We start from the raw sequence: 43,220 nt of genomic DNA on the forward strand, positions 1-43,220 counted from the left end.
TTCTGGGGACGCTTATTTCCTTTCGATCCGATCACTTCACCAAAATAAGCGTCTGAGAGATGCTTATTTTGCCCGACTCCCGACTCCCGACTCCCGACTCCCGACTCCCGACTCCCGACTCCCGACTCCCGACTCCCGACTCCCGACTCCGGGCCACCTTCCCGCCGGCCCATCCGCTGTGTCGCGATCGCGCCGCACCGGCCTGCCATCCTCGCCCACACTACCCGATTCATCGCCAAGATTTCGTTTGGAACTTGAATTGATCTACAATAAATCACGTGAAACAGATTGCGTGAATCGCAGTAATTCCAATCACACAACCCTTCACCTACAGATACAGAACGAAAGGTGATTTTCCATGGAACGAACCAATCAAGCGGAACGAACCAATCAAGTGGAGAAGAAATTCTGCAAGGAATCGCGCGCGACGAAGATCCTGCGGGTCTTCCCTTCGGACTTAAACGATCACAATACCATGTTCGGCGGCAAGTTGATGGCGTACATCGACGATGTCGCGTCCATTTCGGCGGAACGCCATGCCCGGGCAGAATGCGTTACCGCGTCGACCGACAGTGTCGACTTTTTGCAGCCTATCCGCGAGGGCCATTCGGTTTGCCTGACGTCGTACGTGACGTGGACGGGCAGGAGCTCGATGGAAGTGTTCGTGAAGGTGATCGCCGAGCATCTGCGCACGGGTGAGCGGATGATCGCAGCCACCGCCTTCCTGACCTTTGTCGCGCTTGGAGACGATGGAGTGCCTGTGCAAGTGCCGCAAGTGGTTCCAGAGACCGAAGAAGAGAAGAAACTGTTCGAAACCGCTCCGGCCCGGGCAGAGGCCCGTAAACGGCATCGCGAGGAAAGCAAGTTGCTCGCGGCGCACCTCCGGCCAGATCGGTTGTGGGAGATGGGCTGATCGCGCGACCGGGCGATACGGCCGGCCAACACGACCGGCCCCCGCCACCGGGCAGTCCGATTTGGAGAACGCGATGGGAGTTGGAGACTATGTTCGACTTGTTGAAGGAACTGACCGGGCTGCTCGGCCCGTGCGGGTATGAGCATTCCGTGGCGAACTACTTGGTGCGCAGGCTGACGGGGAAAGTGGACGATATCGTCGTCGACGGTGTGGGTAACGTGATTGTCACGAAGAAAGGCGGATTGCCGGGCCCAAGCCTTGTTGTGGCGACGCATATGGACGAAGTCGGCTTTATCGTCAAAAAGATTGAGGCAAACGGGCTTATCCGATTCGATAAACTCGGTGGCCACGATGATCGAATCCTGTTGGCGCAGCGCGTGCGCATTGGGACGGAAAAGGGCGTCGTTCCTGGTGTCATTGGCACGATCTCGGCCCACATGCGGCGATTCGACGACGACAAGAAGGTTCGCTCGCACATGGAACTGTATATCGACGTCGGCGCCGCGGATCGGGTGGAGGCGGAAACGATGGGCGTGCAAGTGGGCGATCCGGTGACATGGGCCACCGAGATCGAACGCCTTGGCACGCGGCGCGTCGTCGGGAAGTCGTTCGATGACAGAGCTGGGTGCGCAGTCCTCATCCAGGCGCTTGAAGAGGTGGATTTCACGCGGGTCCGCGGGACGTTGCACGCGGTATTTTCAGTGCAGGAAGAAGTCGGGTTGCGCGGCGCGCGGGCGGCCATGTCCCGGTTGACGCCGGACGTGGCCCTCGCCATCGACACGACCGCCGTCAGCGATACGCCTGAGGCGATGATGGATGACACTCTCGGACTGGGCCGCGGTCCAGGTATCAAGGTGATGGACTTCAGTCTCATCGCGAGCGTCGCTGTGCGCAAATGTCTCGTCGATCTCGCCCGTCAGCACGGAATTCCGCACCAGTTGGAGATTTTCAGTGGGATCGGAACAGATGCGGGCGAATTGATGTTTGGCGACGGCGGCGTACCCAGCGGCGTCCTGTCCATCCCGTCGCGCTACGCGCATTCGCCGGTCGAGGTGATCGATCTCGACGACCTGCAGCACACCAAAGACCTTCTCGTCGCGTTCCTGTATCACATGCAGGACAAAAACCAGTTCGCGTTCGTGTAGGAACAGCGCGGCGCGACTGCAGGCCGTTGCCGTTGCGACCTTGTATCCCATCATCCAGGCGGGATCTGGCTCAATGGCACGAATGAATTCGCTATGTCGGCCAGGGTGGCCATGGAGTACGCGTCGCCCGGGCGCAAGTTCTGCACCGAGATGTACTGTTGGCCGAGTTGAAAATAGAGCGTCGTCGTGTACTGGCCATTTGGGTTGCGATAGACGTAAAATTGTCCGATCGCTCCGTCGGCCAACGCAATCGTACTGACTGGGCCGGCATTCTGCTCGACCTCGAAAGATTGGGTATCCTCGACGATCCACAGATGGTTGTAGTCCAAAATGAGCGATCCGGGCGTTGGTTTGACGATCGTCAACTGCTCCCCAGGCACCGACTTCGTTGGGAGATACGGGGTGACGCCAGTGGTCGTGATGGAATCCTGCAACTGCGTCCGCTGGCTCGCCGAGTAGGTGACGGGGACAAGGGCAACCGTCTGCCCGACGTTCGCAGCTTCGGCGGGCGTCGCCGATCCGTTCGCCGATCCGTTCGCCGATTTGCCAATCGGCCCATTCGTCGCTGGCCCATTCGTCGCTTGTCCGTACGTCGTCGTCGACAGCGTGGTGAACCCCTTGGTCAGCTTGTGCGAAGATGTGCCAAATTGCCCCGTCCCGACGCCGACGGCTGCGGCGACGATGACTACTGCCGCGGCAGTTCCGGCAATCGTTGCAATCCGCTGCCGGGTCCAACGGCGAGATGGAGGAAAGGCAGAGTGATTCAAACGGCGTCCCTCCATCTCGGCGCGAAGCGCGAAGCGGATCTTCTGCTCCCGATCCGGTGGCAGCTTGAGGTTGTTCAGTTCCAGCAATTGTTCTCGAATGTCATCGTAGTCCATGTGCATCCCCTCCATCGCTGCCAATATCGCCAGGCCCTTCTTCGCTCAGGTGCCGCCGCAGTTTCGCGACTGCCCGATGGAGGGTCGTCTTGACTTTTGACTCGCTCCATCCCAGCATGGTGGCACACTCCCCCGTCGACCAGTCCTGCAACAGCCGCAAGACGACGACTTCGCGATAAGCCTGAGGCAATTCTCGCAAAGCTTCTTCGATTTCCAAGGGCACGTCCGTCGGTTCGGCCGCCTCCTCGAACGTCGAAGCCGCAGCTAGATCGCGCCTGGTCTGCCGTTTCCGCCGTCGGGCTGCGTCCGCGATCGACGACCGAACAATCGTCCACAGCCACGTTTTTGGCGCAGCGTCGCCTCGATATCGATCCCAATTTCGCAGCACCCGGATGAACACATCCTGCACGACGTCCTCCGCGTCGCTTGGATCGCCCAACGTGAAGCGCGCGTAGCGATAGACGTCATGCCGATATAGGTCAAACAGCCGTTCTGTCGCTTCGGCCGCATCCATCGTCCGTTCCAAGGCGCGTTCCTCCCGTACGTGTTCTAATAAAATTGACGCCACTTGTCGGGCAACGGTTACAAATCACCCGCATGAGCTCGAATATTCTATCAGTGAGCTACGTTTTGATTCATACGGAGGGATACGAATGGCCTCTGCCCACTCGCGGGGACGCGCATCGTTTGGTTCTCGATTCGGTGCGCAATCGCTAAAAATCTCGCTGGCGGTACTCGGCACGATGCTTCTTGCCGCTCAGCCAGTATCAGCTTCAGTACATCCGACGGTTGCAGCCGCTTCGGCGGACACCCATAAAACTGTCGTACTCCCGCGATACACAGCTTCCGGGAATTTGAAGCAGTCGATCACAATCGATATTACAGGCCCGAGCACCCTCTTGGGCGGTTCCGAGCATCTGAAGCTGCACGGCCAACTGACGAAGGTGATGTTGTGGTATACGAAAGCTATGCCCAGCTACGGGTATCGACAGACTTCGGACGACTTGAGCGACAATCTGTTGTCGTTCGTCAGCAATTCCAATCCCAACCTGAGCGTCTCGATTCATTTCGAACAGCCATCGTATCAATCGGACATCGTGGATGCAGAGTATGACGTCGCCTGGCTCGTACCTCCACCGCGCCCAAAGAGCTCCTATGTTCCAGCCGATTCGAAGCGGGTTCTGATCCGATACGCTGCAGCCAGCCATGGAAAGAGCCTGCCATGGAAGACGCTGACGCTCACCAACAAGACGAAGATTTCCGCCTTAGTTCGAGCCATCAACGCCCTGTCCATAGACGTCCGCGGCCACGTTGACGAACATTCCGATATGACTGGCGGAGCAACGCTTCAATTCATCTATGGAGCCAACAAGTCAATGGATGTGACCGTCGACTTTCAAGATAACCAGGTGAAACTGGATCACGTGAGCCTTTTCGACATCCAGAACTCCGTATGGCAACTCGTCAGCAAAGACATGGGCAGTCCGGCGTACCCGGCGAAATAACTTAGCATACCTCCAGCTTAATTAAGGAATTCTATTTCAATGCAAGGCAAGGTCCTGGTTGCACCACGTAAGCAATGCTTGCCTGTTGCGAAATCTGTGCGCAAATCGGGAGGAGCTTTTGTGGAACACCATCATACGGAACTGCATGCATCTGAAATGGGATTGCTTTGGATCTCCTATATCACAGACACGATGTCCATTTGTGTGTTAAAACATGGTCTGCAGCATGTTGAGGATCCTGACATTCGATCGCTCTCCGAAACCACCTTGCAGTACGCCGAAAAAAATATTCAGTGGAGAGCGACGCTGTTTACGAACGAACAATTCCCTGTCCCGCAAGGCTTCACGAGTTCCGACGTGAATGTCGAAGCGCCGAAGCTATATTCGGACACGTTTTATTTGCTGTATGTCCATTCTATGGCAGTTGCTGGTCTGAGATCGCACGCGGCGGCACTTGCCTCGGTTTGTCGCACAGATGTTCGTGAACATTTCGGTGACTGTCTACATCAATGTGAATACCTGAAACACGAAAGTACAGATATCCAACTTAAGCAAGGCGTTTTCGTCAAATCGCCCGCAATCACCAAACCTGACAAGGTTACATTCGTTCAAAGCGATGATTACCTCACCGGCTTTTTTGGTCAGAAGCGGCCATTAAACGCCATCGAAATATCCCATTTATACATGAATATGGTGGCGAACGCACTGGGTCGAGCGCTGCTGCTTGGCTTCGCACAAATCGCGCAATCGGAACAGGTTCGCCGGTACGTAGAACGCGGCATCCAAATTGGCAAAAAACATACCCGCATTTTTGCGGATCAACTCGTTCATTCGAATTTACCTTCACCGATGAGTTGGGATTCCGAAGTGACCGACTCAACCGCTGATACGTTTAGTGACAAGCTCATTATGTACCACACGACATTGCTAAACGGAATCAGTATCGGGAATTACGGTGTGGGGGTAGGCACTTCCTCCAGGCGCGATCTCGCGTTCATGTACACGCGCTTAATGGCCGAAGTAGGGTTGTACTCTGAAGATGGAACGGAAATCATCATTGAACACGGGTGGATGGAAGAACCACCTATGGCAGATGATCGGCACCAACTGGCGGTTCGACATTGAGCATAGGCCGCGCGAGCGTTCTTTCTCGAAAGATGGTTTGCGTGGCCTATGTAACCCACGCGTCTTTGCCTACGATTTCTTGAAAAAGAGAAAATAGGCGGCGGCAAACACCACGACTATACCAATGTTAACGATGAGTCGCGCCGTGAAATGATGTCGTAGGAACAGTACATCGACGCCCACGATTACTCCGATCAACACCACGATGAACACTACGCGAAACAGGTTCGTTGCCATTTCATTCATCTCCTCACAGATCGCTTTCCGTCCCACTTGCATTGGCAGACGTAGCGCGTTTCCGATCAAAGCAACCGTTGCAATTCCACCTTATCATGTATTCACGACGACAGCATCGATTAGGTAGAACTCATATCATTCTCTCCTGTAAGACAAACAGTACTGCCGACCTTCACGCCTCTCTCGCGGCACACATTTGAGAATTAGGTGTGTGTGAACGGATCAAATCCTTTGATGGTTCCTCGTCGATGTCCCATCCAAGCGAAGATGGTTCCGAGAGCCATGAAGATGATACCGGTAATGAACATCGGGCTTCCCACATCCTGAGTGGTGAATAGTTGTGGTGCATAGACGGTTATCAAGATGATAAGAACGGTTGACAAAACAACGGAAACATCCATGCCAAACAAAATCACAATCTCGGGAATCAACAGCAATTTCAATTCTCGCAATTGGAATTCTGTTCGAGAAATTGTCAAAGCGACCGAAATCGTCCCAACGATGAATTCAATGCCGACGACAATCAAATAACTTAGGAAAAATCCGACCAAATGATGTTTGGCGAACGCAATCCGATGCCAGTCTGCCAAAATCGCGGTTTCGAGAATAAACAGCAAAAGACAGGACAACGCGACCCAAAATGGCGCCAATGCGTCTCTCTTCCTATTTTTCACGGCTCTCTTAACAGAAATAAAGAAGATCGGAAGACCGCCGACCAGAAGCGCAACAAGTGCCAAACATCCAACGATTAAGATGGCGGTATGGAGAATGCCGAACACAGGGTGAGCCCTATTCGCCGCTTGAAAGAACGTCATTGGATCGTTAAGCCGTTGCAACATTCCCCAACCCACTTCAAACAACATAAATGCGCAAAAAATCATGACCATGCCCGAACGCAAGCGATGTACCATATACATCACACCTTCCAAACAACCGTCGTAATGTAAATTCGCATCTAAAGCACCCATCAGCAGATCGATGAATGTTGCAGGTGAGACCTGATGTTCTTCCAAGACCGCCAACATTTCTTCTTCATACCGTTCGCGCCATTGGCGAGGGTAAAGTCGGAGCAACCAACGCATTAAAATCCCTCCATTGTCGCCAAGCGGCTCTTTCCAACGGAAGCGACCTGTTCCAGGGTTGCCACTTGTTCACGAAGCGCAGCAACACCCGCGCCAGTGATGCGGTATGGTCGCCGTCGTTCTTCAGTGGGGAGCGCTTCTATCCACCCCTGTTTCTCTAAGCGTGAAATCGCGCCGTAAAGTGTTCCTGGCTCCAATTGTGTTCCGCTGAACGTTCGGATGTCTTCCATCATGGCGTAACCGTGTTTCGGACCATTGGCCAAGCTAGAGAGAATGAGAAACGACGCATCCGAAAAACGCCCTAATTCATTTTTTCTCATGAGGCGTACCTCCAAGTTTATTACGTTATTCTTACTAAGTTTAACTGAATAATAAAACGGCGATCTCTTTGCGTCAAGGTTTTTTGATCAAAACTCGCGGCACAGCAATTGCTGTGCCGCCCTCTTATCTACTCATTCCCGTTGCGCTCTCGGCTCACTTAGGCTGAAGCGCTTAGTCGAATTCCGTGCTCTTCCACTGATCGTCGACGAACAAGACCGTGTTATCGTACATCTGGTGGTAGAACGGATTCGTACTTTGATAAGCGGGAATCAATCCTTTGGAATTGAGGTACCACGTCTTCATCGTGTTCCCCTCATAACCGTAGACGTTGCCGCCTGTAAAATAGTCATAGAACCGATCCTGCGCCTTCTGCGCGGTAGCTTCCGAGGTGGACATCGTGTTGTACGGCTGCTCCATCTCGAGGCCCATGTGGTAATAAATCGCCATGCTCGCAACGGATCCGAGGCGCGCGGCGGCGTCGATGTTGTAATTGAATGCAACCCCCGCCTGACTGGTCACGTCGTCGAATCCAAGCTGTTCCCAATTGGCGATGCCAACAGCGCCATAGTACGGGATCCAGAAGAATTTCATGCCGTCCTGATGGACCATGTCGGCGGTCGCTTGAATCAGTTCAGCATCGAGTGGCAGATTCGGCTGCATCGACTCCGGTTCCCAGTAGAACCCGGCGAGTTGCAAGTTGGACAATCCGGCGTTCTTCCAATCGCTGAGGACCTGCTGCATGAACCAGCGAATGGCTTTCACTTTATTGATGGTCGATTGGACCTGGCCGACGTCGTCCGGGTTCAGGTCGAGACTTTGCCCAGAAGAGTCGATCGCGCCAAAGTCGCTCGGATTATTGTTCAGACCCGGGATCGTGATGACGACCTTCTCCTTGAAGTTGGGGTCGTTCAATTGTTGCTTGATGTTGCCCACGGCTTGGTTGAGCGCTGAAAGTTCGAGGTTGGGAGAGAACAGATCAGTCAGCCACGATGACCATCCTGCTGCCGTCTCTGGCGTAGCCGACGAATATTCTCCGAACAAGGTTCCGTCGAACAACCAGCCGGTTGGCTTGCCGCTCGGATCCTCTTGCGCGATCATCGGCAAGAAATCGCTCTCGCTCCACTCGCCTTCGCTGCCGTTTGCGCCCGTGTAGACAATCTGCATGTTATGGATACCGGCCGTCCCTGGATCGGCTGCAGTCAAGTAGCCCGGTTGCGGTGTCCAATTGGACAATGCGCCAGGGAGTTCCGCGGCACCTTGGGCGAGACCCAGTTGAGCCAGTTGCGCGAGCGACTGAGCGGTCGAAGGTCCTTGCGGGCCCGAAGGTCCCGACGGCGAAGCGAATGTCGAGACAGTTTGCAATAGATTGGGCAGTCCGGGTGCGTTCGGATCGACCAGCCAATCGCTGCCCATCGTCTCCGTCAATGCTTGGCCGGGCAGCGGCGGTAACGGAGAAGAGGTTGCGCCTGATCCCGTTGGCCCACCGCCCCCGTACACAGATTGCGTGGTGGACGGACCTTGCGGATTGACATACACCGATGCCGCTGTCGAAAGCGACCCGCTGCCGCTGTAGACGGATTGCGTGGTTGAGACCGTCGTACCGCCATCCGCAGATTGTGACGGAATGCCAAAGACCGAAAATTCGTCAAGGAAGGAATAGACCTTGTCGGTGAATTGGGCCCGCACGTATTGCGCAGTGACGTGCGTGTCCAATGTGTAAGGCTGCGATTGCGGTGTGTAACTGCCTCCGCCTTGCCCCGACCAGACGGTGCCAAGCTTGTGCCAGGCATGTCCATCATTCGAAACGTAGTACGTTACACTGTCAGGGAAATCGATGCCCGCGCCGAGATTCTGCAGAAAGTCGAGCGAAAGGCGGCGGATGGGCTGGGCACTGCCGAGATCGACCACGACGCTGCGCCCACCCTGACGCAGCAGGCCGACCCACCCCTTGTCCGAATAGCTCAGAGAAGCAAATTGGCCGTCCGTGAGTTGGCCCGTGTTGGCGTACGCGGACTCATCCTGGCCGAACAGCTGATCCGGCCATTGCGTGCCGATGGTGTACGGCTTGCCAAGCGCGATGTCTGGAAGCGTGTTCGGCGACGACTGTTTCGGTGCACTGCTGGCGATGCTGCTCGGAGACATGATGGTGTTGCTCGTTGCTGTGGTGTCGTCGCTGCTGGACGATCCGCTGGAACTGCCTGAGCCGCTCGCCGATCCGGTCCCGGAACTATCGTTGTCCGGCGCCTGTGGATACTCAGTTCTCGGCCCCGGTACCGGGATGGACATGTTGGGCGGCAAGTACGGGTAATCGTTCGGATCGTTTGGATCTGCCCCTGGGCGCAATACGTCACTTGAAGCACCCATCAGATTTTGGTCCGCGTCACTGGACGACGCCGCGCTGGAACTCGACGAGCTGGTTGTTCCGCCAGTTGTGTCCGCATAAGCCACACCAACCGGCAGTTCAAAACACAGCAAGGCAAGTGCCGCCACGGACGTCATAGCGATTTTACGCAAATAGACGACCTCCTCAGATTGCTTTCGGGGCAATTTTTCTCAGGTGTGCAGCACGGCGGATATTGCCTCCATTCGCACAGAAGATAGCATATAGATTCTGTCGAATGCTCGGGGTTTCTGTCGGTACGCCATATTCTTTCCGAGAATGCTGCGAAAAACGCTGTTAGGCCCGGCGAATTCGCAGATATTCGGTTGCCATCAGCAGAAAGCGAAAGGGTGTCGGAACGAAATCGACTTCCACGTTCGGGTGAGCCCGTCCCACAACCTCCAGTACGCGATCCAGCGCAGGATACCGCGTCCGGGCGAGCGTCGACAGAGGATACAGACGGATTTCGCCGCCAGGTTGCAGCAATCGAATCAGCGTTTGGATGCTCGCGATGTGAAAGTCGGGATCGAACTGCGAGTCGTAAAGAAAGAGAAAGTGGCTTGAAACAATGAGGGAGAACGTTTCGTCGGGAAACGGAAGATTGGGCAGCGAGGCTGATACGTAGCGATGTCGCTGGTCGGATCGGCCGTAGTCGTCTACGAACCTGGCCAACGAATCGGCGCGGATCTGTTCGTGCCTATCCAACGAGCCATAATAGCTCCAGTCGTACACGTCCAGAAGTCCCTCCAACTTACCAGTTGCTTCTCGGCGATTGGCTTCGCCATGTTCCGCAATGGCTTCGGGGGAATGGGCATACAGGGGATCTGCCGCGATCACGTCGCAGCCTTGTTTGCAAGCATCCGCGACGAACGAAGACGCTCCGCCCGCGACATCGAGAATTCGTCCGCGACGGAGGATATCAGGTGTCAATTGGAACATGTCGACGTATTCTTGGAAGGATCGGCACGTCATTGCGACGCCGTGTTGCACGTACTGCTTGTCGTTTGCAGGCATAGTGATGCCACTCTCCTCATCTCAACTGACTCAACTGAACTCGGCTCAAGTACCTCATCTTCGACGACAGACAACCGGGCTGGCGTCGCCGCTTAAGCAGGAGTATACGCAAGAAGCGCTGGTTCCGCCAGCCCGAATCATCGTTAGCCCAGCTCGACGCGCTTATGTTCGTCCATGGACTCGAAGCACGCGTCGATCACGCGCATATTGGCCACTGCGTCCGCTGGATCGAACAACAGCGGTTCGCCGTCGAGCACACTGCGAGCGAACTGCTCGGCCTGCAGCGTGTAGGTGTTCAGTGGTTCGAACGTCTCTTGCCGCTCGCCGTCGCCTGTGATCACGGAGAACGTGGGATCGCCGACGAAGGCGCTCGGCAGCTCGATGCGACCGTCGGTGCCCAGGATTTCGATCCGGTTGCGAAAAGCCGCCCACATACCGCAGTCAAACGTCAGGGCGACGTCGCCGGGGAACTCGACGAGGCCAGAGGCCATCATGTCGACGTGATCGTGCTGAGGCGAACGGAAGCCTTGCACCGTCACGGCGATTGGCTCCGTGCCAAAGATGAGCCGCGCGGCGCTGATGGGGTAGCAGCCGACGTCGTAGATGGAACCTCCGCCCCAGTCGCGGCGATAGCGGACGTTGTCGTGATCGGCGGCGTTGTTGAATGTGAACGATCCGTTCATCCCGCGCAATTGGCCGATCTCGCCGGATGCTATCACGTCAAGCACCTTGCGGTACCGCGGATGGTGGCGATACATGAACGCCTCGGCGAGCTTGACGCCGGCCTTCTCACAAGCGTCGACCATCTCCTGCGCCTCGGCCGCGTCGAGTGCAAGCGGTTTCTCGCAGAGGACGTGTTTGCCCGCCTCGGCGGCCCGGATCGTCCATTCCTTGTGCAGGTGGTTCGGCAACGGAATGTACACCGCGTCGATAGTCTCGTCGCTTAGCAACGCTTCGTATGATCCATACGACGTCGGGATGCCGAGCGCGTTCGCGGTCTCTCGCGCCTTCTCCTCGCTGCGGCTCGCGATGGCGACGACTTCTCCATTGTTCGAGCCTTGAATTCCAGGAATGACACTCCGGATGGCGATGCCTGCGCAGCCGAGGACGCCCCAACGCAATTTGCGATTGATCATATGTTCCAAAACCCCTTCCCATAAAATCGATGTCGAGCTGTGAAGCGTGATCGGATCAATCCAGGACTTTCTGGGACCCTGTTTGATCCAGCGTGCGAAAGGCTTTCCACCCAAATCCGCACAAGCCAACGACGATGGTGACAATGCCGCACACGACAAAAATCGTCGGCGCAGATGCGACAGGAAGCAACAATCCGGTACACCACGCACCCAATGGAACACCTGCGACGTTCATCATCTGAGACACGCCGAACACGCGACCTTGCATCTCTCTCGGCGCCAGATGCTGGATGGCCGTCGGCGCCAGCGATCCCCACGGCGCATACGTCAATCCGCCAACCAGCATCCACATGACGGTCTGCCAAAGCGAATGCGTGCCAAACGCGACGGCGCACGAGACGATCCCCCACGCCACGATGATGGCGGCCAGCGACGGGGCGATGCGGTACGGCCACGATCTCGACGAACAAACGATGCCTCCCGCGAACGCGCCCGCGGCGAAAGCGAGCCAGATCAATCCCAGGGAAGCCGAGCCGCCCAGGTTCTGTTTCGCCAAGAGCGGGAGCAGCACTTCAAACGGCCCATACAAAAAGTTGAAGAGAAATGTGAGAACACCCAGTGCCAGAAGCGGCGGCGTGCGCCACATATACCTCGCGCCCTCAAGCAACTGCTGGAGCGGGGCGTCGACGGATTTGGCGCCGCCGCGGACATCCCGGATGGACAGCATCATGAATCCGAGAATCAGGAACGTGGCCGCATCGACATACAACAGCACTTTCGATCCGACGACGGCAATCAATACCCCGCCCAAGCCGGGGCCAGTCAGGAACGCGATTTCCCAGACAGTTTGGCTGAGAAAGTTCGCCTGCGCGAGTTTCTCTCTCGGGATCAAGTCTGCGATCAACGGTCCAACACCAGTCATGTCGAACGATACAATCATGCCCCCGAGCAGAATCAGAGCGTAGGTAATGGCAAGCGCATGCGCTCCGAACGTCAGGGTCAAAGTCGGAATGGCCGTAAAAATGCCAGCCATGAGAAAATTCGCGATCGCCATCACGCGTGTTCGCTCGTAGCGATCCAGCACCACCCCCGCAAACGGCGCCAGCAGAGCCTGCGGCAATTGATAAAGCAGTGTGATGATGCCGACCGATGTCGCACCGCCGGACAGTTTCATCACGAGCCACACCAGGGATATCCAGCCGACCTGACTGCCAAACGCCGATATCACACTACCCAGCCATCTCTTAGCATATTCAGGGTATTCAAACAACAATGCAAAACCTTCGTGGCGCACCAGCCGCATGCCGAACATCCCTCGTCTTTCTTGCGCCAAGTATAGCAGATTCCAACGTTGGTCACCGGAATGTCAACGAGGGGTGCAAACTGTGAATTCCTTGTCGGACTTGCTGTTCTTGCAAACATGGATAACAAAGCGGTTTGGCCTGATGGCGCTTTTCGCAACCGTTGAAACCTGCCGATCCCGCCCTGCCCATGATAGTGCAACTGGTGACCGAACAGGGCGGCGAGATCGACCATACCGCGTTTGTGAAGGTGGACAAGCCGCTGCGACCCGAGTGAGCCGGAGCGGCGTGGCGAGTGGTAACGAAAGCCCAAAGAACGACTGGCCACACCCTCGGCATAGGATGATCAGGTCGCACCCGCTATGCGTGCCGTGCCGCAGGATCGACAGGCATGGCCTGCCATTGAATTCACGCCGTTCACAGACAAAATTCACCCAACGCCCATGGGACATGGTAGACTTGTTGTGCAATCCATTCACAATTCATGCGTCCCCAACATCCACACCCGCTCCTTGTCCGGCTTGGAATCAACGAGAGAGTTCTATCCTCCACGGACAAGCATATGTAGTGGGTAGAAGATACACGGTGAAGGAGGTTCCCGCGTGCCTGCTATCGTCCCTGCCCTAGTCGCCTTTGTTCTCGTCATGGCCCTCATCCCGCTGCAAACGCGGCTGTCCCGAGCATACGGAGTCGTTCAGCCCATCCGCCAGGAACTGCCGCCGGACCAGCAGAAAAAACGCGGTACGCCTCTGATGGGCGGCTTGGTCTTTCTGCTCGGTGCACTCGTCACTTGGTGGGTCCAGCAATCGACCATCGCAGGCTTTTTATCCATTGCCTTCTTCGCCTTCGCACTGATCGGTTTCCTCGACGACTTCAAAAAAGCCTACACGAAATCTCCCGACGGTATCTCCGCGCGTTCAAAACTCTGGATGCAGATTGTCGTCACCGGCGGAGCGCTGTATTTCCTGATGAGTCACAATATGGTGGAATCCGTCCTGCACGTCACGAGAAATGTCACAGTGGACATCCCCGTCGCCGTCTTCGTCATTGGCGTAGGCCTCATTGTCATCGGCTCGACCAACGCCATCAACTTCACGGACGGCCTGGATGGCCTTCTTTCCGTCTGCGCCATCCCCACTTACTTTTTCTTCTTCGCGATCTCGCACGAAACAGACGTCCGCGCCTTCTGCCTCGTCATGATCGCGTGTCTGCTCGGCTTCCTGTTCTACAATCGATATCCAGCCCGCATCATTATGGGAGACACCGGATCCATGGCAATCGGCGGCACGCTCGCCCTGCTCGCCGTCATCGAACATGTCCTGATTCTCCTGCCGATCCTGTTCCTCGTCTACATCGCGGAAATCCTCTCGGTCATCATCCAAGTGTCCTATTTCAAGCGCACCGGCAAGCGAATCTTCCGCATGTCTCCCATCCACTATCACTTCAGCCTGAAATATGGATGGAACGAGAATACCATCGTCATCGTGTTCGGCGGCGTCTCGTGGGCGTGCTCGCTGCTCTGCCTGGGATACTACGACCTGTTGATGAAGTGAATGGACGAAGGCGGTAGGGTGGCACGGGTGGCACGGGTGGCACGGGTGGCACGGGTGGCACGGGTGGCGCGGGTGGCAACCGATTAAGCGGCCCTCCGCCGCTTATTTCACACATGTCCGCCGAATCGATGCGGATAAGCGGCCCAGAGCCGCTTATCAACCACACCACTGCCCGATTTCGGCCGATCCCCCCACAATAAGCCTTCCTGGGCAGCTTATTCGGCACTTCTCTGCCGATTCGACACGTTTAAGCGGCCCACGGCCGCTTATTTCCGCGCACCCGCCGCGCGACAGCCGATCACGCCGGGACGCGCGTGGCACGGACGGCACGGACGGCACGGACGGCACGGACGGCACGGACGGCACGGACGGCAACCGATTAAGCGGCCCTCCGCCGCTTATTTCACACATTTCCGCCGAATCGATGCGGATAAGCGGCCTAAAGCCGCTTATCAACCACACCACTGCCCGATTTCGGCCGATCCCCCCCACATTAAGCCTTCCTGGGCAGCTTATTCGGCACTTCTCTGCCGATTCGACACGTTTAAGCGGCCCACGGCCGCTTATTCCGCGCACCCGCCGCACCCGCCGCACCCGCCGCACCCGCCGCACGACCGCCAGATCGCAGCCTCGGCTAGGCTACAGAGTTCTCCCAATGAAATTGGCGGACACGGGCTGCAAGCCGAGTTCCCTCGCCCATACGGACAATTGCCCAACATGGTGAATCTCGTGCGCAATGACATGGCGCACGACTTCGCCGTATGTAAAGACGTCTCCTGGATTCCAGTGCACCTCAATCGTCTTGTCTTCCCACTGCGGAGTCCACTGTTCAATGAACGGTGTCAATTCGGTCCGAAACTCATTCGACAAGCGGCGGAGCTTGGCCACGGTCATGTAATCCTCAAACCTCGGCTTTGGATCCGGCTTGCCCGCCAACGCTCCAATCCAACTCCCCTCCGCGTCGACCACGTGAAACAGGGTGTACAGAATACTGCCTACCCCGCCAACCCGCGCTCGGATGAGCTCATCAAAGGAGACTTGCTCGCACCATGCAAACCATTCATCTCGCACCTGCCAGTTGTACTTGAAGAACGCGATCACCGTTCCATCCCCTGTCTCCGCTGTTATGTCCGACGTCGCCCCCGCCGCACCCGCCACATCCATTACCCTACCTGCTTCGCCAGTTCGATCTCGTCGTGGATGTCGATGCCATGCTCACCGACGAGCGGGATCGTCGGCTTCAGGCGTCTCGCCTCGTCGACGGCGCCGATGTGAACCGCGACCATGCGGTAACCGCGGCGTTGGTAGAATCGAATGGCGTCGAGGTTGTCGTTGCTGGTAATCAGCCAGACTCGCCCGGCGCCCGAGCGCGCCGCGATGGCTTCCACCTCAGCCAACAGTTTCGAGCCGATGCCCACTCCACGTGTCGTCGCGTTCAGGCTCATCAGTTCGATGTCGCCGGCGGGATCGATCCGGTACGTTGCCGCACCCACATATCCGCCGGTGGCATCGACTGCGACGAGGGCCTGCAGATCCTGCAGATGATAGACGTGGCCCCTGCTGACCATGCCCTCGCCGCCCCACTCGCTGAGCCATAAATCTCGTAACCACGCCGTATCTCCGATCGACGTCGGTGTGAAAATCTTCAGGTTTTGACCGTTCACTGCACTGCACACTCCTCAGGCGTTCGCTCTATGGTTTTCAACCCAATGATATCGTATGGCGGCAACATATGATCCTGCTTACGATATCAAGGAATGTAGTCACATGTTTGCAGCTCGATACGTCACATCAGATAGCAGCGTAAATCGACATCGTGATGAAGGAAATGGCATACTCAAAATTCCAAAAAAATGTAATGGTGATAAGGGAAGGTTGATCGAGTTGACTGATGAATCTGCCCGACAGCCGAGCACACTTTCGGTCATACTCTCCAACAGCACCCTCATGTGGACGACACCAACGGGTGTAAATTGGGCACGCACAACCGAAGAGTCATCATAATTACTCTTTGAGGAATCATTTTGGACGAGGAGCTACGACTCAACGTGTCCTTACTGCGACGTCGGTGTCTAATTTGACGGCTGCAGCCAAATCGGTTGGTCTGCGTCCAGCTACGGTGTCCAATCTATGCACGGGCAAGATCCCTGTCGGCCGGGCGGAAGTGCGCACACTTTTGATCTCCATATTCTTCCGCATCAATGAACCAGGCCGAGATGGCAAAGGGCGTTCAGTACGTGTCAGTACGTGATCGATCCCGCTCGAACCACGACCACACCCTCGACGAAACCTACTCGCGATTGAACGGGTGGTTCATGAGCATGATGTAATTCTTGCTACGGATCGAAGGAACGTCCCGTCGCGGAACCGTGGACGAACAAGCCGGGGCAGTTCGTGTCCGTCGAGGACACGTTGACAGGCACGCGACGGATTCTCGATGGCCACGCAGACGACGAACCAGTGGAAAACCTAGTGTTCACAGGAAAACTAGAAGTATAAAGCACGATGTGTGCGCACGGAGATCGCGTTGACGAGCGGTCTTCCCAGCCACCACCACAGGCGCCTTGACAGACAGCCTGGTCCATCGCTACGCTCAAAGCGAGTGAGCACTCACATCAACCACAAATCGAGCGAGGCGATCCGATGGCCGCGAGAATCGAAGTCAAGCATGTTCATCGACGGTTTGGCAACAAGACGGTTTTGCACGACATTTCCATGGACGTGGGCGAGTCTGAAATTTTCGGCCTGCTTGGGCCCAGCGGTTCCGGGAAGACGACTTTGGTCAAGTTGATTGCTGGAATGGATAGACCTTCGAGCGGCACGGTCGTCGTGGAGGGTGTACAGATGCCGCGCCTCGACATGTTGGGCCGAATTGGTTACATGGCTCAATCTGACGCGTTGTACTTGGAACTGACCGCACGAGAAAACCTGGCATTCTTCGCGTCTCTGTTTGGTCTGGCAGGCAAGGAAAAACGACTTCGGATGGAGGAGGTCATGAGCCTCGTCAATCTGACGGACGCCATGAACCGACTCGTCTCTGCGTACTCCGGCGGGATGAAGCGCAGGCTGTCGCTCGCCATTGCGTTGCTGCACCGTCCGAAGGTTCTGCTTTTGGATGAGCCTACGGTCGGGATCGATCCGGTCTTGCGCATGTCGATTTGGCGTGAGCTTCGGGCCATGTGTCAGGACGGGACCACTATCGTCGTCACGACGCATGTGATGGACGAGGCTGAGAAGTGTGATCGGCTGGGCATGATTCGCGACGGGCGCCTTATCGCAACGGGAACTCCTGCCGATCTCAAACGCGATACAGAGGCGAGTACCATCGAGGAAGCGTTTCTCGCCTACGGGGGTGTGCGGGCATGAGGATCGTCGCCGTGATGAATCGGATTTGGCGGCAATTTCTTCACGACAAACGAACGCTCGCACTGATGCTGATCGCGCCGCTGTTGATTTTGACGCTCGTGGCGCTCGTGTTCAACGGAAATACGTATAAACCGAAAATCGGGACTGTCCACTTGCCGGATCCAATCGTCCAAAGTCTCGCGACGACGAACGTCAAGCTGTACGCGTACGATTCGACCGCCAATGCGCTGGACGCGATGAAGAAGCAGCGGATCGACGCGTACATCGCTCTGTCGGATGGACGACCAGAGATTATGTTGGAAGGGAGCGATCCAACGATAAACAAGGCGGTTCTGCTCGATATGCAGTCCCTGTCACAGGAAATCTCAGGAGAATCGCAGTCGCTGAGGCCGATTGTCAAGTACCTGTACGGCTCGCCGACGATGACTTCCTTCGACAGCTTCGGCCCTGTACTCATCGGATTCTTCGCCTTCTTCTTCGTCTTCCTGGTATCCGGGATCTCGTTCTTAAAAGAGCGTACGACTGGAACCCTGGAACGATTGCTGGCAACGCCGATCCGCCGATGGGAAATTGTCACCGGCTACGTGGGCGGATTCGGTGTCTTCACCATGGTTCAAGCGATCCTGATTGCCTGGTATTCGGTCGACGTTCTCGGCATGATGATGGTTGGGCAGATGTTGTCGCTGCTGGTTGTGACTTTATTGCTCTCGATGACCGCGTTGACGTTGGGCATATTCCTGTCTTCCTTCGCGACATCCGAGTTTCAAATGATGCAGTTCATTCCACTCGTCATCGTGCCGCAAGTATTTTTTTCCGGCTTGTTCAACATCGACACCATGGCGACATGGCTGCGCTGGTTGAGCAAAGTGATGCCTCTGTATTACGGCGCGGACGCGATGCGCAACATCATGGTTCGCGGAGAAGATTTAGGGGCGATTTGGCTCGATCTCGTCGTCCTTCTTGGGTTCTCCGCCGCCTTCGTCCTGCTGAACGTCCTGACATTGCGCAAATATCGGAAAGTATAGTACGGTTTTTACAAGAACCGGATGCGGCAGTTTGGTTGGAATGTGAGCGTGATGATATGTTGGCCGACGAACCAGAAGAATGGCTGGCTTCTCTCCTGCGTGCAGGCGCAGACGAGGAGAAGATGACGGATAAACAGATCAAAATTCTCCGGGCCGCCGTGGAGATGTTTGCAGAAAAGGGATTTTCCGCGACGTCGACCAGCGAGATCGCGCAAAGGGCAGGCGTGGCGGAAGGGACAATCTTTCGACATTACAAGACGAAGAAAGATTTGCTGATTTCCATCGTGGCCCCTGCCATGGCGAAGGTGGTCGGCCCTTTTCTGCTGCGTGACTTTCGACAGGTGATCAACGCGGAATACGAGCATTTTGAGGATTTCCTGAGGGCGGTCCTGAAGAATCGTTTGGAGTTCGCGCTCAAGAATATTTCGGTACTCAAAATCATGCTGCATGAAATCCCGTTTCATCCCGAGCTTCGAAACGAGTTCATGAAGCGAATTTTCCCGCAAGTTGCGGATCGGCTGGAGCGCATCATTCGCCATTTTCAAGCGAAAGGCGAGATCGTCGACATTCCACCGTATACGCTGATCCGAATGGCCGTCAGTTCCATGGCCGGATACATTCTCACGAGATCGCTCATCGCGCCCGAGAACGAGTGGGACGACGCGCTCGAAATCGAACGCACGGTGCAGTTCATTATGCACGGCGTCGGCGCCAAATCGACGCCGTAAAGGCTTCGAGAGTCCGTTCAACGAGCAGAGGGATTTTCGACGCGCTCGTACCTGCGCTCACCTGTTCCGGGATGGTACCAAACCCGCATTTGGGCGCCGTTTGTGGGATCGATGAACGTCTCGTCCGTTCGGACGAAGCCTGGCGGGATCAACTGCCTGAATTGGTTCCTTCGGTGCCGAAGCCAGAGGGTGGTTAGCACAGCCCCCACGACGAAGATGGCTTCGGCCGCGAAATACCACAATGGCCACTTCCACACGTTACGATTCCTCGCGGACGACGACCGCGGTTCCGTAGGCGACGACCTCGGACATCGTCTGCCCAATTTCGCTCGAATCAAATCGCATCATCACCACAGCGTTCGCACCCATGGCGTGCGCGTTTTGCACCATTCTGTCGATCGCCGTTCGACGCGCGTCTTCCAGCATCTCCGTGTACTCTTTAATTTCGCCTCCAGCCAGACTGCGAAATGCGGCCGTCAAGTTGCCTCCGACGCCCCGGCTGCGAACCACAATGCCAAACACCTGGCCAATCGTACGTTCAATTTGACAACCGTGAATTTGTTCCGTCGTCACAACCATCATAGATATGTCTCCTTGTCATCGCCTGAGCGGCGAACTGAAATTTTGTACGGCTTCATGGAGAGGCGCATCCCGCGTGGGCCAACGCGATGGTTATACGTTCGTCCGGCGAAAATATACGTACGAGGCCAACACGGACGCAGCGACCCAAAGCAGGATGAGCACGAGCACGGCGACGTTCACAACGTGAACTGGCAGCAGAATGCTCACCACGATGCACACCATCCCGACGATGACGCCGAGCGCCCCAGCGAACCGATGCGTGCGCCTCCACGTCTCTTCGCTCGACAGCGTCCACATCGTGCGAATGCCAATCAGCCAATTCGGCTGGACGCGCGGGAGCCAGTTGGACAGCAGCAGGATCACAGCCCCGACAAGAATCATGGCCACCCGCCCGGAAGAACCGACGGCGCCGATGCCGTGCAGAAGGATCCACACCTGAATCAGGCCGAGGAACAACGTGATGAGACCGCCGAGAAACCGATACGTCGGCCAAAACTTTGGGTACTCCGCTCGTTTTGGATCGATCCGGTACATGACGAACCACAACCCCATCATGAGCAGCATCACACCAGGCATGAACAGAACCGCCTGCCACTTCGACATGTATCCATTTGGCTGCCCGCTGGCGTTGAAATGTGTCGCGACAGATGCAGGTAATTGCGGATACAAGGCAAGGCCGACGACCAGCGTCGCGATCCAGACCAACCAAGCCCACCATGGCACAGGCTGCCCAATCCGCTTTCCTTCACTGCTGTACACGAATATCCCCCCCAAAGTTGTTTATCAGCCAGGCAAGCCAGTTCTGCACAACGGTCGTATTCAACCGGTACACGATATACGGGCCTTTGCGTTCATCGGCGACCAGTTGTGCGTTTTTCAGGACGCTGAGATGACGGCTGATGGTGGGCTGCGCCGAATCAAACTTCTGCGCGATCTCGCCGGCGGTCAGCGGCCCTGCTTTCAAAAGATCAAGGATCTTGCGTCGGGTTGGATCAGCCATTGCGCGAAATACGTTGTCGTTCATGCGACTATTATATAGCTATTTAGCTAAATATCAAATCCCATCTTTCGAAGTTGCGCAGAAGTTGTCCAGAAGATATCCGATCAGAAGGCAGGAATCTTCAAGCGTTGCCCGAAGTGTCTTCTGTAATGAAGTTGCAAGATGATGTTGCAACTGGCGGTCGACAACCGCCCCTGTCCCAGACAGGCTCGCGAACATCCATGAACTTCCGACGAAGGGAGGCACCCTGCGCCGCTCGGAAAGCGCTTTCGGACGTTCGGTCCAGCGAGTTCGAGCACAGCAGGCAGCAGACATGCCATTTGAAACGTACGAGGACACCTTGGCGCACGTGAACACGCATTCGCGCCCATCGGACTTGAAGATCACCGACATTCGTTTCACCGACATCGTCGGCGCGCCAATGCATTGCAGCCTGATGAAGATCTACACCAACCAGGGATTGGTTGGTTACGGCGAAGTCCGCGACGGCGCGAGCAAAACCTACGCGCTCATGCTGAAGAGCCGATTGCTCGGCGAGAATCCCTGCAACATCGATAAGCTATTCCGCCGCATCAAGCAATTTGGCGGCCACGCGAGGCAGGGCGGCGGTGTTTGCGCCGTCGAGATCGCGCTGTGGGATTTGGCCGGCAAAGCCTACGGCGTGCCTGTCTATCAGATGCTGGGCGGCAAATTCCGCGACTCCATCCGAATGTACTGCGATACGGATGTACACGGCAAACACGACGGCAAAGCCATGGGTCAGGCCTTGAAGGCCCGGATGGAACGCGGATTCACGTTCCTCAAGATGGACCTTGGCATCGGCCTTCTGCTTGATGAGCCAGGCACCCTCTCCGCTCCACTCGGATTTCTCGAAGAGATGAAATCCGTTTCGCGCCACACCTCTCCGCCTGTGGATGAATGGGAGCGCCGAGCCCGCCGCAACCGCGCCTACGATATCTTCAACATCGCCCATCCGTTTACGCACATCCACGTCACCGAAAAAGGCCTCGATATCCTTGAACAATACGTCGCCGACGTCCGCAGCATCATCGGCTACGAAGTGCCGCTCGCCATCGATCACTTTGGCCACATCGGCGTGGACGATTGCATCAAACTGGCGCGCCGGCTCGAACCATACAATCTCGCGTGGCTGGAAGACATGATCCCCTGGCAGATGACTGACCAGTACGTGAAGCTGTCCCGCGCCTCCACCATCCCCATCTGCACCGGCGAAGACATCTTCCTCAAGGAGAATTTCCGCCCGTTGCTGGAGTCTGGCGGCGTCTCGATCATCCACCCGGATATCCTGACCTCGGGCGGTATCCTCGAAAACAAGAAGATCGGCGACATGGCGGAGGAATACGGCGTGTCGATGGCCGTCCACATGGCGGAGAGCCCCATCGCCTGCATGGCAGCCGTGCACTCCGTCGCCGCCACAAACAATTTTGTCGCCCTCGAATACCATTCGGTCGATGTGCCTTGGTGGGACGACATCGTCAACGGTTTGCCCAAGCCCATCGTCAACAACGGTTTTATCCAGGTGCCGGACGCGCCAGGTCTCGGCATTGAGTCGCTCAACGACGATGTCATCCGCGAGCACATCCACCCCGAGATCCCGGGCCTCTGGGAGCCAACGAACGCTTGGGACAACGAATGGTCGCATGATCGGCTCTGGAGTTGATGGGGTACGCCGCCGCGGTGTGACCGTCGCGGCGTAAACGACAGGATGGAGGGGCATTGGATGGCGATTTCGAAACGGGTCGCATTCATCTCAAACGCGGACAGTCCCGATGGACACGCCGTCGCACGTCAATTTGCCAACGATGGATGGGCGCTCGTCCTCAACACAGCCAATCGCGGCTTCGATCCGGCGGAACGTCTCAGCGGGATCGAACAAGAGACACCCGTTTTGCTGACGAACAGTTCCTTGAGCACGACGGCTCAGGTCACGGATGTACGAGACAGGATCCGCGACCAATTCGAGCGACTCGACGCGGTAGTCCATAACCACAACCGCGTCGAACGCGTCAGTATCGAGTCGTGTTCGGTTGAACTGGCGCAGGAGGTGCTGGACGAGAACGTGAAATCGGCGTTTCTGTGCACCCAAATCCTCGGGAAATTCGTGGCGGAGTCTGGTGGTGGGGCGGTGGTGTTCGTCGGATCGATCCACGATCAAAAACCGACCGGCTCGGCCTTCCTCTTCTCCGTCTCCAAGGGCGCGATTCAGATGCTCTCCAAGGAGGCAGCGCTGGAACTGGGAAGAATGGGCGTACGCGTCAACGTCGTCGAGATGGGGCCGGTGGCAGGCGACGACGAACGTTTCCGCAGCGACATCTCGGACGTGTACCTGGATTATCGATACCGCGTCCCGGCGGCGGAGTTGGGGACATATGAGGATTTGGCCAAAACGATTCGATTCATCGTCAGTGACGACGCAAAATATCTCAATGGCGCGGATATCCGGCTCGACGGTGGATTCACGTTGCATTATCTGGATCACAAAATGAAGCGTTGACATAGAAGGAGGTTTCCACGTGGGCCTCACTGGCAAGGTCGTTCTGATCACGGGCGCTGGCACAGGCATCGGCCGCGGCATCGCGATAGCGTTCGCCGAGCGCGGCGCCAAAATTGGGATCAACTATCATTTGACCGACGAATTCGCGAACGAGACGCTGCGGCTTGTGCAGGCGGCGGGATCGGAAGGCTTTCTGGTCCATGCGGATGTGTCCGACGCCACGCAAGTCAAGATGATGGTCAGTCAGGTCGTGGACCACTTTGGCCGTCTCGACGTGCTCGTCAATAACGCGGCGACGCAGCCGAATCTGGGCCTTCTCGACTATGACGAAGAAGCCTACGATCAAGTGATGCGTGTCAACCTGATGGGATATTTCCACTGCATTCAAGCTGTCATACCAGCCATGAAGGCGCAAGGAGCCGGGCGGATCATCAACATCTCCTCGGTCCACGGCAAGCGCCCAACCGATTTCGATTCGGTGTACGCCATGACGAAAGGCGGCATCAAAATGCTCACGCGCGAGAGCGCGATCGAACTCGCCAAGTACGGCATCACCGTGAACACCATCGAGCCCGGTGCCGTCTATGTGGGCAGCAAAACGGGGAAACCAAGGCCCATCGTGCCGCCTGACAAGGTGACCGACGAGGGCCACAGACGCAATCTGCGAAAATTCCCGCTCGGGCGCGTGGGATTGCCTGCGGACATTGGCCACCTGGCGTGCTTCCTGGCATCCGAAGAAGCGGAGTTCATCACCGGAGCCGCTGTCCGTGCGGATGGAGGCAGCATGCTGCTGTAACACCAGGGCCCATGCCGGCGCTGGACATCAATCGATCCGAATGGAGGAACCGCCATGAAATTCAGCAACCGCGAAGATATCATTCAACTGACTCCACTTTGGCAAGGGGAACGGTTTGACGACGGCCGGCCCCGCGTCCCCGACGACATCCTCAAACGCATGGAAAAGATCACGAACGAAGAAGCTTGGGCGGTCCTCGAAGCCAAAGGGTACAAATATCAATTTGAAGGCAGTCTCAAAATGGTGCATCCGGACAAGGTGCTCGTGGGTCGTGCCGTCACAGCCGTTATGATGCCGAAGCGGCCGGATCTGCACGATTACCTCCTCGAATACGGCCAGAAGGAAGAGGGGCGCCATGGGTTCTTCAACGTGTGGGTGATCGACGCGCTGGTCGAAGACGACGTCGTCGTCGTCGACATGTTCGACAAGATCTATGAAGGCACGTTCTCCGGCGGCAACCTGTCGACGACCATCGCCACCCGCACGAAGCGCGGCCAGGTCATCTACGGAGGCATCCGAGATCTGCAGCAAATCGTCGAGATCGAAAATTTGCAAACGTACTATCGGGGCATCGATCCGACGCCGATCCGCGATGTCACACTGGTCGGCATGAACGTCCCCTGCCGCATCGGCGGCGCCATTTGCATGCCAGGCGACGTCGTACTCGGCACCCCGGCGGGCATCACGTTCATCCCCCCGCATCTGGCGGAAGAAATCTGCATCAACTCAGAGAAGACCAGACTGAAGGACATGTTCGGGTTCGAGCGAATTCGCGAAGGTCGATACAGCTCCGCAGACATCGACGTAGCCGAATGGGCGCCAGCCATCGAAGCGGATTTTCGCGAGTGGCGCGAACGCAACACCCCCGACGATTTGAAGCACCTGATCTGGGACTGACGCGAAAACAGGCTGCTTCCAAGCAGTGATCACTGCTTGGAAGCAGCCTTGCCGCCGCGGGAGTCACATGACCAGGTTGCGTCAGGTCACGCGTTCTTCAGAATGACAGACTCCAGCACATCGGCGACGTTTTCACACCGATCCGTCACATTTTCGAGAATCTCGTATATCTCTTTCAACTTGATCAGCTCGATGGGATCCTTGCATTCGGCAAACAAAGTGCGCAAGGCCGTGTGAAGGAGCTCGTCTCCATGTTTCTCAAGTATGTTAATCTCCTTGATGTGATCGCGAATCTCAACGAAATTCCGATCATTCAACTTGCGAACAGCCCCGTCGATCTCGATGGCACAGCGATGAATGTCTTTCGCAAATTCGAACATCGTCGCGGTCTTGTCCATCACGCCGTAGAGCGTGAAACGAACGCTGCACGCGTGTATGCCATCGATGATGTCATCGAGTTTCGTTGCAAGCGCCACAAAATCTTCGCGCTCCAATGGCGCAATATACGTGTCATTTAACAACGTCAGCAAATTGCCCGTCAGCGCGTCGCCCGTCGATTCATACTGTTTCATCTCTTTGGCGAGAGACTCGTAATCCATCGTGCCGGTCAGGCCTTTCTCGAACACCTCGGTCGTCTCGCGGATATTGTTCGCGATGTCCATTAGATAGGATGTTAACTGTCCACTCTTCTTCGACACTTGTTGGCCCCCTATGACATCGATCGATCGCAAACGACATCGTCCAATGTATAAAACGTTACGATTTTATCAAGTTTGTGTAAAGTGGTTCATCGTATGACAGTCGTATGACAATCGTATGACAAACGTCGGCTTCGGGGATGGTATAGCAAAGACGGCAAGCAAGGCCGCACTTTGGACGAGGTGATTCATGTGGCAAGACGGGGAAATGGATCGACATGGTCAATCGTTGGCGGTCTCGGCATTGGATTAGGAACACTGTGCCTATGCATGCCACAAAGCCGAGCCGCCATCGCTCAAGCCATGGAACAATCGATGAGGTCGCGCACCGCACAGAACCAGAACCCGGGCCACAACGGCAATCCGGGATCGGCTCCGTATGGCGTTAGACAGTACTAACATTGATGTGATCGCGGGCGCTTGTGCCGGAGAAAAAGTGGTGGAGCACAAGCGCGGCCGCGCCAATGGCGCACGCGTCCCGGCCAAGTGATGAGACTTGGACGGTCACCTTGGAATACGGGCCGATGAAGCAGCGCGTCGCCATCACCTGCTGGACCGCGTCAGTCACGCTTCGGCCGGCTTCCGACAACCGATTGCCCAGCAGGATCATGGATGGGTTCAATCCGTTGATCAGATTGACGATGCCAACGCCCAAATATTGGCCCACGGTTTGAAAAACTTGCAATGCCGCGGGATCCGATTCGTGAACACGATGGAGCACTTCCTCAAACGACAGCCCTTGTCCGGTCAGGCGATGATATCCTGATGTGACGGCGCGCTCGGACGCGTACAGTTCCCAGCATCCAGCGTTTCCACACGTACAGGGCACCCCGTGCGTGTCAATGGACATGTGGCCAAATTCGCCCACGATGCCATCCGCCCCTCGCAGCAACTCGTTACCAATCACGATCCCGGTGCCAATCCCCGTGCCAGCGCTGATATAGAGCAGATTCGAAATATGCGTCGCCGCCCCGTACAGCTTCTCGCCCAACGCGCCGGCATTGGCTTCGTTATCGACAAACACCGGGACGCCCAGTCTGCTCTCCAGCATGGCTTTCAACGGGATATTGGCCCAGTTGAGGTGAGGCGCGCGCAGCACGATGCCTCTCCGAAAATCGACCAGGCCCGGAACGCCAATACCGATGCCAACCACGCCATAATTGGTTGCTGGCGCTTGTCGTTTGGCTTCCTCAATCGCAGTGACCAACGCTTCAATCACTTCGGTGGCGTCGGCATCTTGTGGCAGCGGTCGGCTGTGTGTGGCAATCACTTTTGCGGAGAGATCGGTGGAGACAATTCGAATGTACTCCACGCCGAGTTCCACACCAAGAACGGTCCCGACCTTCGCGTTGAACAAGAGCATAATTGGGCGCCGCCCGACGCGCGATCTGCCATGGCCCACTTCCAAGACCAGATCTTCTCTGATCAACTCGTCGATGAGCGCAGAGACAGTGGCTTTGTTCAACCCAGTGTCGGCCGAAATCTGACTGCGTGAAATCGGGCTGTGGAATCGAATTCGATTCAACACGACCGACTTGTTGATCTCTTTCATAAACGCCTGATCTGCTGTTCGATCCAATCGTGGCAAACTCCTTACCTGCTCGCTGCTGGCTTCGGCTGCTGTCGTACCCTTTCGCGACGTACTGATTAAGTCTTATTGTAGGCCAATGGGAGCGGTACATCCACAAAACTCGTAATATTCATAGAGATTCTCCAGGATCGTCGCAAGCGTCACAGCGTCTCGACGGACGCCGGCGTCGTGAACACTTTGCGTTGTTCGATGTCCGTGACATTGCCTACGATGGAAAATTGTCCGCGTAACCGGATGTCGTCCGAGGCGGCGCCAATGTGAACCTCAATCGTGCCCGGTTCCACCACGTACTGCATCCTGCGATTGTAGAAACCGAGTTGCCGTGCAGACAAGGTGAACGTGACTTTTCGCGCTTCCCCTGGCTGCACCTCGACTCGGACGAAACCGCGAAGTTCCTTGAGCGGCCGCGTAACGTCCGCCTCAACGTCGCGAACATACAACTGCACGACTTCTTCGCCCGCCACCGAGCTTGTATTTTCAATCACGCAGGAAATGTCGACTGTGTCATCGACGCCAATCTCCTGCTTCGACAACGTCAAATCGCGATACGCAAATGTCGAGTAACTCAAGCCGTGTCCGAACGCGTACAAGGGAAGATTGCTCTCGTCGACATACGGACCCTTCCAGTGAGATCGACCACCGGACGGCTTGTGCGCGTAAAAGATCGGTACCTGGCCAACGCTGCGTGGAATGGTGATGGGAAGCCTGCCTGCCGGATTCGCGTCGCCAAACAGCACGTCCGCGATGGCAGCCGCTCCTTCCTCGCCAGGCAGCCATGCCTGCACGATGGCCGGAACGTGCTCGGCAATCCACGCGATGCTGAGCGGACGTCCGCTGACCAGCACCACCACCGTCGGCGTTCCCGTCGCGACCACCTCTTCCACGAGGCGTTGTTGACTGCCCAGCAGTCCGAGCGTCGCCCTGTCGCGCGATTCACCCGTCGTGCAACCATCCGTCAATCCTGCTTTGTCGCCGACAACGACGATGGCCACATCGGAAGATCGCGCCAATTCGACCGCTTTGGCAATCTCTTCGTCCGCCTCGTCGAGCACGTCGCAGCCGCGCGCGTATTGAACGTTCGCGCCTGCTCCCAGTTTGTCGCGGATGCCTTCCAAAATGGTCTTCATTTCGACGAAATGATCCACCTCAGTCATGCCGCTTGGCATCGGCGAATGGAACACGTTGTCGTCGCTCTGCTCCAACAGCGACTCAATGTGGCACGGATACGCGTAATCGCCGACCATGTTTCGGATGGAGTGCGCGTTGGGACCAATCACGGCGATGTTGCCCGATTTTTTGAGCGGCAAGACGTTCTGATCGTTCTTCAGCAGCACCATCGACTTTTCTGCCGCGAGCCTTGCCAAAGCGCGCTGTTGCGGATTGTCGAAGACGCTCGGCGTCATCCCAGGATCCACCAACGGCCGCTCGAACAAACCGGTGCGGAATTTGGCTGTCAGCACGCGCCGGACAAGCGCGTCAACTTCTTCGACGGTGACCTTCCCGCGATGGACAGCCTCCAGCAACGCCGGGCCATAGACATCGCGGCTGGGCAGTTCAACGTCCACCCCGGCCTTCACCGCGAACTCCGCCGCTTGCACCTTGTCCTGCGCAACGTGGTGGTATTCAAACAATTGATTGATGGCGAAGTAATCGGATACAACGATGCCGTCAAATCCCCACGTATTCCGCAGAATGTCGACCAGGAGGGTTTCCGAATAGTGGCATGGCACGCCATCCAGCTCATGATATCCAGGCATGATGGACCCCAGCTTGGCTTCACGCACGACGGCCTCAAACGGGTGCAGATACACTTCGCGAAGTTCGCGATCAGAGATGTGCGCCGGCGCCCAGTTCATGCCGCCCTCAGAAGCGCCATAACCCACAAAATGCTTGCCCGTGGCGATCACGCCGTTGCGCAGATCCTCCCCTTGCAAGCCCTGGACATAGCCGATACCCATTTGCGCCACCAAGTACGGATCTTCGCCGAACGTCTCTTCCACGCGCCCCCACCGCGGATCGCGCGTCACGTCAAGCAGCGGCGCCAACGCCTGTTGTGCGCCCGCCGCACGCATTTGCTGGCGAATGACTTCGCCGATTTTGCGGGCGATGGCGGCGTCCCACGTGCTGGCGATCCCGATGGACTGCGGAAACAGCGTCGCCCCCTGCGCCATATAGCCGCTGCACGATTCTTCGTGGACCAACGCGGGAATCTTCAGCCTTGTGCGTTCCAGCAGGAACGTCTGAATCCGATTCGCGAGTTTGGCCGTTTCCACAGGCGATAAGTTCGTTGCGCCGCCAATCCGCGTAATCTGCCCGATCCCGTTGGCGAACAACTCCCCCGCCTTGGCCTCGGAAAATTCCATGCCGTCGTCGAGCACTTCGTACGCCCAGATGGACGTGAGCTGCGATATTTTCTCCTCCATCGTCATCTCGCGCAGCAGCGACTCGACGCGTTCGTCAATCGATCGCGCTGGATCCTGATAAACCTTCGTCATATCCTCGCCCCACTCCCCTATGTATGCGCTATCATACCTGCGTTAATTTGAGCGATAAACAATTGTCTAGTACACACTATTCGAGGCTGCACGAAAATTTCCTTCGATGAACTATAGAAGAACTACAGAAATCATATCATGGATAGGTTGGACATTCACAAGAAACCGACGTACGCTGGTTTTAAGAAATATCGTTGCAGGAGGCGGTTCGATGGCCAAGCCCGTTCAAGGATCGAATGAGAGAATTCAGGCGCAGTTTTCCAAGCAAGCTCAAAAATACGAAGGATCGCCCGTGCACGCCAGAGGCGAAGATCTGCAGTGGATCGTCGAGATCGCCGCACTGACAGGAAGCGAGCGCGTCTTGGATGTCGCAACCGGCACCGGGCACACCGCCATGGCGTTGGCCCCCGCCGCGCGCTCCGTCGTCGGCGTCGATCTGACCGCACGCATGGTCGAATCCGCTACCGCGTTGGCCGAAGAACGAGGCCTCCTGAACGTGCAGTTTGTCGTTTCGGACGTGGTTCACATGCCCTTTCCGTCCGACTACTTCGATTTGATCGCATGCCGCCTCGCCGCCCACCATTTTGTCGATCCCGCTGCCGCCATGGCGGAAGTCTCGCGCGTTCTGAAGCCAGGCGGACGCTTCATCCTCGTCGATCACGTCGCCCCCGAGGCCCCAGAACTCGACGCGTTCATCAACCGGATCGACTGGCTTCGAGACGGATCTCACGTACGCGAATGGACGGTGACAGAATGGATCCACATGATGCAGCGATCCGGCATGGAAGGAAAAACCGTCAAAACGTGGCCGCTCCCATTGGACTTCGCCTGGTGGATTCAACAGGCCTCGCCCGCGCCCGAGAATGTGGAAGAAATCGTTCGTGCGATGCAAACCGCTGACGACGAAACCCGCGCGGCGTTCCACGTCCACTTCGATGACGCAGGCTATCCACGCGACTTCGCCCTGCAATGCGTCATGATAGAGGCGAAGAAACAGAGCTGAACGCCCGTTGTCTGAGCCGTTGTCTGAGCCGATCCCTAATTCGGCTCAGACGCCTGGGCTGCAACAAACCGCTCCAAACAATGTTTGCAGATGCACGCCTTGTTCCGTGCCTCGAGTGGAATCTGCTCAAGCAACGCTGCGGGAAACACCGATTGATCGCACCAGCACGATCCCGGCGGACACCCCGCCGCCCTGCCGCATTGATTTTCCATACCACACAACGGACACAGCGTCTCTGCGGCCATACTCCCACCCACTTCGCTCATGATGACTTGATTGTAACGGATGGCGGACATTCTCTCGATGGTGCCGTAACGGGCGCCACGCTACGCCGTTCAGCCGCCTTTCCATATCCAATTCGTGCGCGTGGCCTATGATCTCAAGCGCGTGAACCGGCTGCTTGATTCAGTTGATCAATGAACTGCCGCAACTGCTCTTCGGTGATCAGGCCTCCGCCGAAGGTGGTGGCGGCGCGTAACGGCATGTATTTCATCAGTGCCATGCCCATTTCGGGATTGTCCTTCATCGCGTCCATGAAATCCGAGTCGCGCCTGAACGATTCCATGAACTGCTGCAGAATCGGCGCGACCTGGGGATTGGCCAGAACGTCGCCAATGGTCGAATTCACGTGATAGGTTCGTGCCTTCTCGTGCGTCGATTCCACGTAGATCTGTTCGGTCAACACGATATCCCGCGACGATTTGCCGATGGCGATCGCAAAATGGCCCGTCTCGACCCGCCAATCCCGAAGGTCCACATCGTAGTACGCGAATGCGCGTTTGCCAAGAGTGAACTCCACCTTCCTCGACTCTCCCGGCGCCAGTTCCACCTTCGCAAACCCTTTCAGTTCCTTCCTTGGGCGAATGACCGACGATTCGTCATCCGCGACATACAGTTGAACGACCTCTTGACCAGTCATCGCTCCCGTATTCTTCACGGTTACCGACACGGCGACGAGCTCGTCGTCACGCATGGCCGTCTTATCCAGGGTCAAGCCGGTATATTCGAACGTCGTGTAGCTCAATCCGTGTCCAAATGGGAACAGTGGCTCTATGTCCTTCGCCTCGTAATAGCGGTAACCGACAAAGAGGCCTTCTTTGTACTCGACCTTGTCACCCTCGCCAGGGAAGTTCAAATAGGACGGATTGTGGCTCAACTTTTGCGGGAACGTCTCCGCCAGTTTGCCGGAAGGACTCACATCGCCAAAGAGCACGTCGGCAATTGCGCCGCCCAATGCCTGACCGCCGAGGTAACACTCCAGCACGCCCTTCACGTTGTCGAGCCACGGCATCTCAATCGGCGCTCCGTTGCTGAGGACGACGATCACATTCGGCTGCACCGACGCCACGGCTTCGATGAGGGCCCGGTGGTTGCCGGGGAGCTGGAGGTGATTCCGATCATACCCTTCCGACTCGTACCGCTCCGGCAGTCCCGCAAAGACCACGGCCACGTCCGCCTGGCCCGCGATGTCCTTCGCCTCCTGAATCCATTCGGGCTGAACATCGTCTCCGTCGAGCGAGTATCCCGGCGCATATCTTACGTCGACGTCGACCCCAGCAGCTTTGACCAGTTCTTCGCGAATGTTGTCCAACCGCGTCGGGTTGATGTGTGAACTGCCGCCTCCTTGGTACCGCGGCGACTCGGCGAACGCACCGACGACGGCAAGGCGGCCTTCCCGCTTGAGCGGTAAAATCGCGTCGGCGTTCTTCAGCAGGACCATGCTCTCGCGGGCGGCTCGGCGCGCCAACGCATGGTGCGCGTCGGGATCGTACGAAGCATCTGGCTTGCGGGCGTCCACCGCGCGGAACACCGTCGTCAACAGCCGCTCCACGGCACGATTCAGCACGGCTTCGTCGAGCGCGCCGCTCCGAACCGCTTCGACGATTTTCCGATCCCCGACACCTCCGTTTCCCGGCATCTCCAGGTCCAACCCGGCCGCGAGGCCAGGGACACGCTCGTTGACAGCGCCCCAGTCGGACACGACGATCCCGTCGAATCCCCACTCATTTCGGAGAATGTCGGTCAACAGGTAGGCGTTCTCGGAACAAAATTCACCGTTGACGCGATTGTACGCGCACATCACGGTCCAAGGCTGCGCGTGCACGACAGCCCCTTCAAAACTGGCAAGGTAGATCTCACGGAGAACGCGCTCGTCCACGAGGGCATTCGTCGTCATCCGACGGTGTTCTTGATTGTTCACCGCAAAGTGCTTCAACGAAGTTCCTACGCCTTGACTCTGCACGCCCTCTATATGCGCAGTCGCAATCTCCGACGACAAATACGGGTCTTCGGAAAAGTACTCGAAATTGCGCCCGCACAACGGTGATCGCTTGATGTTGGCGGCTGGCCCCAGGAGAACAGCCACGCCCTCCGCCTGACATTCCTCGCCCAGCGCCTTCCCAACCTCCTGAATCAACGCTCTGTCCCACGAGCTTGCCAACGCCGCGCCAGAGGGAAAACAGGTCGCAGGGACGCTGTCGTGGAGACCAAGGTGATCGCCCGAGCCAGACTGTTTGCGCAAGCCGTGCGGTCCATCCGTCAGCATGACAGAAGGAATGTTCAATCGCTCAATCGGCTGCGTGTGCCAAAAGTCCAGTCCTGAACACAAAGCGGCCTTTTCTTCCAACGTCATCTGCGCAATCAGCGCTTGGATATCCCGAGCCATCGATTCCATTCCTCGTTTCCAATTGTGTTGTTGACGCCGCCGTATCGATGATGGCCGACATCAGCACAGGGCTAGCCTTGGCCAATATCCTTCACGGCATCGCCGCCGGCTGATCAGATCCGGCGATATCCCGGAATCGTTCACGCAACTGGGCTTTCATGAACTTGCCGGTCGATGTTTTAGGAATCTCATCCACAAAGACGATATGCTCAGGCACATACCATTTCGGGAAGTGATCCGACAGGATGGCCGCCAACTCCTCTACTGTGGCCGAAGCGCCGGGCTTCAGCACGACGGCGGCCAGAGGCCGCTCCTGCCACTTGGGATCCGGTATGGCAACCACGGCTGCTTCCGCGACAGCCTCGTGACCCATCAAAGCGTTTTCAAGTGCGACAGAACTGATCCACTCGCCACCCGATTTGATCAAATCTTTGGAACGATCCTTGATCTCGATATAGCCCTCCTCGTCAATCGTGGCGATGTCCCCGGTTCGAAACCAACCGTCTTCAGTGAAACTGGTCACCGCATCCGGCATGTCGTAATACGCGCCGGCAATCCATGGCCCGCGGACCTCCAACTCGCCCATGGTCTGGCCATCCCACGGCGCCTCTCCGTCTTCGCGCGTGATCCGCACATCGACGAAAGGAACTGCGATACCCTGCTTCGCCTTCCACGTATACACATCATCCTCGGACCTATCCGCCAGCGTCCGTTTGATGAATGCGGCGCTGCCAAGCGGCGATGTCTCCGTCATGCCCCAAGCGTGCAACACGACGCAACCTTGACTTTCCAGGCGTCGCATGACACCCTCGGGCATCGCCGCTCCACCGACGGCCATCCGTAATCCGGAGACGTTCCACGTGTTCGGCTGTTTCTCCAGGGCTTGCGCAATGCCAAGCCAAATCGTCGGCACTCCCGCAGTCACCGTGACGCCTTCGGCACTGTACAGGTCAAGCAAGCTTTCTGGATCCAGGTGAGGTCCTGGATATACCTGTTTGGCCCCAACCATCGTCGCTGCGAACGGAATGCCCCAACTGTTCACATGGAACATTGGGACTACCGGACAGACCGTATCTCGATTCGACAGGTTCAACGCGTCCTGCATCACTTCGACCAGCGAGTGAAGCACAAGCGCCCGATGCGAGTATACGACGCCTTTCGGCCTGCCCGTCGTCCCCGAGGTGTAGCACATCGCGGCTGGATCGTTTTCGTGAATATGCACGGGCGTATAGCTTCCATACCCAGATTCAAGGAAGTTTTCATAGTTTTCGTACCCCGAGGAGGTGTCGACAGGCTGGCCAGTCAAGGGCACGACAAAGACGCGCTCAAACTTCGCGTCTGCCTCAAACGTCTTCAGCAACGGCAGCAACACATCGTCGATGATCAGAAATCTGTCCTGGGCGTGGTTCGCTATGTAAGCGATTTCTTTCGGGGGTAAACGAAGATTCAGTGTGTGCATCACGCCGCCTTGGGCAGGAATTCCAAAGTAGGCCTCAAGGTGCGCGTAGTGGTTCCACATCAGTGTGGCGACGCGATCACCCGGTTTCAAACCCGCCTTTGCCAACGCGCCTGCCAACTGTTTGGCGCGTTTCACAAAGATTTGGTACGTGTATCGATGAAGCGTCTTGTCCGGCATACGCGATACGATTTCCGTGTTTCTGAAATAGCGCTCTGCTCTGTCTAGGAAGTGTGTCAATGTCAACTCGTACGACATCATGGTGGACTGAATCAAAGAATGACCCTCCAATCATGAAAACCGATGTTGCAGACACGTTCAGCAGCATACTTGATTGGCTTCTATGTTTTCTAAGTTTATTCGGCGAGACCTCATTCAAGTCGTTTCATCATGGTGAGCTTGTACTCACCCCGACTATATCCCAATCATTCTGGAATGTATAGGATCAAATAGAATCGTTTGACGCACTCCACATATTGGCCGGCCAGGAGCCCGCCCAAGCCGGGCGTACGAAGAGAACAACGCGTCAAACCTCCAGCTTGACGCGTTTCCAGCCGCCGTGGAAGTAATAAATCAAAAGCAAGATATCCGACACTAAGAAACCGAGCGGGAAACTCCACCAGATCCAATCGATCCCGGCATACGCGGCCATGATGTACGAGAACGGGATTCGCACCAGCCAGAGCGAAATGAAGGAAATCAGAAGGGGAAACAACACCGCTCCAGTCGAACGCACCGTGCTGACGAGGATGTTCATGACCCCAAACAGAATAAAGCTCCACGCCGTGATATCATTCACTCGCATACCAAGCGAAACAACCGATTCGTCCGTGATAAACAGGTGCAACACGTCCCGGTTAAAGATGTAGACCAGGCCCGCCAGCGCTCCCGTCATGACCAGATTGTACACGAGGCCCGCTTGGAACGTTCGCGTCACCCGGTCCCACCGATTGGCGCCAACGTTCTGCGAGCAGATATTCGACACGGACGCGCCGATGGCCATGGCGGGCATGCTGATATAGTTTGTAATGTTCATCGACGCGCTGAATGCAGCAACCGCCGCGGAGCCAAACGTGTTCACCAAGTCGATCAACGCCATCGAACTCGTCGATACGACCAGCATCTGCAAACCCATCGACATCCCGCGCTGCAACATCAACCGCATGAGCTGCGCGCTCGGGGCCAGATACCGAAATTCCCGGCCGCGAAGCGCCAGAGGATGTTGTCGAACATACAGAAATACCAGCATGCTCGACAACGCAACGATTTGCGCGGATAAGGTGGCTGTCGCGGAGCCTGAGATGCCCATTTTCGGAAATGGACCAAGGCCGAAGATCAGCACCGGATTCATACCGGTATCGATGATGACCGCCAACAACATAAAGTAGAACGGCGTCCTCGCGTCGCCGGAACCGCGCAACACCATCGTCAGAAAGTTGTACAGGTTGGAAAACGGCACGGTCAGAATGAAGATTCGCAGATACGCCATCGCATACGGCATGACACTCGGCGGCGTGTGAAGCAAATCCAGCAGATTTTTTGCGAATATTTCACTGAGAACGGTTACAACGACGGAAAACAGAACGAAGAATGTGAAACCAGTCCCAATCACTCGCTTCGCTTCGTCGAAGCGCTTGGCTCCGTAGTTTTGTCCGACCGCGATCGACGACGCCATCGCGATACCGAACGTGAGGCTGAAAATCAAAAAGTTGATGTTGTTCACGTTCGCGGTTCCAGCAAAGGCGTTTGCCCCCAGGTCGTGACCGACCCATATCGAATTGATAGTCCCGTTCAGCGACTGCATGATATTTGAGAACAACAAGGGCAAAGAAAACAAGAAAACCGTCTTGTATATCGGCCCTTCCGTCAGTTGCGTGCGTTCCATATGGCGCCTCCGTTCAAGACTAATAGCCTTCACATATTACAATCTATCCGGCACCAACGGCAATAGCAGTCAAGGTGCAAATCTGTCACGACGATTCGCCTCGGAGCGCATATACAAAACCGACAGACATTCGCTATAATCTATTTGTTTGTATTTTAAACTATTTTTTGGAGCGGATAGACGATGAAACATTCTGAACCGAATAAACCTTTAGTAACCCATATTTTCACAGCCGATCCCTCTGCGCACGTCTTTGAAGGAAAGCTCTATATTTATCCTTCTCATGACCTCGATCACAATGGCCCATCGAACGACAATGGCGACCAGTACGCCATGGAAGACTACCACATTTTGTCGATGGACGATCCCACTGCCCCTTGTGTCGACCACGGGGAAGCGCTTCACTTGAGGGATATCCCATGGGCCAGCAAGCAACTTTGGGCTCCTGATGCGGCATACAAAAACAATACGTATTATTTATTTTTCCCGGCGAGGGACAAAAATGGCATCTTCAGAATTGGCGTGGCGACGAGCCCGAACCCCACAGGCCCCTTTACGCCGGAAGAAAACTACATACCCGGCAGCTTCAGCATCGATCCGGCTGTGCTCGTCGACGACGATGGCAGAGCATATATGTACTTTGGCGGTCTTTGGGGAGGCCAGTTGGAGAAATGGCAAACAGGGACGTTCCAGCCTGATGCCACAGGTCCAGCTCCGACGGAACCCGCGCTGGGACCGCGCGTGGCCGAGTTGAGCGACGATATGCTGACCTTCAAGCATGCACCGAAGGAAATCTCCATTGTCGATGAACATGGACAGCCAATTCTTGCTTGCGACGAAGACCGAAGGTATTTTGAAGGACCATGGGTCCACAAATACAATGGACGCTACTACTTGTCCTACTCCACAGGCACAACCCACAAGATCGTCTACGCGGTCAGTGAAAGTCCACAAGGACCATTTGTGTTCAAAGGCACCATTCTCAATCCCGTGATCGGTTGGACGACACACCATTCGATTGTACAGTTCCGAGATACGTGGTACCTGTTTTATCACGACTGCTCGTTATCCAACGGTGTGGATCACAAACGCAGCGTCAAGTACACCGAATTGCACTATAACGAAGACGGCACCATCCAGACGATTGACCCGTACGGCGAAGGCTGAGCATGCACGACATCACGCAAGCGGCTGGTCCGCTGTCAGGACCAGCCGTTTCCTTCCTTGTCACGAGACCTGCAACCTGAGGATCCGATGAACACTAATCAGCCGTCTGCGTTCCTTCAGGCATTCGCACTGAATGCCCCCTTTCCAACACCGGATTGGACAGCCATGTCACAAAAAGAGCAACGAGGCTTATCCCCAGAACCGGAATTAACCCCCGGAGGAGAATCGCATAACAGCCAACAATGACTACCAGCAACAACGAGATCATTGGCTGCGTCCCGACGAGCACAGCTGCGATACGGATATATTGAAACGCGTTCGCTTTGTAATGACTCATGACCGGAAAGATATACACCACGTTCATCAAATAGAACATCGCCACCAAAAGACTTGGAATGATGGCTAGATAACCTATCAACGAGTGGCGATGTAACAGATGGCTTATATCTACAACTAGGATACAAGCTGCAGCACCATATATCAGACCGACGATATTGGAGGAGACAAATTCTCCACGAAACGTTTTCCAATATACGGATGCAATCTTGATATCAAATCTTCCTCTCGACCATGCCCTCGTAACGGAGAACAGCCCCACCATGGCTGGCATCACACCGAATATCCCAGCCCCTAAACATGTGAAGACAAGCAAAAGGAGACTGGCCACCACAATTCGCACAATCCACTGCGTACCAAGTGATATGAACCGGAATCCAAATGTGTCCACTCTTGTTCCCCTTTTCGAAAAGCATATTGACGTTACGAAACGTCAACGCTCGACGTTCACATTGGAATTGTCAGCGAACTGTTCTGCCACACACCATGCTAGCGAACGAGCCAAGAGTCTTTGCATCTGTTCATGGCGCAGGGCCTCATTAGAGTGAGCCGGAGTTATGCAGCAGACTCGCCCCTGCCCGAACTGATGGCACCAACCTGCAATCGATTCTCCATCGTTCGATTTGGAGCGCAGAAAGATCCGTGTCTCCTCCGATCGAACAGACACGAAATAATGCTCATCGCGAAATTCAAAGGCATCGATACCACTGACAATGAAGTCACCCGCGATGTCACTCTCACCTGATGCGCATGGCACATATGTGACGATGGCATTCTCTTTCGGATGCCATTCGAAATGTCCTCGCAACATGTCGGTATACATGCCAGGAACGGGATACGAAGCCATTCCAGCGTGCCATGCCAGCCACGATCCACCAGATTGGACATAGCCTACGATGGCATCCTCAATTGCCTGGGTCATCCAAGTGCGCGGATTCTCATGTTGGGGATCGACTCGATCTTCCCGATAAATCACGACTGCGGCCGGAGATGAACCGAGGCTCTTTTCGAGAGAATCATGTTGAATGAACTCCAGCCGATATCCCAATGATTCCAAGCCGGAGAACGCTTGTTTTAGGGCCTCTTTGATGCCGTCCCCCTGATGATAATAGTCTCCGACGATAGCCAGAATAGACTTGTTCATATACGGAACCTCCTCGTCGGATTCTTATCGCAAACTTGCCGAGACAGAAAGTTGTCTTTTCCATGCACGCTTCAAAGTCTCCAATTCCCACGCCACTTCATCGTATTCATTTCCACCAAGTCGGTATTCAACAGATAGATACCCTTGATAATTGCTGCGCGTCAACAGAGCCGTCTTCTCATCCAGTCGATTCACGATGGTTGGAGTGTGAAAATGAACGTGCATCGCGATCTCGGCGAACATCTCATCACCATTGTCCGTGTCCTTCACCCAACGCTCCAGGTCGAGCAGAACTCCGTATCCCGGATGATTTACCGCCTTGTACACTTCCATGTTCGTTGCGGGAACCATTGCCGGTCCCTTGTGGTTTTGGGGACCGACTTTAAACCCGGAATTATATCCGATTTCCGCATACTCTCGATACCTATTGGCGATAAAATCGAATTGCTGTTCCGATATTTCGCTGAACTCTGGTCCCATATCGATTCGAACTGTTTTCGCCCCTAGAGTTTCAGCAACACGCAAATATTCCAGGGCGTACTGGTGCTTTTTTTCACGAACGACTTCGTCATCATCCCAGACGTCGGCGCCATCTATCGCCAGATTCACGAGCGTTAGTTCTCGGTCTTGAAGAGCGTTCTTCAGTCTTTCGATATAACCTGTTTCAAGCGACTCAATCATTCCGTTCCAAATGTCAGCCGTCTCCAAGTTGTAGCGAAAACGCATGGACTCGAGATAGCCAAAAATATCTATATCCCCACGCTCAAACGTAGAGTGGAACGACCAAGATCCTACAGACAGTTTCATTAATTCTTCCTCCTACTCATTGAGCCTAGTTATTTCGCCTTGTGAGCGTTCCCCACAATCTAACGACGCGAACAGCGTCATCAATTCAAAGTGGCATCGGATTTCCGAATCGATCGATAAAACGAACTTCAAGCTGATCGTCACCCTCCCAGTGCAATAGGTCAGATATTGCCGACGCGGCCTCTTCAGCACTGTCAGGAAAATCAGGGCGTCCCATGTCCGTTCGCATGCGACCCGGGTGGACTGCCATAACTCGTATTCCAGCCTCCGAAAGATTGTGCCCAAGGATTTGACTGAACATATTCAATGCTGCCTTGGACAAACTGTAACCGTAGCCGTTCTTACCACACGTCGTAATGCTCCCTGCTTCGGAGGAGATATTGAGTATGGTTCTAGAGCCGGAACCGCTCATAAGAGGCACGAAGTGCTTTACAACTCTCGCGGGCCCTAGTGTGTTGATGTCGAAGGACCTTAAGACCTGGCCCAAGTCGAGGTCCCTAATATCCTGGTCATGGCCAACAAAAATGGCCGCGTTATTAATAATTGCATCGATACGGCCGACCGTGCTGGAGACGTACTTGGCCCCATCCATCACTGCGGCTTCGTTCCCCACGTCCATCTCAATCACATGAAGATTTCGAATACCCGAATCCATTTGTAATGCAGTTAATCTCGAACTTGACTCAATGCTGCGACAAGCAGCAACGACTGTATTCCCCCTCCGTAATAACTCCGAAGTTAAGGCGTAACCCAATCCTCGTGAGGCTCCAACAACCAAGACGACCATTTTTGTTCCACCCTCCCTGCATACACCCATACAGAAAATCCCTGATATCGTATTCGGTAATCGATTACAAAATAACACAAGTCATTCTTGTTTTAAATAAAAAAATTACAAAATTTTTTGAATGAAAGCGTTGACATTTTGGTGATTGTGCCATAAAAATAACTAACAAGGTCGTCAACTTCCCAAAAACGACCTTTTATCAGAAATGTATTCGATTACAAAATGGAGGGGTCCAGAAATGCGCACCAGGAAAAAAGTGGCCATCGGTGCAGCTACTTTGGTTGTGGTTGGTCTGGCGGCGGGTACTGTAGCTTCGTACGGAGCGAGCGCGGGCAAATCTTCAGATTCTATGAAAGGAGAGGCTTCTACTGCCCCTTCCAAGACGGAGAAAAGCTCTGGGGCAGTACACACCATCACGTATTGGTATCCGTGGGGTGGTGATTCTCAGAAATGGGACTTGTGGCGCATCGGAAAGTACCAGAAAGAGTATCCAAACGAGAAGATAAACGCTGTTTATGTGCCAACAGACTCCGGTCTTTCGGACGGGAAATTGCTCGCGGCTATCGCCGGGAGAAATCCTCCAGATTTGGTCATCACGAACAACTATCAGGGAGCCTACGCATTGGCCGAAAAGGGTGCATTGGAACCCCTGGATCAGTACCTTAAACAGTTACCAAACTACAAACAATCCGACTATCTAAAATCATTCGACAGTCTGATGAAGTATGATGGCCAGACGTATCTCCTGCCACAAGATACGAATGTTGAAATGCTGTATTACAACGAGACCATGTTTCAGCAAGCCGGGATTAAACAGCCTCCGAAGACCATCGCGCAACTTGATGCCGATGCAGCCAAACTCACGAAGATGTCCCCATCGGGCAAGTTAGAGAGGGCAGGGTTTATTCCTTGGATCGAAGATGGCACCCAACCATTCTTGTGGGGATATATTTTCGGGGCCAACTTCTACGATCCTAAGACAAACAAAATCGAACTCGATACGCCCCAGCTAGTCAATACTTACAAATGGATGGACACGTACGCGAAAAAGTACGGTGCAACAACATTGAAATCGTTCACTTCGGGCTTTGGTGGAGCCTTCACCCCCAGCGATGAATTCTTCACCGGAAAAGTAGCGATGGTCGTCAACGGAAACTGGTTTACTGAAGCTCTCAAGCAATATGCTCCCAAAATCAAGTATGGCGTTGTACCAATTCCCGCACCTCCTGGAGGTCGATCAGACGCGACGACCTTTTCAACGAACGTTTGGCTGGTTCCGAAAGGAGCAAAGGATCCTCTGGATGCGTTGAAATTTGCGTTGTGGGGAAGTCAAGGACCTATTCTAGCATCGGATATCAATCAATGGCGCTCCGTTGCAGTCAATCAATCATCGACCGCCGGCATCAAGTTTTATAACAAGAAGGGGCAGATTACCGATCCCATTTACAAAACTGTAATGGAATTGGCCCAATCCCCGAAATCGGGAAGTCCCGCATTGACGAGTGTAGCGGAGGAAATGGGCAACGATTTGACTTCCATAGAGGACGAGGTGATTTATAACAACGCAAATCCAGCTACGCTGTTAGCTCAACTGCAAACGAAACTACAGTCTGAAGTAGGACCGGTGAAGAAGTAAACATCCTCTGTTCCATAGGCGTTTATTCAAGAGTTCGTTATGTCAATA

42 protein-coding genes are annotated in these 43,220 nt (G+C 55.5%); 16 read left to right on the forward strand and 26 right to left on the reverse strand.

The window, feature by feature from the left end:
• Positions 1–358: 358 nt before the first annotated feature.
• Together AAC01S_RS10195 and AAC01S_RS10200 are read left to right on the forward strand one after the other, a co-directional pair.
• Positions 359–913 (forward strand): acyl-CoA thioesterase, encoded by a 555-nt coding sequence (locus tag AAC01S_RS10195; protein WP_067621604.1) that lies wholly within the window; start codon positions 359–361, stop codon positions 911–913.
• Between the two features lie 89 nt (positions 914–1,002).
• Positions 1,003–2,058: a M42 family metallopeptidase gene (locus AAC01S_RS10200; protein ID WP_067621606.1), complete on the forward strand. Its 1,056-nt coding sequence runs from the start codon at positions 1,003–1,005 to the stop codon at positions 2,056–2,058.
• 50 nt (positions 2,059–2,108) lie between these two features.
• Here AAC01S_RS10200 and AAC01S_RS10205 read toward each other — a convergent pair whose 3' ends face one another.
• Entirely contained in the window at positions 2,109–2,939 is an 831-nt protein-coding gene (locus AAC01S_RS10205) for a hypothetical protein (protein ID WP_067621608.1), read from the reverse strand.
• The gene (locus AAC01S_RS10210) at positions 2,926–3,465 is read right to left on the reverse strand and encodes an RNA polymerase sigma factor (protein WP_067621610.1); all 540 of its coding nucleotides are present in this window, start codon (positions 3,463–3,465) and stop codon (positions 2,926–2,928) included. The genes AAC01S_RS10205 and AAC01S_RS10210 overlap by 14 nt, the downstream gene beginning before the upstream one ends.
• Before the next feature lie 127 nt (positions 3,466–3,592).
• On the opposite strand from AAC01S_RS10210, the gene AAC01S_RS10215 reads away from it, so the two are divergent.
• Both AAC01S_RS10215 and AAC01S_RS10220 read left to right on the forward strand, forming a co-directional pair.
• Complete coding sequence (locus AAC01S_RS10215) at positions 3,593–4,444, forward strand: hypothetical protein (protein WP_067621612.1); 852 nt, start codon at positions 3,593–3,595, stop codon at positions 4,442–4,444.
• A 120-nt stretch (positions 4,445–4,564) separates the two neighbouring features.
• The gene (locus tag AAC01S_RS10220) at positions 4,565–5,569 is read left to right on the forward strand and encodes a DUF3231 family protein (RefSeq protein WP_067621614.1); all 1,005 of its coding nucleotides are present in this window, start codon (positions 4,565–4,567) and stop codon (positions 5,567–5,569) included.
• Between the two features lie 69 nt (positions 5,570–5,638).
• Here the strand turns inward: AAC01S_RS10220 and AAC01S_RS19560 are convergent, their stop codons facing one another.
• From AAC01S_RS19560 to AAC01S_RS10250, 7 genes are all read right to left on the reverse strand, one after another.
• Entirely contained in the window at positions 5,639–5,806 is a 168-nt protein-coding gene (locus tag AAC01S_RS19560; protein ID WP_169794031.1) for a hypothetical protein, read from the reverse strand.
• Between the two features lie 203 nt (positions 5,807–6,009).
• Positions 6,010–6,888 carry a hypothetical protein gene (locus AAC01S_RS10225; protein WP_067621616.1) on the reverse strand — a complete coding sequence of 293 codons (879 nt, stop codon included), beginning with the start codon at positions 6,886–6,888 and terminating at the stop codon, positions 6,010–6,012.
• Complete coding sequence (locus AAC01S_RS10230) at positions 6,888–7,208, reverse strand: PadR family transcriptional regulator (RefSeq protein ID WP_067621617.1); 321 nt, start codon at positions 7,206–7,208, stop codon at positions 6,888–6,890. Before AAC01S_RS10230 ends, AAC01S_RS10225 begins: the two co-directional genes overlap by 1 nt.
• Before the next feature lie 172 nt (positions 7,209–7,380).
• Positions 7,381–9,723, reverse strand: a complete 2,343-nt coding sequence (locus AAC01S_RS10235) for a DUF4855 domain-containing protein (RefSeq protein WP_067621619.1) — start codon at positions 9,721–9,723, stop codon at positions 7,381–7,383.
• Positions 9,724–9,886: 163 nt separating this feature from the next.
• Positions 9,887–10,603, reverse strand: a complete 717-nt coding sequence (locus AAC01S_RS10240) for a methyltransferase domain-containing protein (RefSeq protein WP_067621624.1) — start codon at positions 10,601–10,603, stop codon at positions 9,887–9,889.
• Positions 10,604–10,746: 143 nt separating this feature from the next.
• Positions 10,747–11,739, reverse strand: coding sequence for a Gfo/Idh/MocA family protein (locus tag AAC01S_RS10245; protein ID WP_067621625.1), 993 nt, complete (start codon positions 11,737–11,739; stop codon positions 10,747–10,749).
• Between the two features lie 55 nt (positions 11,740–11,794).
• Positions 11,795–13,042, reverse strand: a complete 1,248-nt coding sequence (locus AAC01S_RS10250; protein ID WP_067621627.1) for an MFS transporter — start codon at positions 13,040–13,042, stop codon at positions 11,795–11,797.
• Between the two features lie 600 nt (positions 13,043–13,642).
• Between AAC01S_RS10250 and mraY the strand changes: the two genes are divergently transcribed.
• On the forward strand, positions 13,643–14,593 hold the full coding sequence (gene mraY, locus AAC01S_RS10255) for a phospho-N-acetylmuramoyl-pentapeptide-transferase (RefSeq protein ID WP_245630168.1): 951 nt from the start codon (positions 13,643–13,645) through the stop codon (positions 14,591–14,593).
• Between the two features lie 639 nt (positions 14,594–15,232).
• Here mraY and AAC01S_RS10260 read toward each other — a convergent pair.
• Positions 15,233–15,694: a DinB family protein gene (locus AAC01S_RS10260; RefSeq protein ID WP_067621684.1), complete on the reverse strand. Its 462-nt coding sequence runs from the start codon at positions 15,692–15,694 to the stop codon at positions 15,233–15,235.
• Between the two features lie 62 nt (positions 15,695–15,756).
• Positions 15,757–16,257 carry a GNAT family N-acetyltransferase gene (locus tag AAC01S_RS10265; protein ID WP_245630169.1) on the reverse strand — a complete coding sequence of 167 codons (501 nt, stop codon included), beginning with the start codon at positions 16,255–16,257 and terminating at the stop codon, positions 15,757–15,759.
• A 979-nt stretch (positions 16,258–17,236) separates the two neighbouring features.
• Between AAC01S_RS10265 and AAC01S_RS10270 the strand changes: the two genes are divergently transcribed.
• The 3 genes from AAC01S_RS10270 to AAC01S_RS10280 are packed head-to-tail and all read left to right on the forward strand — an operon-like array spanning position 17,237 to position 19,712.
• Positions 17,237–17,959: an ABC transporter ATP-binding protein gene (locus AAC01S_RS10270; RefSeq protein WP_067621633.1), complete on the forward strand. Its 723-nt coding sequence runs from the start codon at positions 17,237–17,239 to the stop codon at positions 17,957–17,959.
• On the forward strand, positions 17,956–18,984 hold the full coding sequence (locus tag AAC01S_RS10275; protein WP_067621635.1) for an ABC transporter permease: 1,029 nt from the start codon (positions 17,956–17,958) through the stop codon (positions 18,982–18,984). Before AAC01S_RS10270 ends, AAC01S_RS10275 begins: the two co-directional genes overlap by 4 nt.
• Before the next feature lie 35 nt (positions 18,985–19,019).
• Positions 19,020–19,712, forward strand: a complete 693-nt coding sequence (locus AAC01S_RS10280; RefSeq protein WP_306307177.1) for a TetR/AcrR family transcriptional regulator — start codon at positions 19,020–19,022, stop codon at positions 19,710–19,712.
• A 17-nt stretch (positions 19,713–19,729) separates the two neighbouring features.
• On the opposite strand, the gene AAC01S_RS10285 is transcribed toward AAC01S_RS10280, so the two are convergent.
• From AAC01S_RS10285 to AAC01S_RS10300, 4 genes are all read right to left on the reverse strand, one after another.
• Positions 19,730–19,969, reverse strand: a complete 240-nt coding sequence (locus AAC01S_RS10285) for a hypothetical protein (RefSeq protein ID WP_067621638.1) — start codon at positions 19,967–19,969, stop codon at positions 19,730–19,732.
• A gap of 1 nt (position 19,970) precedes the next feature.
• On the reverse strand, positions 19,971–20,294 hold the full coding sequence (locus AAC01S_RS10290; protein WP_067621640.1) for a heavy metal-binding domain-containing protein: 324 nt from the start codon (positions 20,292–20,294) through the stop codon (positions 19,971–19,973).
• A 90-nt stretch (positions 20,295–20,384) separates the two neighbouring features.
• Positions 20,385–21,053 (reverse strand): SdpI family protein, encoded by a 669-nt coding sequence (locus AAC01S_RS10295; RefSeq protein ID WP_067621643.1) that lies wholly within the window; start codon positions 21,051–21,053, stop codon positions 20,385–20,387.
• Complete coding sequence (locus AAC01S_RS10300; RefSeq protein WP_067621645.1) at positions 21,040–21,318, reverse strand: autorepressor SdpR family transcription factor; 279 nt, start codon at positions 21,316–21,318, stop codon at positions 21,040–21,042. Before AAC01S_RS10300 ends, AAC01S_RS10295 begins: the two co-directional genes overlap by 14 nt.
• 289 nt (positions 21,319–21,607) lie before the next feature.
• Between AAC01S_RS10300 and AAC01S_RS10305 the strand changes: the two genes are divergently transcribed.
• The 4 genes from AAC01S_RS10305 to AAC01S_RS10320 are packed head-to-tail and all read left to right on the forward strand — an operon-like array spanning position 21,608 to position 25,502.
• Positions 21,608–22,975, forward strand: coding sequence for a mandelate racemase/muconate lactonizing enzyme family protein (locus tag AAC01S_RS10305; protein ID WP_067621647.1), 1,368 nt, complete (start codon positions 21,608–21,610; stop codon positions 22,973–22,975).
• 60 nt (positions 22,976–23,035) lie between these two features.
• Positions 23,036–23,809 carry an SDR family NAD(P)-dependent oxidoreductase gene (locus tag AAC01S_RS10310; protein ID WP_067621649.1) on the forward strand — a complete coding sequence of 258 codons (774 nt, stop codon included), beginning with the start codon at positions 23,036–23,038 and terminating at the stop codon, positions 23,807–23,809.
• Positions 23,810–23,828: 19 nt separating this feature from the next.
• The gene (locus AAC01S_RS10315) at positions 23,829–24,605 is read left to right on the forward strand and encodes an SDR family NAD(P)-dependent oxidoreductase (RefSeq protein WP_067621651.1); all 777 of its coding nucleotides are present in this window, start codon (positions 23,829–23,831) and stop codon (positions 24,603–24,605) included.
• Between the two features lie 54 nt (positions 24,606–24,659).
• A complete protein-coding gene (locus AAC01S_RS10320) occupies positions 24,660–25,502 on the forward strand; it encodes an RraA family protein (RefSeq protein WP_067621653.1) in 843 nt (280 codons plus the stop codon).
• Between the two features lie 86 nt (positions 25,503–25,588).
• Here the strand turns inward: AAC01S_RS10320 and AAC01S_RS10325 are convergent, their stop codons facing one another.
• A complete protein-coding gene (locus AAC01S_RS10325; protein WP_067621654.1) occupies positions 25,589–26,200 on the reverse strand; it encodes a DUF47 domain-containing protein in 612 nt (203 codons plus the stop codon).
• A gap of 192 nt (positions 26,201–26,392) precedes the next feature.
• Here AAC01S_RS10325 and AAC01S_RS19250 point away from each other — a divergent pair, with 192 nt between their 5' ends.
• Positions 26,393–26,599, forward strand: coding sequence for a hypothetical protein (locus AAC01S_RS19250; RefSeq protein ID WP_157071127.1), 207 nt, complete (start codon positions 26,393–26,395; stop codon positions 26,597–26,599).
• On the opposite strand, the gene AAC01S_RS10330 is transcribed toward AAC01S_RS19250, so the two are convergent.
• Together AAC01S_RS10330 and AAC01S_RS10335 are read right to left on the reverse strand one after the other, a co-directional pair.
• Positions 26,586–27,779, reverse strand: coding sequence for an ROK family transcriptional regulator (locus tag AAC01S_RS10330; protein WP_245630170.1), 1,194 nt, complete (start codon positions 27,777–27,779; stop codon positions 26,586–26,588). The two genes, AAC01S_RS19250 and AAC01S_RS10330, sit on opposite strands and share 14 nt — an antisense overlap.
• 152 nt (positions 27,780–27,931) lie before the next feature.
• A complete protein-coding gene (locus AAC01S_RS10335) occupies positions 27,932–30,286 on the reverse strand; it encodes a glycoside hydrolase family 3 N-terminal domain-containing protein (RefSeq protein WP_067621656.1) in 2,355 nt (784 codons plus the stop codon).
• A gap of 211 nt (positions 30,287–30,497) precedes the next feature.
• On the opposite strand from AAC01S_RS10335, the gene AAC01S_RS10340 reads away from it, so the two are divergent.
• A complete protein-coding gene (locus tag AAC01S_RS10340) occupies positions 30,498–31,289 on the forward strand; it encodes a class I SAM-dependent methyltransferase (RefSeq protein ID WP_067621658.1) in 792 nt (263 codons plus the stop codon).
• 35 nt (positions 31,290–31,324) lie between these two features.
• On the opposite strand, the gene AAC01S_RS18795 is transcribed toward AAC01S_RS10340, so the two are convergent.
• The 4 genes from AAC01S_RS18795 to AAC01S_RS10355 form a co-directional block, all read right to left on the reverse strand.
• Positions 31,325–31,585, reverse strand: a complete 261-nt coding sequence (locus AAC01S_RS18795) for a cysteine-rich CWC family protein (protein WP_306307178.1) — start codon at positions 31,583–31,585, stop codon at positions 31,325–31,327.
• A gap of 83 nt (positions 31,586–31,668) precedes the next feature.
• The gene (locus AAC01S_RS10345) at positions 31,669–33,954 is read right to left on the reverse strand and encodes a glycoside hydrolase family 3 C-terminal domain-containing protein (protein WP_067621660.1); all 2,286 of its coding nucleotides are present in this window, start codon (positions 33,952–33,954) and stop codon (positions 31,669–31,671) included.
• A gap of 91 nt (positions 33,955–34,045) precedes the next feature.
• Positions 34,046–35,686, reverse strand: a complete 1,641-nt coding sequence (locus AAC01S_RS10350) for a long-chain fatty acid--CoA ligase (protein ID WP_306307179.1) — start codon at positions 35,684–35,686, stop codon at positions 34,046–34,048.
• A 250-nt stretch (positions 35,687–35,936) separates the two neighbouring features.
• Positions 35,937–37,295: an MATE family efflux transporter gene (locus AAC01S_RS10355; protein ID WP_067621661.1), complete on the reverse strand. Its 1,359-nt coding sequence runs from the start codon at positions 37,293–37,295 to the stop codon at positions 35,937–35,939.
• 183 nt (positions 37,296–37,478) lie between these two features.
• Here AAC01S_RS10355 and AAC01S_RS10360 point away from each other — a divergent pair, with 183 nt between their 5' ends.
• On the forward strand, positions 37,479–38,462 hold the full coding sequence (locus AAC01S_RS10360; protein ID WP_067621669.1) for a glycoside hydrolase family 43 protein: 984 nt from the start codon (positions 37,479–37,481) through the stop codon (positions 38,460–38,462).
• Between the two features lie 94 nt (positions 38,463–38,556).
• On the opposite strand, the gene AAC01S_RS10365 is transcribed toward AAC01S_RS10360, so the two are convergent.
• The 4 genes from AAC01S_RS10365 to AAC01S_RS10380 form a co-directional block, all read right to left on the reverse strand.
• A complete protein-coding gene (locus tag AAC01S_RS10365) occupies positions 38,557–39,189 on the reverse strand; it encodes a YesL family protein (RefSeq protein WP_067621676.1) in 633 nt (210 codons plus the stop codon).
• A 42-nt stretch (positions 39,190–39,231) separates the two neighbouring features.
• Positions 39,232–39,942 (reverse strand): ThuA domain-containing protein, encoded by a 711-nt coding sequence (locus AAC01S_RS10370; protein ID WP_067621678.1) that lies wholly within the window; start codon positions 39,940–39,942, stop codon positions 39,232–39,234.
• Between the two features lie 24 nt (positions 39,943–39,966).
• Positions 39,967–40,749 carry a sugar phosphate isomerase/epimerase family protein gene (locus tag AAC01S_RS10375; RefSeq protein ID WP_067621679.1) on the reverse strand — a complete coding sequence of 261 codons (783 nt, stop codon included), beginning with the start codon at positions 40,747–40,749 and terminating at the stop codon, positions 39,967–39,969.
• Between the two features lie 85 nt (positions 40,750–40,834).
• Positions 40,835–41,536 (reverse strand): SDR family NAD(P)-dependent oxidoreductase, encoded by a 702-nt coding sequence (locus tag AAC01S_RS10380; RefSeq protein ID WP_067621681.1) that lies wholly within the window; start codon positions 41,534–41,536, stop codon positions 40,835–40,837.
• Between the two features lie 238 nt (positions 41,537–41,774).
• Here AAC01S_RS10380 and AAC01S_RS10385 point away from each other — a divergent pair, with 238 nt between their 5' ends.
• Positions 41,775–43,172 carry an extracellular solute-binding protein gene (locus tag AAC01S_RS10385; protein ID WP_067621682.1) on the forward strand — a complete coding sequence of 466 codons (1,398 nt, stop codon included), beginning with the start codon at positions 41,775–41,777 and terminating at the stop codon, positions 43,170–43,172.
• The last annotated feature ends 48 nt before the right edge of the window (positions 43,173–43,220 follow it).

The sequence above is a fragment of the Alicyclobacillus acidiphilus NBRC 100859 genome, assembly GCF_001544355.1.
In the GTDB taxonomy this organism is placed as follows: domain Bacteria; phylum Bacillota; class Bacilli; order Alicyclobacillales; family Alicyclobacillaceae; genus Alicyclobacillus; species Alicyclobacillus acidiphilus.

Bases quoted from the DNA above. Each gene is read 5' to 3' on its own strand.
- AAC01S_RS10385 (WP_067621682.1), top strand. From the start codon at position 41,775: ATGCGCACCAGGAAAAAAGTGGCCATCGGTGCAGCTACTTTGGTTGTG.
- AAC01S_RS10370 (WP_067621678.1), bottom strand. From the start codon at position 39,942: ATGAACAAGTCTATTCTGGCTATCGTCGGAGACTATTATCATCAGGGG.
- AAC01S_RS10380 (WP_067621681.1), bottom strand. From the start codon at position 41,536: ATGGTCGTCTTGGTTGTTGGAGCCTCACGAGGATTGGGTTACGCCTTA.
- AAC01S_RS10215 (WP_067621612.1), top strand. From the start codon at position 3,593: ATGGCCTCTGCCCACTCGCGGGGACGCGCATCGTTTGGTTCTCGATTC.
- AAC01S_RS10195 (WP_067621604.1), top strand. From the start codon at position 359: ATGGAACGAACCAATCAAGCGGAACGAACCAATCAAGTGGAGAAGAAA.
- AAC01S_RS10340 (WP_067621658.1), top strand. From the start codon at position 30,498: ATGGCCAAGCCCGTTCAAGGATCGAATGAGAGAATTCAGGCGCAGTTT.
- AAC01S_RS10300 (WP_067621645.1), bottom strand. From the start codon at position 21,318: ATGAACGACAACGTATTTCGCGCAATGGCTGATCCAACCCGACGCAAG.
- AAC01S_RS18795 (WP_306307178.1), bottom strand. From the start codon at position 31,585: ATGTCCGCCATCCGTTACAATCAAGTCATCATGAGCGAAGTGGGTGGG.
- AAC01S_RS10290 (WP_067621640.1), bottom strand. From the start codon at position 20,294: ATGATGGTTGTGACGACGGAACAAATTCACGGTTGTCAAATTGAACGT.
- AAC01S_RS10250 (WP_067621627.1), bottom strand. From the start codon at position 13,042: ATGCGGCTGGTGCGCCACGAAGGTTTTGCATTGTTGTTTGAATACCCT.
- AAC01S_RS10230 (WP_067621617.1), bottom strand. From the start codon at position 7,208: ATGAGAAAAAATGAATTAGGGCGTTTTTCGGATGCGTCGTTTCTCATT.
- AAC01S_RS10275 (WP_067621635.1), top strand. From the start codon at position 17,956: ATGAGGATCGTCGCCGTGATGAATCGGATTTGGCGGCAATTTCTTCAC.
- AAC01S_RS10345 (WP_067621660.1), bottom strand. From the start codon at position 33,954: ATGGCTCGGGATATCCAAGCGCTGATTGCGCAGATGACGTTGGAAGAA.
- AAC01S_RS10375 (WP_067621679.1), bottom strand. From the start codon at position 40,749: ATGAAACTGTCTGTAGGATCTTGGTCGTTCCACTCTACGTTTGAGCGT.
- AAC01S_RS10225 (WP_067621616.1), bottom strand. From the start codon at position 6,888: ATGCGTTGGTTGCTCCGACTTTACCCTCGCCAATGGCGCGAACGGTAT.
- AAC01S_RS10360 (WP_067621669.1), top strand. From the start codon at position 37,479: ATGAAACATTCTGAACCGAATAAACCTTTAGTAACCCATATTTTCACA.
- AAC01S_RS10200 (WP_067621606.1), top strand. From the start codon at position 1,003: ATGTTCGACTTGTTGAAGGAACTGACCGGGCTGCTCGGCCCGTGCGGG.
- AAC01S_RS10245 (WP_067621625.1), bottom strand. From the start codon at position 11,739: ATGATCAATCGCAAATTGCGTTGGGGCGTCCTCGGCTGCGCAGGCATC.
- AAC01S_RS19560 (WP_169794031.1), bottom strand. From the start codon at position 5,806: ATGGCAACGAACCTGTTTCGCGTAGTGTTCATCGTGGTGTTGATCGGA.
- AAC01S_RS10205 (WP_067621608.1), bottom strand. From the start codon at position 2,939: ATGGACTACGATGACATTCGAGAACAATTGCTGGAACTGAACAACCTC.
- AAC01S_RS10320 (WP_067621653.1), top strand. From the start codon at position 24,660: ATGAAATTCAGCAACCGCGAAGATATCATTCAACTGACTCCACTTTGG.
- AAC01S_RS10240 (WP_067621624.1), bottom strand. From the start codon at position 10,603: ATGCCTGCAAACGACAAGCAGTACGTGCAACACGGCGTCGCAATGACG.
- AAC01S_RS10335 (WP_067621656.1), bottom strand. From the start codon at position 30,286: ATGACGAAGGTTTATCAGGATCCAGCGCGATCGATTGACGAACGCGTC.
- AAC01S_RS10270 (WP_067621633.1), top strand. From the start codon at position 17,237: ATGGCCGCGAGAATCGAAGTCAAGCATGTTCATCGACGGTTTGGCAAC.
- AAC01S_RS10355 (WP_067621661.1), bottom strand. From the start codon at position 37,295: ATGGAACGCACGCAACTGACGGAAGGGCCGATATACAAGACGGTTTTC.
- AAC01S_RS10305 (WP_067621647.1), top strand. From the start codon at position 21,608: ATGCCATTTGAAACGTACGAGGACACCTTGGCGCACGTGAACACGCAT.
- AAC01S_RS10310 (WP_067621649.1), top strand. From the start codon at position 23,036: ATGGCGATTTCGAAACGGGTCGCATTCATCTCAAACGCGGACAGTCCC.